This is a genomic window from Gordonia araii NBRC 100433, assembly GCF_000241265.1.
Classification (GTDB): Bacteria; Actinomycetota; Actinomycetes; order Mycobacteriales; family Mycobacteriaceae; genus Gordonia; species Gordonia araii.
In genome coordinates, this window is the sequence record NZ_BAEE01000048.1 from 1 (window position 1) to 57,671 (window position 57,671).

Here is a 57,671-nt window from a genome sequence, read left to right on the forward strand (position 1 = left end):
CCTTCGCCGCGGGACCGGTCCACACATCGAGCAGATCGCCGTGCAGCTTGGCGACCGAGTGCAGCACCCCAGTCATTTCATCGCCACAGTCAGCCAACGTCTTGGCACCATCACGAACGACGGCGGGTTCCACATGTAGCTTCGAATCGTCCACCTGACACCTCCCGAACCGCAGACGACAAGTTGGAGATGCGCATGAACTGGCGGTCGAACACACCCCCAGAGGTCATCGAGGATGTCGACTCCCTCACCGAAGTCAGTGTAAAGGTCGCGGCGGATTTTCTCAGCGAGCATGATTCGTTCGCACCCCTCACGGTCTTTGGCCACGACGCGAGCTCGGGGTTGAACTCATGAACCGGCGACTTGCTGTGGTCTGCACGGTGACGATCATCTTGTTCACCTCCGCCTGCTCCTCGACCGACCAGGGCGGCGATCCCAAGTCCGCCGGCCCTCTCAGCAGTTGCGACGCCACCGCACCGACCGGCAAGACCACCACGCTCGAGACCGAGTCCTCGAACGGACGCACGGTGGAGGTGAAGATTCCGCTACTGCCGGAATGGGGCCGGCCAATAGGCTCCGGTATTCCCCAGCCCGGCGGTCCCACCCCGGGACTCGGCAAGGGGTCGCGCGTCGACCGCTCGGGCGCATGGGTCATGGTCGATGCCGAGATCGACTTCGAACCGCCGACGCCAGTCGACGACTCGCCTCGGGAGCTGGGGTTCTGGCGGTTGCCACGACCATCGCCCATCCCGCCGGAGGAGTTGGGGATATCCATCGACGACGACCGCAACGGAACGGTTTGCGGGCAGGAGGCCCACCTGCTGCGTCAGCACCCCACGCGTAACGGGTCGCAGGCACCCTATGTGCGCGGGGAGCTCACCATCACCTGTTCGTGCGGCGGTGACACACCGGTCATAGTCGTCGTGAAGGTCGACACCCATGAACGGAGGCCACCCATAGATACCCGCAGCACACGCAACGACGGCCCACCTCCACACCCATCTCTATTCGAGTCCGAGATCGCGTTGATCCTCGCGAACGTACAGGTCGGCTGGGAGAACGAGTAGGCGCGTTACTGCGAAAGCAACCGCCCGCGACCGATCGGCCGCGGACGGAGGCAGCGTTGCGGGGCCAGTACGGCGACCCGATACGCTCACCAGCACCAGACATCACCGACCCGGGGGGTTCGCACGTGTCCACCGTCGCCGAAACACTCAACGACTTCGCCGTCCGCTTTCAGGACATGCACGCGACGGTCACCAGCAACGGGCAGCCGCCGTCCAACGGTTCCACGCCGCACATGGCGATGTCGCCGCTGGCGATGTGGGCCCCGCTCGCGTTGCTGGGCACGTCGGCCGTTGCGGCCGACAGCGATGTCCAGCCCTCGGTCGCCGCCGCCGAGAAGATGATCCACGCGGTCCTCCGTCAACCGCATCCGGCCTGCCCGGTGTCAGCCGGTCTGTGGATCGACGCCACCGTCGCCAACGACGACCTCGCCGAACTCGTCGGACAACTCGCCGACTACGGACACAGCGCAGGGGCGGGAATCCCCGTACGGGCCCAACTCGACAAGTGGGCCAGCAGCCTGACGGGCGGGATCGTGCCCTGGTTTCCGCTCGACGAGGAGGACGACTCGTTCGCCATCCTGTCCGGTGATCCGGTGCGCGACCCGGCACTCGTCGGGGCCGTCGCGTTCACCAGCTCCGGCGACTGGCCCGTGCCGCTGGCGACGTGCTGGGCCGGCGCGCTGAGTGAATCATGGGGCATCGACCGCGCCCTGCAGGCGACCGGACCGGACTGCGGCCTGGCCTGGGATCCATCGCTCGGGTACGTGGGCGTGACCGTGAACCGCTGTGGCAACGGACTGTTCACGATCTCGGTGATCGCCGACCCTGACGTTCCCGACTCCGACGTGACTGCGGCGGCGGCACGACTCGCCCGTCGGTTCGCCACCGGCGAGCAGGTGTTGTTGCGCAACGTCGACCTCCCGTCCGGAGACCATGGCTGGTGGCGCGTCGATGACAGCAGCTTCTACGACGGCTTCATTGAGCAGCAACACAATTCGGCTTTGATCCCGGCGTGGTCGGCGGGATACGTCTACGACGTCATGCAGCTCGGGCTCGGCTATTGGGGTGTACTGCAGCAATCTCTGGCGCCACGCGTGGGACCCGATGACGCCCACGCGTCGGCGGGTCACGCCGCGTACAGCGGCTTCGGGCGGACTGGTTTTCAGGCCGCCGCCGTGACCGCCGTCCGCATCGGGCAGCAGGGGATGTTCGCCGCGCTGTACGCGACCCTTCTCCGAGAACCGTCAGACGCCGGTGAACAACCGCCCGGCGTGGGCGGCACGTTGGTGGAGTTGGAGTACCGGCATCCGTTCGCGGTCGTCGTCGCCACCGCATCGGAATTTCGCGATCACTTCTGGCAAGGGCTGCCGTTGCACGTTGCGTGGGTCTCGACGGCCACGGAACCGGAGTGATCGGGCTACTGGCTCGACGGGCTGGCCCGATCGCTGAGGCGGCGCCGCGCTACTCGACTTCACCGGTTGGCTAGCGGGCGGGACGCATGGTGGAGTGGCCGACCACGAACGGACCGAGGAAGACCGGCCCGCTGTACACGCCGCCCGGCCGCCGGTCGTAGATGAACCGGCCTCCCAGGTCATCGACGTAGCCGCCGGAACGCGTGTGATGCACCGTCAAGTATCGGGTGCCGAATGCCCCAAGGTGAATGAACCGATTGCCGTCCACGCGAGCGTACGAGTTGTAGACGACACCGAACTGAGTAGTGGATATTCGATATCCGCCGTTCGCCAGCCTGGCAGCCGATTCCGGTGCCGCACAGATGGTTCCGGCCGCAGCCGCCGTGACGACTGCGCTGATGGTGATGGCGCGCTTGCTTGAGATTTTCATGGCTACTCCTGTCGCGGAAACGGAGGGATTTGAACTCGATTCGCCCCTGCGCCTAACGATTCTCGCCTACCAGTGTCAGGTACAACCGATCCGTTCCAACAATCTCCCCGAAGCCAGCATCGACATACCACCGGCGCAACGCCGGCCGATCCTTCATCGGATCGACGACGACGTGGGCTCCACCAATCAGGCTCATGGCTTCGCTTGCGGTAACGATCGCGTCCGCAAGCAAGTCGATTCCCAGGCCTTCGCCGCGCAACGACCGGTCCAACGCAAACTTGCCGATGAGCACGCCAGGTAGCTCATCACCTTGGTAACTCTTAGGCCTGATTTTCGCGAAGATCGATCGATCTTCTACCGCTCTCGTGATCGTCGGGAGAAGCGTGAAGTACCCAACCACAAGCTCGCCACCTGCATCGGTCCAGACATGAGTCGCCGACTTGCCAAGTAGCTGGTCGTTGAGTGCATGCTTCTGGGGCCACGTATCAAGAGACGGCTCTCCGCAGTCGAAGAAGTCGAACCGATGATATGAGGTGAGCCGGACAGGGCTGTACGTCACGCCTTCTTGCGGCCCTGCCGTCGATTGGCGATCGCAGCTTCGAGGCGGGCGGACGGGCGGGCGGGCTTCGTCAGCATACGCTCAAGCTCACCACGACTGACGCGCGTGACGTCAACGCGGACATGCTCCTTGCCAATCTCGGCGATACCCATGCTGACGAGGGTACTCCAGAACGTCGTTCCGTGATCTGAAGGTAGTCAATGTCATGTCGCTCGCCGCGCAGCTGCCGATCGCCGGTCTTAGTCGCACACTGGAGAACGCCGGAAAGAGATGCCGCGTGATTGTATCCCGGCGCCTGGGACGGTGCCCGGCAGCGTGTCAGGTGCCAGGAAACGTCCTGAGCTGCACTGACAGAACAGGACGTTGGCGGAAGCGGAGGGATTTGAACCCCCGGTGGTTTTACCCACGCTCGCTTTCAAGGCGAGTGCATTCGGCCGCTCTGCCACGCTTCCTTCGACGATCAGGCTAGCGGATGCGAGTTCGCGACCTCCACTGCGTTTGGCCACGGAACGACCGCCCGTGCGTTGCTGATCCCAGGGCCGAACAATGACCACAAGTACGTCACAGACGACGGTTGCGATTCTCGGCGTGGTTCAACCTTCTCCGCCCACCAGCGCATCACCACCTCCACACCCCAACCCGGTATCACCCCGCAGCCGTGCGGCGTGCACCGGTGTCGGCATGGGCCTGCTCGTTGGCTCGATGCTGCTGGCCACTGCCAGCCTGTGCAGAAGCGGTGCGCTCGACCAGTACAGGAACAGTAGTTTCGGCGATGCTCGAACACTGGTCGGCCTGTCCTTGCTGCTGATCGCCGGACTCGGGTTGGCGGCCATTCTTGTCGCCTTGGCGCGGCGACGGCGTCCGTACGTCCGGACCGCTGCACTTGCGATCCTCCTGTTCGGTGGCCTGGTCATGGCCACTGTGGCCGCGTATTCAGGCATGCTCCAGGCGCGGACGCTTCGCGGTGAAGGGTACGCGCTGGCGCTGCAGTCGTTCTGGTTCCTGGTCGGAGCCCTGCCGTTCGCCGTCGTCGGAATCGGTACCCGATTCGTCAGTTCCCCTGACGGCCGAACGGGCCCGCTAGCAGCGGGTGCCGTCGCCTTGGTGATCCCGATCGCCGTTGCCGTAGCGATGGCCCGCCCGTGGCAGGCAGACCCGCACAGTCAGAATCTGGCAATCGAGAAGATCGACGTACGGCCAGTGACTGTCGGCGTGCCGAACAAGATTGAAACCGACGTCCCCGGAGGCTTCTCCGCGTTGCCGCCCGACGACTCTCGCAGGCGCGACGATCCTATTCCCGTAGGACCCGGCTACTACGCGGCTGGGGCCGTGTACAACGGCGATAACGGGAAACTGCGGTGGCGGCTCAAGATGGACGAGTACAGCTACACGGTGGTCGTCGTGCCCAACGCTGGGCTCGTCGTCGTCAACTACCCCGCTCATGGGGACGATCCCCGCTCTAACGCCATCGATGCGGCAACTGGCGACGTACGCTGGGAAAACGACAACCTGGTGAGAGTCTGGGACGGCATGTATCGACCGGCTTGGGCGACCGCGGCCGACCACTTGCTGTCCATCACCGAAGACGGACGGACTGTCCAGGCGATCTCACCGCGCGATGGGACCACGACGTGGCGTCACGACATCGGCCGAGACCAAAGCATCTGGGTAGTCGCCACCCACCCACAGCTAATGCTGGGCATCGTCGGGCCGGACAAGGTCCAGCAGACGTTGACGCTCGACGCGCAGACTGGCAAACGCTTGTCGGCCGAGCCGGGCCTCCACATCGACCGATTCTGGCACCGCTACGCCCCGGCGCCGCTCGCCGCGGAGTTTCGGAAGAACCCAGACGACGCAGCTCGGTCGGCAATCATCAACGCACGGACGCGCAAGGCCGTCCTACCTCTAGGAGAACAGCCGGACGGTACCCGGGTCTCCCTCACCACATGCGACGGAAACGGTGACTGTCTCATCGCGCGGTCAAAGGGCGGCAAGCGAACCACTCCGTACTACCGGACGACCGTCGTATCGCTGACGCGCAGTCACCCCGACATCGAGGTGAGACGCGCGACGTCCGACCCGAAGAGCCCGCTGTGGTTGCGCGATCAGATCGTGTGGGTTGATGACGGCTCTCCGGCATCCGGAGGCAAGAACGCGATCGTCGCCACCGATCGGCGGACGGGTCAGATGACTGTCCGCATCCCGACTCCGGGACCGGTCTACGATCTGCTACCCGTCGCGGGGTCGGTCCTGGCAGTAGGCCCGAATGGCCAGATCGTCGCCCGGCTCGATGGAGTCCCACGATGAGCAACGTGACCCCTCACCGAGACACCCCTCGCCCCGCAGACCGGTACGACTGGGCGATCCCGGTCGTACGCGGCATAGGCTGGGCTGCAGCACTGTTCGCTGTGCTGAGTGTCGTCTTGCCATTGTCCGGGGCCGCTGCGCTCACCAGTGCCAGGTCAGCTTGGGCGTTGGTGTTGACCCTTTGCGGCTATGCCCTCGTCACAGCAGCGCTGGCGGCGACGGGACTTGCTCGGCTCGCTCGCTACCCGGACAACCCCCCGGGCTGGATACCCGCTATCAGTTCGGTGCTCGCAATCGTTGGGCTCCCGACAGTCGTGGTGTGCGCGCACGCTCTGGGTTCGCAACGCACGGTTCTGATTCAGCTCGAAGCGCGCCCGACAGTCCTATTCGCATTGCTCGGCGCGATTGCCGGTGGCGTCGCAGCCGGCTGTGTGGCCGTCATCGGCGACCGACGGAACCATCAGTCGGATACCGCACGACATCGGCCACGTCGCGACGAAGCGTTGGTCGGCCTGGCAACCTTCCTCGTCGCGTCTTTGGTTTCCGGAACTCTTCTCAGTGTGGCGCCACCCGCTCCGAACATGGAGCCTGCTCCGCTAGCTCTGGCGGTACCGGTTCCCCCATATCCCACTTCACTGGGCAACGTCGCGTACCGCATACGACAGACCGACGAACTCCGCAACACCGCAGTCCGCGTCGGTGGTCCGGGTTTCATAATCGCTACTCCTAGAGCGATTCGCGCCCACGATGGAACGACTGGAGAAATGCGTTGGGAAATGGACGCGGCCGAGCTACGTGGCCTCGACTCGCCTGACGCCAGAGAGAGTATTGCCGTATTCGGCTATGGCGACGACGCTACCGTGATGATCGTCGGCACGGACATAACGATAGGACTGGATGCTGCGACCGGCAGGCTCCTGTGGCGATCGGCCGCACCGGAGTTCCGCCCGACGTCGCACGACTACGCACCGCAGCGAGCCCAGGTTCACGTCGAGCACCCGTCGACGGTCGACGAGAAGCCGAAGCCGCCGCGCATGGTCGTGCTCGACCCACGCCGAGGAACAATTCGTTGGCAGACCGAACTCCCGTGCCAGCCCGGCTATGATTCCACCGAGAAATTCGTCGTGACGTCGGTCTGTGGCAAACCCGCCGAGTTCGAGATCACCGATATCGAGTCACGCACGACCCGGCGCATCCGGTTGACGACACCCACCAACAGTAAGTTGACCGCTCCTGCCTACCTTGGCGAGGGATTGTTCGGAGCGTTCTACAGAACAGCTGTTCCACACCGTGATCGGGCAACCAGCTTTGATGAGGGTACCGCCATGTTCGTCACCGTCTTCGACGCTGCGACAGGGGCCGAGGTTGACCATTTCGAACTGACGTCGCGGATATCCAGTGTGAATGGCGGGGTCATCGCCATGGGCGCGGACTATTCGAAGAGAAACGGGGTGTACGGGCAGGTGATCTCCCGCAATCTACAGACCAGGAAGTCGTCGAGCGTGCCTGTAAGGGTTCAAGGGAGCGACTTCGATCCTGATTGGCTTGGCGGTTCGCTTCTTGTCAGGGGCGATGAGGAGCGAGGAAGTGTCCCGCTCGTCGTCGATCCGCGCACCGGAACGATCACGAGACGAGGATCGGCATGTATCGACAGCTTGCAGGACCTGCAGAGCGTGCCCGGCGCCGTACTGGAAGTATGTTCTGGTCATGACGGACCGTGGGGCTTCGAGATCGTCGGGCTTCGCTAGCCACCCTCCCGCTCCTCAGTTCGGCTCGCGCGCCTTCGGTCGGTGGCGCGCGAGCACATCTGAGGCGCGGGACTTACGAACGGACAGTGCCTAGCATCGAGGCCATGCGCGCCATTGCCTGCCACGACGGTGAACTGACCGTCGAAGATGTCCCCGTCCCCGAGGTCGCGAACAACGAGATTCTGATCCGCGTCGCGGCGGCCGGGGTCAACCGCGCCGACCTGCTGCAGCGTCGCGGGATGTACCCGCCGCCACCGGGAGCCAGCGACATCCTCGGCCTGGAGGTCTCGGGCACCGTCGTCGAGGTCGGGGCGCACATCACCGAGTTCCGCGTCGGCGACCAGGTCTGCGCGCTGCTCGCCGGCGGCGGCTACGCCGAGTTCGTCGCGGTACCCGCGGCCCAGGTCATCCCGGTCCCGAGCAGTGTTTCCCTCCGCGACGCGGCTGCGCTGCCCGAGGTCGCGTGCACGGTCGTCTCCAACCTCATCCTCACCGCGAAGCTCCAGCCCGGCGAGACGCTGTTGATCCACGGCGGCAGCAGCGGCATCGGCACCCACGCCATCCAGCTCGCCAAGCAGCTCGGCGCACGCGTCGCGATCACCGCCCGAACATCCGAGAAGCTGGAGCGCTGCCGCGAACTCGGTGCCGACATCGCGATCAACTACGCCGACGAGGATTTCGTCAGCGTGATCAAGGAGGCCGGCGGCGCCGACGTCATCCTCGACATCATCGGCGCCAAATACCTCGAAGGGAATGTCGCCGCGCTCAACACCGGCGGCCGACTCGTCATCATCGGCATGCAGGGCGGCGTGAAGGGGACGCTCAACATCGGCCAGCTTCTCGCCAAGCGCGCGACCGTCGTCGGGACCACGCTTCGTTCCCGACCTACCTACGGCGACGGCAGTAAGGCCGAAATCGTCGCGGCCACACTAGAACTCACGTTGCCGATGCTCGCGGACGGAACGATCACCCCGGTTGTCGACTCGGTCTTTCCGCTCGCCGACGCCGCGGCCGCCCACGAGCGCCTCGACAGCGGTGACGCCATTGGAAAGGTCCTGCTCATCGTCGACGACGAGTAGCTAGGAGCCGCCTTCCTCCGGACACGTCTCCCCCTCGACCGTGAGCTTCCCGAAGAGCCGGCCGAGTTCGAGGAAGTCGTCTTCACCGAGCACGTTGACGACATGCTCGACGACCAGCGCGTCGCGGCACGCTATCAATTCCCGGAGGTGCTCGAGACCGGCGGCGCTGGGGCGTACCCAGCGGTGCCGCGCGTCGTCGCCCTTGACCTCTTCGACGCGCTCGACCAGACCCGCGTCGATCAGACGGCTCACCTGCCGCGAGACCGTACTCATTTGAATGTGCGTGGCGGCGGCGATATCGGAGATACGCATCCGCGGCTCGCGGCCAAGCGCCTCCAGCACGCGCAGATCCGGCGTCGACGAGAATCCGGCGTCGGCCAGCCGCTGATTGACCGTCGCGAGTAGCTTCCAGCCGCCATGGACCACCGACTCCCACGCGCAGCGCTGAGCCGGGGTCAGCGCTGCGCGTTCATCGGCAGCTTGTTGCTCATCGTCAAAGTCGCGTAACGCAGTCATTCGTCCATCTCATCTCCCTGGTGCCGGGGATTCTACCGCTGTCGGTTGGTCGATTGACCCACTTTGCGGTATCGAGCGAGCAATTCAGGCAAGTGACCCAAGCGTTCGCACCAGGTGATCGACTTCATACGGTGTTGAATATGGCCCCAGCCCAATCGTAACGGCGCCACCCTCGTCGTTCACGCCCAGTTGCTCGAGTGCGGGGCTTGGCACGTTGGCCAACGACCGGATGCCGTTGTCGGCGAGCCGCCGCACCACATGTTCGGCCGGCACGCCCGAAACCATGAAGCTGGTGATCGGTACACGATGCTCGGACCGGCCGAATACGCGCACCGCCGACAGGCTCTCCAAGGAGTTCATCATGTAGTAGTCGAGCCGCTGCAGATACTCGTAGAGGCCGTCCATCGACGACGCCAGACGGTGCCGCCGCTTGCCGACGGCGTCATCGTCGAGATTGGCCAAATGCTCAACGGAGGCAACGAGACCGGCCAGCAGCCCGCCGGCCGGCGGCACGAGTTCCAGGCGCGCCGGACCGCTCGCCGAACGGTCGAGCGCAATCGGTTCGAGACGATCGATGCGCCGCGGATCCGCGAACACCATCGCGGCCAACCGCGGCCCTCCCCAGCGGTGCGCCGACACCAGGAAGACATCCGCACCGGACTCGGTGATGTCGAGCGGCAGATAGGGCGCCGCCGCGCTCGCGTCGACGACGAGCAGTGCGCCTGCCGCACGCGTCTTAGCGGCCACCTCGGCGACGTCGGCGATCGCCCCGGATGTCGACGAGGCGAGAGGCAGGGCCACGACCTTCGTCGCGTCCCCGATGGCCGTCATGTACTGCTCGATCGGGATCGTCCCGGTCTCGATGTCACTCTCGGCCCAGCGGGTCCGCGCCCCGGCCGTCCCCGCTCGCCGTTCCCACGGCACGGTGTTGGCGGGGTCGCTGTCGCGCGACAAGAGCACTTCGGTGCCCCACCACGAATGACCGTCGAAGGCATCGGCGAGCCCGCTGACCAGGTGCGCGACCGACGGCCCGATCACCACACCGGCCGGATCCCCCTTGACGAGGTCGGCGATCGCGCGGCGGGCGGAGGCCAGGGCGTCCCCGGTCGCGCGCGCACCGGGATTCGATGTGCCGGGGTCGGTGACGAGTTCCCGGAAACCGGACGAAACCGCCATGGCGACCGATGCCGGGATCAACATGCCGGCCTGCGGATCGAGGCGAATCCACCCGTCGCCCAACACAGGAAAGAGTCCCCGGGCGTGGGCGACGTCGAACGGCATTCCATCACGATAAACCGCGTCGCCTCGCGGCTGAACGGCAGTGACACAATGATCACCATGACTGACGGCAGGTTCGGAATCCCACTCCCCCTTCCCGACGAGGAATCACCGCAGCAGATCATCGTGGTCGGCGGCGGTGGCGACGGCGAATCAGGCGACGATTCATCCGGTGTCGCCGACCTCGTCGAGCAGCCCGCGAAGGTCATGCGGATCGGCACAATGATCAAGCAGCTCCTCGAGGAGGTGAAGGCCGCACCCCTCGACGAGGCGTCGCGCAACCGCCTGCGCGACATCCACAAGTCGTCGATCCGCGAACTCGAAGACGGTCTCGCCCCCGAACTGCGCGAGGAGCTGGAACGCCTCGCCCTGCCGTTCACCGACGACGAGACGCCGTCGGATGCGGAGCTGCGCATCGCCCAGGCCCAGCTGGTCGGATGGCTCGAAGGCCTGTTCCACGGAATCCAGACGGCCTTGTTCGCCCAGCAGATGGCGGCACGGGCCCAACTGGAACAGATGCGGCAGGGAGCCCTGCCGGGACCGGCAGGCAACCCCGGCCACCCGCAGGGCCCGGGGCAGTACCTGTAGACGCTTGTATGCTGGTGACCCGTGTCGGTAGCAGCAGATGAGCGGGTGATCCCTCCCCCGCCGGAGACGTCGGATTCCCGGACGTTCCGGCGCGCGTTCGCCGACCTGGTCGACGGGCTGTACAACTTCCAGCTCTGGTTCCACCTCGGCTGGACCGACATCAAGCAGCGCTATCGCCGCTCGGTGCTCGGCCCGCTGTGGATCACCATCGCCACCGGCGTCACCGCCGTCGCCATGGGCATCCTCTACGGCACGCTGTTCGGGTTCTCCATCAAGGAATTCCTGCCCTACGTCATCCTCGGCCTCATCTTCTGGAACTTCATCCAGAACACCGTCCTCGACGGCTCGGTGGTCTTCTCCACCAACGAGGGACTGATCAAGCAGTTGCCCGCCCCGATCAGCGTGCACGTCTACCGCGTCGTGTGGCGGCAGCTCATCATCTTCGCGCACAACATCGTCATCTTCTTCGTCGTGCTCGCGGTGTTCCGCCCGCCGATCAACTGGTGGGCCCTGCTCTTCTTCCCGGCGATGGCCCTGTTCGTGCTCAACGCGGTCTGGGTGACCATCGTCTTCGGCATCCTCTCGACACGGTTCCGCGACATCTCCCAGCTGACGACGACGATCGTCCAGCTCGCCTTCTTCATGACGCCGATCATCTGGAAGCTCGGCCCGGAGATGGGCAATCGGGTCGGCAGCCGCGCGAAGCTCGTCGAGCTCAACCCGCTGTTCCACTACATCGAGATCACCCGCGGACCGCTGCTCGGCGAGCACGTCGAGTTCTACCACTGGGGGATCGTCATCGCCTGCACCGCGCTGGGCTGCGTCGCCGCGCTGATCGTGCTGCGCAACTACCGGTCCCGCGTGGCGTACTGGGTTTAGGAGCAACGACCATGTCCGACGAGACGCAGGCCGCGGTGAGCGGCGAGAAGCCGGCGCACGGCGCCCGCAACAAGAACAAGATCGTCGCGGCCTCCGACGTCCGGGTCGACACGTGGGACGCCTGCGTCGACTTTCCGATCTTCGACGCCAAAACCCGCTCGCTCAAGAAATCCGTCCTGGGCCGCGCGGGCGGCGTGATCGGCGCGTCGGACTCCGGCGTGCCGATGGTCGAAGCACTGCGCAACATCAACCTGCACCTCGAACACGGCGACCGCGTCGGCCTCGTCGGTCACAACGGCGCCGGCAAGTCGACCCTGCTGCGCCTGCTGTCGGGAATCTACGAACCCACGCGCGGGTCGTGCCGCGTGCGCGGTCGCGTCGCTCCCGTCTTCGACCTCGGCGTCGGCATGGACCCGGAGATCTCCGGCTTCGAGAACATCGTCATCCGCGGCATGTTTCTGGGCATGTCCCGCAAGGAGATGCTCGCCAAGACCGATGACATCGCCGAGTTCACCGAACTCGGGCAGCACCTGGAAATGCCGCTGCGGACCTACTCCACGGGCATGCGCGTGCGCCTGGCCCTCGGTGTCGTGACCAGCATCGACCCCGAGATCCTCATCCTCGACGAGGGCATCGGAGCGGTCGACGCCGACTTCATGCGCAAGGCCCGCGTGCGTCTGCAGGCGCTGGTCGAGCGGTCCGGCATCCTGGTGTTCGCCAGCCATTCCAACGAGTTCCTCGCTCAGCTGTGCGACCGCGCCCTCTGGATCGACAAGGGCGAGATCAAGATGGAAGGCGGCATCGAGGAGGTCGTCGGCGCGTACGAGGGGCCCAACGCCGCCGCGCAGGTCCGCAAGGTGCTGGCCCGCATGGAGGCCGGCGAGTGACGGCCGCTTCGCAACGCGTCGTCGCCGTGATCGTCACCCACCGCCGCGCCGAACTGCTCGCCGAATCGACGACGGTGATCGCCGGTCAGTCGCGGCCGGTCGACCACCTCATCGTCGTCGACAACGCCGACGAGCAGGTCGTCGCCGATCATGTTGCCGCCCTCGATATCCCGACGACGTACATCGGGTCCCGGCACAATCTCGGCGGCGCGGGCGGATTCGCTCTCGGAATGTTGCACGCGCTGGCGCTCGGCGCCGACTGGGTGTGGTGCGCCGACGACGACGGACGGCCCGAGGGGCCCGAGGTCCTCGCGACGCTGCTCGACTGCGCGCAGCGCCACGGGCTCGGCGAGGTGTCGCCGGTGGTGGCGAACATCGACGATCCCGACGCGCTCGCCTTCCCGTTGCGGCGCGGACTGGTGTGGCGCCGCAAGCGGTCGGAGCTGTTCGGGCCCGGCGAGGATTCGTCGGACGACCTGTTGCCCGGCATCGCGTCGTTGATGAACGGCGCGCTGTTCGCCGCCGACACCATCGACCGCGTCGGGGTGCCGGATCTGCGGTTGTTCGTCCGCGGCGACGAGGTCGAGATGCACCGCCGCCTGGTTCGTTCGGGCATCGCCTTCGGCACCTGTCTGACCACGGCCTATCTGCACCCGGACGGCAGTGACGAGTTCCGCCCGATTCTCGGTGGCCGGATGCACACCCAGTACCCCGACAACGAGACGAAGCGCTTCTTCACCTACCGCAACCGCGGCTACCTGATGGCCCAGCCGGGCATGCGCAAGCTCCTGCCGCAGGAGTACGCGCGTTTCGCCTGGTTCTTCCTCGTGCAGCAGCGCGACCTGGCCGGGTTCCGCGAATGGCTGCGCCTGCGACGGCTCGGCCGCAACGAGCACTTCGACCGCCCGTAGTAGCGTCGCGACCTCGTCGGGCGATGGTCTCGATACGAATCGCTCCTTCGTCGCGATTCACTCGACCACCGATAGTGATTCCCGTCTTCCCGGTGGTCGAGTGCCGACGAGGCGCCAGCCGAGTCGGCGTATCGAGACCCCGCAAGCCGACATGCCAACGATTCCCCCACGGTGGTCGAGTGCCTACGAGGCGCTAGCCGAGTCGGCGTATCGAGACCCGGCGAGACGCCATGCCAACGACCCCTCACGGTGGGTGGTCGAGGGGCACCCTCACGGTCGTCGCGGAGCACCCCACGGTGGTCGAGTGCCGACGAGGCGCTAGCCGAGTCGGCGTATCGAGACCCGGCGAGACAGCATGCCAACCCGGTTACCGCACCACAAAACTAGAACATGTTCTAGTGTGTGGGAGAGACACGCTGTCCCCTCCCAAGGAGCACCGATGCGGTTCACATTCGCCGAGGCGATGACCGACCCCAGTTACTACGCACCACTGGCCCAAGCCGCCGAGGCCGCCGGGTACGACGGGATGACGATCCCCGACTCGGTCGCCTACCCGGAAGAATCCGACGCGAAGTACCCCTACACCCCCGACGGCAACCGCGAGTTCCTCGAGGACAAGGCCTTCATCGAAACCTTCATCCAGGCCGCCGCGCTCGGTGCGGTCACGACGAAGATCCGCTTCACCCCTTTCGTCGTGAAGCTCCCCATCCGCCCGCCCGCCCTCGTCGCCAAGCAGGCGATGTCGGTGGCATACCTGACGAACAACCGTCTCGCCCTCGGTGTCGGCACCAGCCCCTGGCCCGAGGATTACGAGATCATGGGCGTCGACTTCGCTCGCCGCGGCAAGCGGATGGACGAGTGCATGGACATCATCAAGGGCCTGGAAACCGGCGACTACTTCGAATTCCACGGCGAGTTCTACGACATCCCCAAGATCAAGATGAGTCCCGCTCCGACCGAGCACATCCCCCTGCTCGTCGGCGGTCACGCCGATCTGGCCCTCAAGCGCGCGGTCATCCGGGGCGACGGATGGATGCACGGCGGCGGCCCGCCCGAGGAACTCGACGCGCTGCTTGAGAAGATCGCCGGGATTCGCAAGGCGGAGGGCAAGGAGAACGACCCGTTCGAGATCCACGTGATCTCGACGGACGCCTACACGGTGGACGGCTGCAAACGTCTGGAAGACAAGGGCATCACCGACGTCATCGTCGGCTTCCGCATGCCGTACATCATGGGGTCCGACGACGAGCCGTTGCAGAAGAAGGTCGACCACCTCAACTGGTACGGCGAGAACATCATCGCCAAGGTCAACGGCTGATGGGACGCCTCGACGGGAAGGTCGCGCTGATCAGCGGCGGTGCACGCGGCCTCGGCGCGTCGCACGCGCGTCGATTCGTCGACGAAGGCGCCAGCGTGGTGATCGGCGACATTCTCGTCGAAGAAGGCAAAGCGCTGGCCGACGAACTCGGTGCCGCGGCGGCCTTCGCCGAACTCGATGTGACCGACGCGGATTCGTGGGCTCGGGCCGTCGAGCAGACGACCGAAAGATTCGGCACGCCGACGATCCTCGTCAACAACGCCGGCATCCAGAACGGCGGGCTGATCGGGTCCTTCGACCTCGGCGAGTGGGACCGGATCGTCGCGATCAATCTGACCGGCTCATTCCTGGGCTGCCGCGCGGTGGCCGACCCGATGATCGCCGCCGGGAACGGCGGTTCGATCATCAACACGTCGTCGATATCGGGCTTCCTCGGTTCGGTCGGCACCCACGGTTACAGCGCCACGAAGTTCGCCATCCGGGGCCTGACCAAGTCGGTGGCCGTCGAACTCGCACCCCACAACATCCGGTGCAACTCGATCCACCCGGCCCAGGCGCGCACCGACATGGCCGCCGGCATCCCCGAGGATTTCCTGCAGACACCGCTGGGGCGGGCCGCCGATCCAGCGGAGATCACCAACGTCGTGCTCTTCCTCGCGTCGGACGAAAGCTCCTACTGCACGGGTGCGGAATACCTCGTCGACGGCGGTCTCACGTCGACCGTTCCGTACAACCTGCCGACTAGCTAGCTGGTCAGCTGCTCGACCAGACGCCCAGCTCGTTGCCGGCCGGGTCGGCGAAGTGGAACCTGCGTCCGCCCGGAAACTCGTACGGGTCTTGGAGAATCGTTCCGCCCGCGTCTTGAACGGCCGTCACCGTGGCGTCCAGATCGTCCGAGTAGAGCAGGATCAGCGGTCCGCCCGCGCCGCGAGGTTCCGCCTCGGGCGTGAATCCGCCATCCTCGTCGTCGCCTGGCCGGGACTTGAATCCGACGTACGCCGGGGCGCCGGGCGGCCCGTAGTCGGCGAACGACCAACCGAACGCTGCGCCGTAGAACGACTTGGCCGCGGCCAGGTCCGGTGCCGGTAGCTCGACGTAGTTGACGCTGTGATGGATGATCATGCGTCGACCGTATGCCGTCGGTCCGACATCGCTATTTCATCTTGAAGATGACGGCGCGCTGCACCACGAAGTTGATGACCGTCGCGGTGCCCTGGGCGATGACGAACGACACCGCCGACATCAGCTTGTTGTCGCTGGTCCACAGGTGCTCGAGGACCGCATAGATACCCACCTGGACGGCAAACGTCGTCAGATACAGCAGCATGACCGCGACGAAGCGGGCGGCGCTCGGCTCGGCCTTGAACGTCCAGCGCCGGTTGATCAGATACGCGGTCGTCGTACCGAGTACGAAACCCAGTGCTTTGGCGTACGCGGGATCCCACCCGAGGCCGTACTGCAGCAGCATCGTGAGGCCGAAGTCGAGCACCGCCGACCCTGCGCCGGTGATGATGAATCGGATGATCGCGGTCTTGAGATCGACGTCGTCGGCCATCTCCTCCGGACCGTCGATCGGCAGCTCCATCGGAGCCGGGATGTGCGGGTGGTGCTCCGCCTCGCCGGGCCCGCCAGCGGACTTTTCAGAATCAGGCACGCAGACCACCATAGGTGGTAGACCTCAGTACATGTCGATTCACGACCTGCGCGCAGCATTCCGGTACCGGGTCGCCCGACACCTCCTGATCGGTCCGTTCCTCTTCGCGTGGGGACGCCCGAAGACCACCGGGCACCAGAACATCCCCCGGAAGGGGCCGGTCATCCTCGCCGCCAATCACCTGGCGATCAGCGACTCCTTCTACGTGGTGCAGTGTGCCCGGCGGCCGGTGATGTTCCTGGCGAAGTCGGACTATTTCACCCAGCCCGGACTCAAGGGCCGATTCAAGAAGACCTTCTTCAGCGGCATGGGCCAGATCCCCGTCGACCGAAGCGGAGGGGCTGCCGCGTCTCCCGCGATCGAGGCGGCGACGTCCATCGTCGAAGGCGGCGGCGCCTGGGGCATCCACCCGGAGGGAACTCGCTCGCCCGACGGGAGGATGCATCGAGGCAAGACGGGTGTCGTCCGCGTGGCGGTCGCGACGGGCACACCGATCGTCCCGATCGCGCTCACCGGCACGGACAACCGGTCGTGGCGCAACTTCTGGAAGTCACGCGTGACCGTCGACATCTTGCCCGCGATGGATTTGAGCTGGGTCGACCCCGACGACGAGAAGCAGATCCGCGAGGCCACCAATCGGCTGATGCAAGCGATCCGATCCGAGACCGGCCAGGAGTACGTCGATGTCTACGCCAAGCCGGGCAGCGCGACGAAATAGCCGGGTCGGGATCACCGGACGTCGCACCGGTGACCGCATCGGGCATCCATCCGACCGCGGAGTAGCGTCCCAATGATGAACCACCACTTGGCAAGCCCCCGCCGGGCACGGTCGGCGCAAATCTGGGCACGGTCGGCGGGAAACCGGGCACGGTCGGCGGGAAACCGGGCACGGTCGGCGGGAAACCGGGCACGGTCGGCGGGAAACCGGGCACGGTCGGCGGCGGTGGCGACATCGATCGCCGTCGCCACCACCATCACCACCGTCGCCGTCACGTCGATAGCCGTCGGACCGGCGTCGGCCGATGTCCTCCCGCCGACCGGCGCACCGGATTGGTCGGGCATGGACGTGCGTCACGTCGGCCCGCCGTCGGGGAGTAAGCCGGGCCAGCTGCTGGGTCAGGTGCCGCTGGCGTCACACCTGAGCGTGCCGGCCGCCGGTACCGCCGTGCGCATCCACTACGTAACACCGGATCAGCACCGCAAGACCGCTTCGAGCACCGGAGTCGTCTTCCTACCGCGCGGCAAGGCACCAGCTGGCGGATGGCCGGTGATCGCGTGGGCGCACGGCACGGTCGGGCTCGGCGACTCCTGCACGCCGTCGGCCCAGCCGCGCAGCGCACGCGACGCCCACTACCTGTCCCACTGGCTTCGTCAGGGCTACGCCATCGTCGGCACCGATTACGCCGGGCTGGGCACCCCCGGCCTGATGAGCTACCTCAACGGCAGCACCGAAGCCCACTCCATCGTCGACTCGGTGAAGGCCGCCAGGAAGACCGGATTGCCGCTGGCCAAACGCTGGACGATCGTCGGCCAGTCCCAAGGTGGCGGCGCGGCGCTGGCCGGCGCCCATCAGGCGACGGCACTGTCCCGCGGAACCGGGCTGGACTACCGCGGGGTGGTCGCCACGGGCACTCCGGCCAACATCGAGCACATCGTGTCGCTGGCCGGTCCGTACGCTGTGGCCCCGCTGCCCACGGGGCTGGCGACCTACATGGCCTACATCTTCGCCGGCTTCGGCGAGGCAAGGCCCGACCTGCACGTCGAGCGGATCCTGACGCCGCTCGGACGCCGCATGGTCGCCCAGGCGAAGACCCGGTGCTACCCGGAGATGTCCACGAGCGTCGAGCGCACGATCGGCCACTGGTTCAACGCGCCGCTGCGGTCGATCCCCGGCGTCCTCGGAGCGCTCACCGCCTACATGGGCACGCCGATCGACGGATACGACCGGCCCATCTTCCTGGGCCAGGGTCTGCTCGACATCGATGTGCCTGCACCGTCGTCGCTCTCGCTGTACGCCCAGCTGCGCGCCAACAACCAGCCTGTCGAGCTCCACGTCTACCCCAACCGCGACCACTCCGGGACCGTCTACGCCTCGACGGCCGATTCGACGCCGTTCCTGGCGCGAATCATGCGGTGAGATGCCCACTCGACGCAGGTGAGGTGCCCACTCGGCAGGGTTGAGGTGCCCACTCGGCGCAGGTGAGGTGCCCACTCGGCGGGGGCGAGGTGCCCACTCGGCGCGTCGCCTCGGTCACAACCTGACCGACCACAGACCTCTCTCAGGTCGGCGCGGGTACCCTTCTCAGCGATGTCTACCAGTGAACTCCCCATCGAGACCCGACGCCTCGTCGGCTGGGCGCGCACCACGCCGATCACCGGACACGTGCTGTCCACCCCCGACGTCGAGGTCATCGCCAAGGCTGTCGCGCAGGTCGCCGACGACAACGCCGACAAGCCGTCGTACCTGCGCCGCGGCGTGATCGCCCGCGGCCTGGGCCGCTCGTACAACGAGTCGGCCCAGAACACCGGCGGCCTGACCGTCGACATGACCCGGCTCAACCGGATCCACGACATCGACGCCGACACGGCCGTCGTCGACGTGGACGCCGGCGTCAGCCTGGACGAACTGATGCAGGCCGCGCTGCCGTCCGGACTCTGGGTCCCGGTGCTGCCGGGCACCCGCCAGGTCACCATCGGCGGCGCCATCGCCCACGACATCCACGGCAAGAACCACCACAGCCAGGGCAGCTTCGGCAACCACGTCGTGGAGATGCAGCTGCTGGTCGCCGACGGCCGCATCCTGACGCTCAAGCCCGAGGGCAGCGACGACGACCCGGATGGCTCGCTGTTCTGGGCCACCGTGGCCGGCATCGGCCTCACCGGCATCATCCTGCGCGCCAAGATCGCGATGAAGCGCACCGAGAGCGCCTACTTCATCGCCGACACCGCGACGACCAAGACACTCGACGAGACGATCGCCCTGCACCTCGAGGACGGCTTCGAGGATGGCTACGAATACGCCTCGGGCTGGTTCGACTCGATGTCCAAGCCGCCGAAGCTGGGGCGCGGCTCGTTCAGCCGCGGCAACCTCGCCCGCGTCGACCAGCTACCGCCCAAGCTGCAGAAGGACCCGCTCAAGTTCGACGTCAAGCCGCTCGCGTCGTTGCCGAACATCTTCCCGAACGGCCTCGCCAACAAGCTGGACTTCGGCCTGATGTCGGAGTTCTACTACCGGCTGGGCTCGAACTCCCAGGGCTCGGTGAAATCGCTGCCGGCGTTCTACCACATGCTCGACATCGTCGGGAACTGGAACAACGCCTATGGTCGGACCGGCGGATTCGCGCAGTACCAGTTCATCGTGCCGACCGGCAACGAGGACGAGTTCAAGCGCCTGATCCAGGACATCCAGGCCTCCGGCCACGTCAGCTTCCTCAACGTGATCAAGCTGTTCGGCGACGGCAACAAGGCGCCGCTGAGCTTCCCGTTCAAGGGCTGGAACGTCTGCCTCGACTTCCCGGTCAAGCGCGGGCTCGCCGAGTTCTTGAACGAACTCGACCGCCGCGTCATGGCGATGGGCGGGCGGCTCTACACCGCCAAGGATTCCCGCACGTCGGCGCAGAGCTTCCACGCCATGTATCCGCGGCTCGACGAGTGGCGCGCGACGCGCAGGGCCATCGACCCGACCGGCGTCTTCATGTCCGACATGGGCCGCCGCCTCGAACTCGCCTGACCCCGTTCTCCAGCACTGAAGGAACCACCATGATCAACGCCGTCGGCGCACCCCAATCCATCCTGGTCCTCGGAGGCAGCTCCGAGATCGGCCTGGCCATCACCGCCGAGTACCTCAAGCTCGGCCCGGCGCGCGTCGTGCTCGCCTGCGTACCGGGCGACGAGGCCGCCGCTGCCGCCGTCGAGTCGATGAAGTCCGCCGGTGCCACCGACGTCAGCGTGATCGACTTCGACGCGCTGGACACCGCCAGCCACCCCGGCGTCGTCGATCAGGCCTTCGCCAACGGCGACATCGACGTCGCCATCGTCGCCTTCGGCATCCAGGGCGACGACGAGCAGGCCTGGCAGGACCAGCGCCTGGCCGTGCTGGAGGCGCAGATCAACTACACCGCCGCCGTCTCCGTCGGCGTCCTGCTCGGCGAGAAGATGCGCGCCCAGGGCCACGGCCAGATCATCGCGATGAGTTCGGTCGCCGGTGAGCGCGTGCGCCGGTCCAACTTCGTCTACGGCTCCACCAAGGCCGGGCTCGACGGCTTCTACCTCGGCCTGGGCGAAGCGCTGCGCGAGTACGGCCCGCGGGTGCTGGTCATCCGTCCCGGCCAGGTACGCACCCGTCTGTCGGCGCATGTGAAGGAAGCGCCGCTGACAGTGAACAAGGAGGACGTCGCCGAATTGGCGGTCGCCGCCGCGGGCAAGGGCAAAGAGATCGTATGGGCGCCCGGCCCGTTCCGCTTCATCATGATGGTGCTCCGCCACATCCCGCGGGCGGTGTTCCGCAAGCTGCCGATCTGACCCCTGGCGCCGGGAGTCCGCGAGCGGGCCAAGTGTCCTTGGCACCGGGAGTCCGCGAGCGCACCGTGTGAATCCGATAGATTCGGCAGTCGTGAGCGCATCGACGACCGTCACCGGAACATCTGACGCCCAGCCCCCCGAAACACTGGGCGCTCGGCGCAACGGAATCGGCCTGGATGCCGCGCGCCTGCTGGCCGCCCTCGTCGGCGGTGCGGCCGTCTCCTGGATCGCGCTGTACGCCATCTCGACGGTGGACTGGCCCGCCTACAACTCGTCGAACGTCCTGCGCGCCCTGACGACGGTCGGGCAGGTCGGCGCGATCGCAGTCCTCCTCGTCGCCGTGCTGTTGTACCGCCGACGCCCGGACGGCAACCGCCTCGTCGTGGATGCCCTGTCCGCCATCGGCATGGCCGGGCTCGTCACGGTGACCCTCGGGATGCCGCTGGCGGCGACCAAGCTCTATCTGTTCGGCTTGTCGGTGGACCAGCAGTTCCGCGTCGAGTATCTGACGAGGCTGACGTCGTCGCCGCGCCTGGCGGACATGACCTACGAGGGCCTGCCGCCCTTCTACCCGGCCGGCTGGTTCTGGTTCGGCGGGCGCTTCGCCGACCTGTCGGGAATCCCCGGCTGGGAGGCCTACAAACCGTGGGCGATCATCTCGCTCGCCGCGACCGCCGCGCTGGCCACGGTGCTGTGGAACCGGATGATCGGGGGCGACCGCGGTGTCGCTGTCTCCGTGGCCGTCACGCTGGCGGTCCTCGCCTACGCCTCGCCCGAGCCGTATGCCGCGGTGCTGATCCTGCTCGGCGTCGCGTTGCTGCCGACGATCGTGCACGCGCTGCGCGGACCGAAGGACATCGCCGTCGACGATCTTGATCTCCGGTCGACCCGGTGGATCGCCGTCCTCGCGTCCGGTGTGTTCTTGGGGCTCTGCGCCACCTTCTACACGCTCTACGCCGGAGTCTTCGCGCTCACCGCCGCGCTCGTGGCGCTGTGGCTGGTCGTCAACGGGTGGATCGCGGCAGCCAACAAGTCGGTGCCCACCGCGACGGTCCGGCAGATCCGACGCCGGATGGCGCTGGTGTACGGGGTGCGGCTGGCGGTGATGGCCGTCGCGGCCGCCGCCGTCGCCCTGATCACGTGGGCGCCGTACCTGCTGGCGCGAGTACAGAACCGCCCGGCCAGCGGCGGCACCGCCGAGCACTATCTGCCGGAGTCCGGCGCCCAGCTGCCGCTCCCGATGCTGCAGCTGTCGGCCTTCGCGGTGCTGACCCTCATCGGCTTCATCTGGGTGGCGTGGCGCTTCCGCGAGCGCACGATCGCGCTGGCCTTCGCCGCCGCCGTCGTCGCGATCTACCTGGTCTGCCTCGTATCGATGGCCCGGACGGCCACCGGGTCGACGCTGCTCGCCTTCCGCCTCGAACCAGTGCTCACGGCGGTCCTCGCGGCCGCCGGCGTGCTCGGGGTCGCGCAGCTCGCGTCCTGGCTGGTCGGCCGGCTCGGCGACATACGGTTCCTCATCGGGGCGGTCGCGACCGTCGCCGCGATCGGCACGGCCCAGCACGTCCCCGGCATGCTCGCCGGCGACATCATCCTGGCCTACTCCGACACCGACGGCTCCGGCCAGCGCGCCGACAAACGGCCGGCCGGAGCCCAGGCGTACTACCCGAAGGTGCGCGAGGCCATCGCCGAACAAACCGGGAAGCCCGCGACCGACCTGGTCGTGCTGACCGCCGACTTCGACTTCCTCTCGATCTACCCGTACTGGGGTTTCCAGGGTCTGACGTCGCACTACGCGAATCCCCTTGCGGAGTTCGACAAGCGCGCCGCCGCGATCGAGGAGTGGTCCGCGGCTGAGAACCCCGCCGAGTTGCTCGCCAAACTGGATGCGTCGCCGTGGCGCACGCCAGACGTCTTCCTGTTCCGCTACAGCCCCGACGGGTACACGCTGAAGCTCGCCCGCGACGTCTACCCGAACGACCCGAACGTCAAGCGCTACACCATCACCTTCAAGAAGTCGGCGTTCGACGGCCCGCAGTTCACCGTGACCGAGATCGGCCCGTTCGTCCTCGTCGTCCGGAAGTAACGCCTAGCTTGGGGCCGCTCGACGCTTGTCGATCAGCGCCTCGATACCGTCGAGGATGCGTTCCAGCCCGAAATCGACCATGAACGCATCCTCGTCGTCGACCCCGTCGGACGACCCGGACACGTCGAACAGCCCTTCGCGCACAACCGCACTCAGATGCGGCAGCGGCGCCCGCGCGACGAGTTCGGTCAGTCCAGTCGCGTATTCGACGGCTTCTTCGTCGGTGGTGATGCCGCGCCGCTCGCGCGAGCGCTCAAGGCCCCGGGCCAGCGACACCTCGTTGCGCGCGTAGCCGTTCACAAGCATCAGCACCGACAGCTTCTCCAACGGGATGAGTGGTTCGTCGGCCAGCACGCCGAGGGCCCAATCCATCCACGCCAGCGCTTTCGGCATCATCGGCGGACCCGAGACAGGCACGTCCAGGATCCAGCCGTGGGCCCGCATCTCGTCCATCAGCATGGCGGCCCACTGCTTGAGCCCCGCGCGCCAATCGTCGGCCCCAGCAGCCGGCGGACGGCTGAACACCTCGTCGACCATCAGCTCCAGCAACTCGTCCTTCGAACCGACGTGACGATAGAGGGACATCGTGGAGTAGCCGAGCGCCTTCGCGACGCTCGCCATCGACACCGCGGCCAGACCGCCGTCGTCGGCCAGTCGCGTCGCCGCGGCGACGATCTGGTCGAGACTCAGCTCCGCCGGTCGTCCGCGGCGCGCTTCCGGGCCCAATCCCCACGCGGTCCGCACATACGACGGCAGTTGTTCTTCGGCGGTCATGGTCATCATCCTAGGTTTAGTGTATGGTCTACGCTAGATAGCGTATGAGATACACAAAGGAGTTCTCATGATTGTCGATGTCCGCGAACTACAGAAGTCCTTCGGCGACCACACCGTCCTCGACTCGGTCTCGTTCTCGATCCCTCGAGGCTCGGTGTTCGGGCTGCTTGGCCCCAACGGCGCCGGCAAGACCACCGTCGTCAACATCCTCAGCACCTTGCTGCGCCCCGACGGCGGGCAAGCGCTCGTCGCCGGTCACGACGTGGCCACCGATCCACGTGCGGTGCGGTCGGCGATCAGCGTCACCGGTCAGTTCGCCGCCGTCGACGAACTGCTCACCGGTCGCGAGAACCTGGTGATGATGGCCAGGCTGAACCGGCTGCCGCGGTCTTCGATCCCGACCGTCGCCGGCGAGCTGCTCGACCGGTTCGACCTGGTCGACGCGGCATCACGGCGCGCCGGAACCTACTCGGGCGGAATGCGCCGTCGCCTCGACATCGCCATCAGCCTGCTGGCCCGGCCGCAAGTGCTCTTCCTCGACGAGCCGACGACCGGTCTCGACCCGCGCAGCCGACAAGAGGTGTGGGCCGCGGTCAAAGAACTCGCGGCCGACGGCACGACCGTCCTGCTCACCACGCAGTATCTCGAAGAAGCCGACCAATTGGCCGACCGGATCGCCGTCCTCGACGACGGCCGGGTCGTGGCCGACGGCACCGCGGCCGAGCTGAAGAGCCGCGTCGGCACCGAGGTCGTCGAGGTCGAGTTCGCCGACGGATCCGTCGAACAGATCCCCACCGACGGCAGCGTCGCACAGATGCGCGCCATCCTCGACGACCTCGACGCCGCATCCGGGACGGCACGGCGAATCGGCGTCCGCACACCAACCCTCGACGATGTGTTCCTCACCCTCACCGAACCGAAAGCAGGTGCCCTCGTATGACCGCAATGACCACCACCCCACCGTCGCCGGCGACGACGATCGCCGCCGCGGCAGGCGATGTCGCGACGATGGTCGGGCGCAGCCTGCGGCACACCGTCCGCAACATCGACGCACTGCTCACCGCCGTGTTCCTGCCGGTGATGATGCTGGTGCTGTTCACCGTGGTGTTCGGCGGCGCGATGGACACCGGGCAGGCCTACATCGACTACGTGGTGCCCGGTGTCATCCTGCTCTGCGCCGGCTTCGGCGCCGCGTCGACGGCCATCAGCGTCACCAAGGACATGACCGAGGGCATCGTGGCCCGGTTCCGCACGATGAACATCGTGCCGTCGGCCGTGCTCGCCGGACACGTGACGGCGAGCGTCGCCCGCAACCTCGTCTCGACCGCCCTGGTCCTGGCGACCGCGCTGCTGCTCGGCTTCCGCCCGAGCGCGTCGCCGTCGCAATGGCTGGGCGCGATCGGCCTCGTCGTGCTGTTCATCGTCGCGATGTCGTGGTTCTCCGCGATGGTCGGCCTGGTGGCCAAGACCGTCGACGCCGCCGCGGCGCTGGGCTTCTTCGTCCTGTTCCTGCCGTACGCGTCGAGCGCATTCGTCCCCATCGACACGATGCCGGGATGGCTGCAGCCGATCGCGACCCACCAGCCCATCACGCCGATCATCGAGACCCTGCGCGCCCTGCTGCACGACGTCCCGACCGGCGCCGGATCGCAGGCGTGGACCGCGGTGGCCTGGTGCCTCGGGATCACCGTCGCATCGATCGCCGGCTGTGTCGTGCTCTGGAACCGGTCCCGCGGCCGGTAGACACCATCGCGTCAGTCGTCGTCGGAACCCGGTGCCAGATGATCGGCGAGGAACCGGACGGCGTACTCGTAGCCCCGCACGCCCAGCCCGGCGATCACCCCGACCGCCAGCGGTGAGACGTAGGAGTGGTGGCGGAACGGCTCCCGCTTGTGGATGTTGCTGATGTGGACCTCGACGATCGGCACCTCGGGGAACACGAGCGCGTCCGCCAGGGCGACGGAGGTGTGGGTCCAGGCTCCGGGATTGATGATGATCCCGCCGACCTGGCCGCGCGCCTCGTGCAGCCAGTCGATCATCTCGCCCTCGTGGTTGGTCTGCGCCGCACGCAGCCCGAACCCGAGCTCGGCGGCGATGCGCTCGCAGTCGCGCACCACTTCGGCCAGCGTCTGCTCGCCGTAGACGTCGGGCTGCCGCAGCCCCAGCGTGTTGAGATTGGGACCGTTGAGCAGCAGCAGGGGAAGTGCTCCGTTCTCAGCCATGTCACAACAGTAAGCCGTTGACGCGACTGATGCCGGTAGCGGCGGTCCCAACGACTACCATGGCCCTTTGTGCCTGCCCAGACAATCCGCCGCGCCCGCGCGGCCGCCATCGTCACCGGCCTGCTGGGTTTTCTGTTGGCACTGGCCGCCCCGTTGATGCCGGTCAACCAGACGACGGCCGAACTCTCCTGGCCCCAGCAGGGCACCCTCCGCAGCGTCAACGCACCCCTGATCTCCTATGTCCCCGTCGACATGGAAATCTCCATCCCCTGCTCGGCGGTGAACCGACTCGGCGACGGCGACTCGGTGCTGCTGTCGACGTTGCCGCGCCAGGCCAGCCCGTCGCCGGAGCGAGGCCTGTTCGTCCGCCGCAGCGACGACCGCTCGACGGTCGCGGTCACCGTGCGCAATCTGCCCGTCGCCTCCGCGCCGATCGGCGACGTCACCGGCCCGGACTGCCGAAGCATCAAGGTCGTCGCGACCGCCGACGCCGTCACCGCGACCTTCGTCGGTCTGCGCCATGCCGACGGCTCGGAAGTGCGCGGCACGACGGCCGATCGCAACGACGAGCACCTGGCCACCGATCAGCGCCCGCAACTCACTGGATTCTTCACCGACCTGTCCGGTTCGGCCGCCGACGTGCCCGGCATGACCGCGCACGCGACCATCGACACCCGCTACGACACGCCCGCGACCTGGCTCAAACGCATCGTGCTGATCGTCGGCGTACTCGCCACGATCGCCTCCCTCGTCGCGTTGGCCGTCCTCGACGGTTCCGACGGCCGCAAGCACCGCCGCTTCGTCCCGGCCGGCTGGTGGCGGCTGAAACCGCGCGACTACACCGTGCTGGGCCTACTGGCCGTCTGGCATTTCGTCGGCCCCAACACCTCCGACGACGGCTATCTACTGACGATGTCGCGGGTGGGCCAGGACAGCGTCTACACCGCCAACTACTTCCGGTGGTTCGGCGCGCCCGAAGCACCCTTCGGCTGGTACTACGCCGTCTTCGGCTGGCTCTCCGAGGTGAACCTGTCGAGCCCGTGGCTCCGACTGCCCGCCCTCGCGTGCGGCATCGCCGTCTGGCTCATCCTGAGCCACGAGGTGCTGCCGCGCCTCGGCCGCGCTGCCAGCCGCCCGGTCGTGGGCGCCACCGCGGCTGCCGCCTTCCTCGCGATGTGGTTCCCCTTCGACAACGGATTGCGCCCGGAACCCATCATCTGCCTCGGCGCACTGCTGACCTGGTGCTCGGTGGAACGGGCGATCGCCACCGGACGCCTCCTTCCGGCAGCGGTCGCCTGCACCATCGGCGCGTTCAGCCTGGCCGCCGGACCGACCGGACTCCTGGCCGTCGCCGCGCTGATCGCCGGAGCCAGGCCGATGCTGCTCGCGCTGATCAAGCGCGCCAAGGACATCGACGCCCAGCTCTTCGGCGACGACGCGACCGCACAGCATCGCTGGCGCACGATCGGCACCTACCTCGCGCTGCTGGCGCCGATTCTGGCGGCCGGCACCTTCGTCGTCTTCATCGTCTTCTCCAACCTGACGCTGCGATCGTTCATGGACGCCAGCACCATGAAGACGGCCCTGGGACCGTCGCTGCACTGGTACAACGAGATCGACCGCTACTCGTCGCTCTTCGAGTACTCCGCCAACGGATCGATCTCGCGACGCTTCGCCGTGCTCATCCTGCTGCTCTCGCTCGCGGTCTCGGCCGCCATGCTGCTGCGCAAGGGCCGCATCCCCGGCACGGCCAGCGGCCCGACGCGGCGCATCGTCGGCATCGTCTTCGCGTCGCTGCTGTTCCTGATGTTCACCCCCACCAAGTGGACCCACCACTTCGGGGTCTTCGCCGGACTGGGCGCAGCCCTGGCCGCCATCGCGGCCATCGCCGTCGGACACCAGGCGATGCACTCGCGGCGCAACCGCACGATCTTCGCCTCGCTGACACTGTTCATCGCCGGCCTGGCGTTCACGGCGCCGAACTCGTACTTCTACTCGTCGGCGTGGGGAATGCCGTGGGGCACCGAACAGGTGACGTGGGGCTTCCGCGTCGCGAGCGTGCTGCTGGTCGCATCCCTCGCGCTGCTCGCCCTGGCGCTCTACTTCCACCTGCGCGAACCGTTCACCGGGATCGACCCGCATGCGACGAGTGAGCCGAGCGGGACCGTTCCGGGTGCCGCCGAGGCGGCCGACGGGGTCGGCAGGACGGCGCGTCTGCGCTCGGCCCTGGTGTCCGAACCGCTCGTCTTCGTCGTATCAGCCGTGGTGCTCTTCGAGGTGGCGACGGCTGTCTTCGCCGGTATCAGGCAATCGGGGTCGTATTCCGTTCCGCGCTCCAACATCGAAGCGCTGGCCGGCAGCGAATGCGGCATGGCCGAGAAGATCTGGACCGAGGAGAACCCTTCCGACTTCCAGCTGACTCCCGCCGATCGCACCCTCACACAAAGCCAGGCGCTGGCGGGCCCGCGCCCCCGGCCGGGAGCGGACGCGGGCGTCGCGCCCACCGATGGCTTCACCCCCGACGGGGTGCCGACGTCGATGGTGACCAGCGCCAGCCAAGGCTCGCTGGGCGTCCTCGCCGACACCGCCAACGACGACCCCGGCGCGCTCTCGGCCAACAGCGGCGGCACCTCGGGCGGACGCACGGACACCCCCGGCGTCAACGGCAGCCACGCCCGTCTCCCGTTCTTCCTCGACCCGGCCCGCACCCCGGTGCTGGGCAGCTATTCCAGCTCCGGACAGGCACCCGCCCGACTGCGATCCGGCTGGTACGCCCTGCCCCGCGACTTCCGCGAGCACCCGTTGCTGGCCTTCTCCGTCGCCGGCTGGTTCGAACGGCCCGACCTGGTCTTCGAATACTCGACGACCCCGCTCGGCCCGGACACGCGCGACGATCAGATCGGCGTCGCCGGTTCGATCCCGCTCATCGACCCCGGACCTCGACCGTCGTGGCGCAACGTCCGCCTCGACACCGAGTCGTTGCCCGCGGACGCGACGGCGGTCCGGATCGTCGCCCGCGACGACAATCTCGCCGCCGACCGCTACATCGTGGTCACCCCGCCCCGGCTGCCGCGGATGACCACGCTGCAGCAGGTGGTCGGGAAGGACGATCCGGTTCACGTCGACTGGACGTCGGGACTCGTGTTCCCGTGTCAGCGGCCGTTCGGCCACCACTACGGCGTCGCGGAGATCCCGAAGTGGCGGATCCGGCCCGGTGCCGACCTGGCGGCGGCGGTGTCGACGTGGCAGAGCGCGCCGGGCGGCGGTCCGCTCGGCTGGCTGGAGGTCTCCCAGCGACCCGAAACGGTGGCGACCTACCTCAAGGGCGACATCGGCCGCGATTGGGGCGCACTGGAGGCCTACCGGCCGTTCGACCCGACGAGCACGGCGCCCGCGGATATCACCACCGGAACCCAAACCCGCAGCGGGCTCTGGCGACCTGCGCCGATCCGTCACTGATCGCGGCGGCCGAGCATGGTGGCGATCAACAATTCCTCAGGTGCGTCGCCTACGATGAGACTTCGTGTCTGTGTCTTCCACGCAATCCGCGGCCGCCCGGCCCGAGCCCGAGGGCTCCGGCGCTGACGACTCGAATCGAGTGAAGTCCCTGCGGCTGGTCGCGATCCTCGCCGGCCTCCTCGGAATCGTTGCGTGCGCGCTCACGCCGCTGCTCCCCGTCAAGGCCGTCGACTCGTCGTTCACCTGGCCGCAGGGCCAGCGCCTGACCACCTCGTCGTCGGTCACCGCTCCGCTGATCGCGCAGACCGCGAAGTCGGTCGACATCACGATCCCGTGCGAGGTGCTGCGCATCCTGCCGACCGGCACAGTGCTGACCACGATGCCCGACGGCGCCCCCAACGCCGGTAACCGACAGCTCTCGGTGAAGGTCGGCGAGACGGCCACCGTGATGAGCCGCAACAGCCTGCTGGCCAGCGCGCCGCACAACCAGCTCGGGCGGTGCAGCGAGCTGGTCATCCGCTCCGGTTCCGCCGGTCCCAGCGCTCAGTTCGTCGGACTCGGCCCGATCACCACGGCTGCTCCGGAGGCGCAACCCCAGATCGACGGCATCTTCTCGCCGCTGACCCCGGACACCGTCAACCGCGCCGCGGAACAGGGCCTGTCCGCGCGCATCGCGATCGACAACCGCTACGAGTCGTCGCCGACGCTGCTCAAGCGCCTGACCATGATCATCGGGCTACTCGCTGTGCTCGCCGCGCTCGCCTCCCTCGCACTGCTGGACCGCCGCTCGCCGACCGCTGCCGACGCCTACCGGCAATCCGAGACTGCCGGTGACGTTCCCCCGCGCATCGGCTTCGTCGCGTCGCTGAAGCCGCGCCTCTCCGACCTCGCCGTCACCGCCGTGCTGCTGGTCTGGGCCCTGCTCGGAGCCGGCGGACCCGACGACGGATACATCCTCAACATGGGCCGCGTCGCGGGCGAAGCCGGCTATCTGCCGAACTACTACCGCTTCTACGGCATCGCCGAATCGCCGTTCAGCTGGTACTACGACTTCCTCGCCCACTGGTCGTCGGTCTCGACGGCGATGCTGTGGATGCATCTTCCGAGCCTGATCGCCGGGCTGGTCTCCTGGTACATCCTCAGTCGCGTCCTCCTGCCTCGCCTCGGTGCGGCCGTCTCCCGCGGCTGGCCGGTGTGGACCGCGGCCGCGGTGTTCGTCGGCTTCTGGATGCCGTTCTGCAGCGGCCTGCGCAGCGAGTCGATCATCGTCCTCGGTTCGCTGGTCACCTGGTGGGCCGTCGAGTCGGCCATCACCTCCAAGCGACTGTTCCCGGCCGCACTTGCCGTCATCGCCGCCGCGTTCACCTTTGCCGCCGCACCGCACGGCGTCATCGGCATCGCCATCCTGCTGGTCGGGGCGCGCGCCCTGCTCGCCATCGGTGTGACGCGCAGCCGCGAGATCGGCTGGGCCGCGATCCTCGCCCCGATCGGCGCCGCCGGGCTGGTCGTGCTGCTGGCCGTGTTCGGCGACCAGACGCTGGCCACCGTCGCCGAGGCGATGAAGATCCGCTACCAGGTCGGACCGAACCTCCCCTGGTTCCAGGAATACCTGCGCTACTACTTCCTGACCGTCACCACCCCCGACGCCGCCCTGGCGCGCCGCGTTCCGGTGCTGCTGCTGTTCGCCGCGGCCTTCGTGACCGTCGCCGTACTGCTGCGCCGCGGTGAGATCGAGGGCGTCCGCAGCGGGCCGGCCTGGCGCGCGGTCGGAGCCATCGGCGTCACGATGGTGCTGCTGATCTTCACGCCGACCAAGTGGACGATGCAGTTCGGCGTGTATGCCGGCCTGGCCGCCGCCGTCGCCGCGACCGCCACCCTCGCCGTCGCACAGTCGGCCGCCCGCTCGACTCGAAACCTCACCGTGTTTGTGTCGGGTCTGATGTTCGCGATGGCCGCCGCGACCGCCGGGCGCAACGCATGGCCGTTCCTATACAACGCTGGCATCGCCTGGTTCGACCGCGCGCCCGTGATCGCCGGGATCCCGATGTCGACGGTGTTCCTCATCCTCGCCGTCGCGACCGGTGCCCTCGCCGCCTGGCAGCACCTGCGCCTGGACTACGTCGAGAACAAGGGGCTCGAGCATCACGCCGAGGCCGAGAAGGCGGAGGAAGGCGAGGCCGCGGACGAGCACACCGAGGAGGTCGGCAACCGCGTCCGCCTCCTGCTCGCCGGATCGCCGCTCGCGGTGATCGCCGGTGGCCTGGTGATTCTGGAATTGGCGCTCTTCGCCAAAGCGGCCGTGACCCGCTACCCGGTGGCTACCGCCTTCTCCACCAACGTCGCGACGCTGCGCGGACAACCGTGCGCGCTGGCCGACAAGGTTCTCGTCGAGCCGGACGCCAACGACGGCATGCTCGTTCCGGCGTCGGGTCGCAACGCGTCGCAGGCGCTGGCCGGCACCGGCTCGGTCGGGTTCACCCCCGACGGGATCACAACGAATCTCTCCGCCGAGATGGGTAGCGCGCGGCCAGGTCAGGCGCAGGTCGCCGGCTCCTCGTCGAAGCCGTTCGCCGTGATGGGCACCTGGGAAGCTGGCACGACCGGCGGCTATGGACCGGAGACGGTCAACGGCTCTCGCGCCGCACTCCCCTACGGCCTGGACCCGTCGCGCACGCCGGTGCTCGGCAGCTACGGCTTTGCCGGCGAGGCTCGCCTCACCTCCGACTGGTACCGGCTGCCGCAGCGCAACGCCTCGCCGCTGCTGGTGGTGTCGGCGGCCGGCGCGATCTCGACGATCGACGCCTTCGGGGCCCGCGTGTTCGGCCAGTCGCTGCGTTTCCAGTTCGGCAAGCGCGGCCCGAACGGCGAGTTCCAGGAGATGGGCCCCGGTGCGATCCCGATCGATCCGGGCCCGGTCGTCCCGAACCGTCCGTGGCGCAACCTGCGCATCCCGATGTCGGCGGCGCCTCCCGGTGCCGAAGTGGTTCGCCTCATCGCCCTCGACAACAATCTGGGGACGTCGCAGTTCATCATGCTGACCCCGCCGCGAGCGCCCAAGGTAGTGACCCTGCAAGATCTGGTCGGGTCGACCGACCCGGCTCTCGTCGACTTCATGGTCGCCGCCCACTTCCCGTGCCAGCGCCCGATGGCCCTGCGGCACGGCGTCGTCGAGATTCCGCAGTGGCGGATCCTGCCCGACTACGCGACCGCGTTGACCCAGTCGCGCACCTGGCAGAACAGCGCGGGCGGCGGTTTGCTCGCCGTCAGCGAAGCGACAACCTCTGCCACCGCGGTGCCGAGCTACCTCGACGGGGACTGGCATCGCGGCTGGGGTGCGCTGGAACGCCTCACCCCGAGGGATCCCAAGGCGGGACCCGCGGACGTGACCACCGATCAACGCAGGCAATGGGGCTGGTCGCGGACCGGATCCATCAGGTTGGAGCCCGGCAAGAATGACTGACGCAAAGATGACGACGCGCACCGAGCGCAAGCCCAATATCCTCACCGCCAACGACTACCGCGGGGCCAAGATCCTCGCCGCCGTCGCCGGTCTACTCGGCACGATCCTGGCGATCGCCATGGCGGTCCTGCCGGTCGAGCGCACCACCGCGAAGATCCAGTGGCCGGAGAACAACACGGTCTCGTCGGTTGTCGCGCCCCTGGTGTCGTACGTGGCCACCGACATGACCGTCGCGGTGCCGTGTTCGGCCGCCACCCAGCTTCCCGACGACGGCGGCGTACTGCTCTCCACGCTGCCGAAGGACGGCCTCGCGGCCACCGCCCGCGGCCTGTTCGTCAACGCGACCTCCGACGCGCTGGTCGTCATCGACCGCAACGTCGTGATCCTCAACGCTCCGCGCGACGCAGCGCAGGCGAACCCCGACTGCCGCATCGTGTTCAGCGGCAATGCCGACGGCGTGCATGCGGCCATCGAGGGGCTGGACGAGCAACGCTTCCCGAACGCCCTGCTGAACTACCGCACCGGCGACCACGAGATGCGCCCGCAGATCGTCGGCGTGTACTCCGACCTTTCCGGAACCGCGCCTGCCGGGTTGTCCTTCACCGCCGACATCGACACCCGCTACGTCACCAGCCCGACGCCGATCAAGTTCTGGCTGATGGTCTTCGGCATCATCATGACGCTGCTGTCGCTCATCGCGCTCGGCGTGCTGGACTCGCGCGACGGCCTGCGGCACCGCCGGGTGCTGCCCGCCGGCTGGTGGAAGGTGACCTGGCTCGACGGCCTGGTCACCGCGATCCTGGTGTTCTGGTGGTTCGGCGGCGCCAACACCTCCGACGACGGTTACAACATGACCGTCGGCCGCATCGCGAGCGGCGCCGGCTACGCCGACAACTACTTCCGCTACTTCGGTGTGCCGCAGGACCCGTTCGGCTGGCACTTCCAAGTCATCTCATGGATGACGCAGGTCAGCGTCGCGGCGTGGTGGATGCGGCTGCCGGCGCTGCTGCTGGGCCTGCTCGGCTGGTGGCTGATCAGCCGCGAAGTCATCCCCCGGCTCGGCCGTGCCGTGCGCACCAGCACGCCGGCGATGTGGGCGGGCGCGTTCGTGTTCCTGGCGATCTGGCTGCCCTACAACAACGGCATCCGACCCGAGCCGGCCGAGGCCGTCGGCGCCTTGCTGACCTGGTGCTGTGTCGAGCGCGCGATCGCCACGCGGCGTCTGCTGCCGTACGCGATCGCAGCGGTGACCGCCGCCTTCACCCTGGCCTTGGCCCCCGGTGGCCTGATGGCCGCGGCGGCGCTGCTGGCGGGCCTGCGCCCAGTCGTGAAGACCCTGGTCACCCGACGCAAGCGCGACGGGTGGCTGCCGATGCTGGCGCCCATCCTGGCCGCCGGCACCTCGGTGCTCTACATGATCTTCGCCGACCAGTCGATCCGGCCGCTGATCACCGGCAACCGTGTCGCGGCCGACGTCGGGCCGACGCTGGAGTGGTGGCAGGAGCCGATCCGCTACTACTACCTGATCCTGCAGACCGGTGACGGCACGCTGTCGCGGCGCATCGGCATCCTGCTGATGTTGCTCGCTCTCTTCTACGTGATGTTCCGCCTGCTGCGCGGCAATCACCCGAACGGCGTTGCGCGGGCACCGATCTGGCGGCTGATCGCGGTCATGCTCGGCACGATGTTCTTCATCGCCTTCACCCCGACCAAGTGGACCCACCACTTCGGCGTCTATGCCGGCATCGCCGGCGGCCTCGCGGCTGCGGCCGCCGCGCTGATGGCACCGGCCTTGCTCGCCTCCCGCCGCAACCGGGCCTTCGCCGCGTCGTCGGTGTTCTTCGTGACGGCGATGGCGTTCGCCGGCATCAACATGTGGTGGTTCGTCGGCAACTACGGCGTCCCGTGGCGGGACCGACCGGTCGCTCTCGCCGGGATCAACGTCAGCTGGATGTGGCTGGGTCTGGCCGTCGCCACGGCACTGCTTGGCCTCTACTACCACTTCCGTGACGACTATGTCGACGAGCAGAAGCGCACCGGACCGGTCGTTCCCGGCTTCCCGGTGAAGATCGCGCCGCTGCCCGCGGTCGCCACCCTCATCGTCCTGTTCATGGTCGCCAGCCTGGCCAAGGGGGCCTGGGTGCAACGCGACAGCTGGTCGTGGACCAAGTCGAACGCTCGGGCAATGGCCGGCAACGAATGCGCACTGGCCAACGACGTCTTGGTCTCCGTCGATCCCACGCGCGGCATCCTGCTTCCGGCCGCCGTCGACGGACGGCCAGCACCTTCGGTCGCCGGTGCCCTCGGCGGAGGCCGCACCGGGTTCACCCCCGACGGCCTGCCCGACAACATCATGTCGTCGTCGAAGACCGACGACGGCGGCGAGCTGCCGTCGCAGGAAAACCCGGGCGCTTCGGCGAACGAGTCCGCCGCCGGTGGAACCTGGGGCGGCCGCAGCGAGGTGGCTGGAGTCAACGGCTCGCACCACTTGCTGCCGTTCGGACTCGACCGCTCACGCACTCCCGTGCTGGGTTCCTACGGTGCGCCGGGCGGCAAAGCCGCACTCCAATCCGGCTGGTACCAGTTGCCGTTCAACACGTCCGAGCCGGACAAGGACCGGCCGCTGTTGGTGGTCGCCGCCGCCGGTCAGATCCAGGGCGTCGATCACGACAACATCGCGAAGAAGGGTCAGCGGGTCGTCGTCGAGTTCGGCCGTCGTGGCCCGGGCGGTGCGGTGACGCCGCTGGGCCGCATGTCCCCGCTCGACGCCGGTGAGGCGCCGGCTTGGCGCGACCTGCGCTTCCCGTTGGCCTCCGCCCCGCGCAACGCCGACGTCGTCCGCATCATCGCCGCCGACGAGTCAGATTCGCCGAAGGAGTGGCTGGCCGTCACACCGCCGCGCGTCGATCAGCTGCGCACTCTCAATGATGTTGTCGGACAGACAGATCCGGTATTCATCGACTGGCTGCCCGGTTTCGTGTTCCCGTGCCAGCGGCCGATCGCGGTGCGCAACGGTGTCCTCGAGGTGCCGAAGTGGCGCATCATGCCCGAGGCCGACGCCACCCGCCGCAACAGCCAGACGTGGATGGCAGGCAAAGCCGGCGGGCCGCTCGGCATCACCGAGGCGCTGCTGACTCCGACGTTGCTGCCGACCTATCTGCGCAACAACTGGGGCCGCGACTGGGGCGCGCTGCAGCGGTTCACCGAGATCGATCCGGCACCACCGGCGACGCTGGTGCTCGGGACGGCCCGCCAGTCGGGACTCTGGGACCTCGCGCCGATGCGCTCGACCGGCTACTGATCCGTTTCGGCGATTCTGCCGAGCGGACGGGTCGCTATGTGGTCCGTCCGCTCGGCAGTTCGCAGTCGGGGCACCGCGACGGCACACCGGTCCAGCCGAGTCGAGTGAGCATCAGCCCGACCTTGCGGGCCGTGCTGCACGGCCGGTCGTAGACCTGGCCCCAGCCCAGCCGAAGAGTGCGCCGATCTGATCCGACGGCCGCATCCAGGTCGCGCTCCAAGTCGCGGTCGCGGGCCCGTACCTCGTCGTGGAACAATCGGCCGTCGAGTTCGACGACGAGACACCATTCGTCGTAGTCGATGTCGCGGAAGCCGCGACGGCCGACTCGCGTCGGCGCCTGCCGCCTCGGGGTGGGCAACCCGTGAGCGCGCTCGACCCGCGTCAAGTAACGGTGTTCGAGGACCGAGCAGGTACCCGCCTCTACGTCGTCGAGGACCCCGTTGACCAGGGCGCGCCGCGAGTACCACTTTCGCTCGGCCAGTACGCGGCGCAGACGGTCCACCGTCGTCACCCGTGCCCGCACAGAGTCGGCCAGGACGGCGATCGTCTCCAGTTCGCCTGGCGCTGTCGCCGCGACGTCAAGCACGGCGTGTTCGATGCGAACGCGCGGTGGCCGAGCCGTTCCCATGACCCGCTCGGCCAATCCGGAGTAGCGATGCACGACTACCCCGGCCCGGCGGGGCGCAGCACTCTTGCGCCCGACGGCGAGATGGATCGGCTGGCCGCTCATCGAGTCGAGACCGCCCGCTCGCAGCGCCGATTCATGACTCAGCGCCGCGCCCGGCACGCTCAGCACCGCGGCCCAGGCGCGCTGGCGCCACGTCAGCGGTCCGGTGTGATTGATGAACACTCCCCGACTCAGCCGCACCCATTGCCTCCTGCGAACTCGATGGCGTAGCCACGCCAGCGACACACCGCAGTCGAGAAGCTGTCGCCGCGTGATGACACCGTCCTGGGCTAAGAGGAGTTCGTCGAGTTCACCGGTCGGGGCCATGCTCTAAGCGTGCCCCGGCTACCACACCGGAAGGCTTGGAAACCAGCCCGGCCTGTGGACAGCGCAGCGCATGTGGAAACCGATTCTGCCGAGCGGACGGGTCGCTATGTGGTCCGCCCGCTCGGCAGTTCTGCCTCGCCGGCCTCATCGGGCTCGTCGACGAGCGGATGCGCTATCTCGTCGCGCCAGAGTCTGGCGGCGACGTAGAACACCGCGGCGATGGGTACCGGGATGAGTCCGGCCAAGACGAAGGTCGCGGTGAGTCCAAGAACTTCGCTGACCGGTGCGGCGATCGCCATGGACACCGGCATCAGTGCGATAGATACGAAGAAGTCCAGACTGGCGACCCGCCCGAGCAGAGCGGGCGGTACGCGTCGCTGCAGCAACGTGCCCCACAGCACCATCGGGCCGTCGAACAGGATCCCGGTGAGGAACCCGGCCAACACCACCATCCAGGTGGCGCTCGCGACACCGACCAGGACCAGCGGCAGACTCGCCAGTCCCCAGATCGCGAACATGACGGTGAGGTAGCGGCGCGGCATGGGGATCGACGCGAAGAACAGCGATGTGAGCGCAGCCCCGACGCCGAATGCGGCGAGTACCAACGCGTGATCCGACGCGTCGCCGCCGACCCGTTCGCGCAGCAGGAACGGAATCAGCACCTCGATGGGACCCAGCGTCGCCAGCACCAGAACCGACGAGAAGAACAGCGTCGCCCATAGCCATGGAGTCCGCCACAGATAGGCGAAGCCCTCGGCGAGGTCCTTGAACACACCCTGGATCGGGTTGCCCGACAACGTGTTCGGATCCCGCCGCAGCGGGACAGGTGCCATGGCCAAGTAGCACAGACCCGAGAGGATGGAGGCGACGGCGGCCAGGAGGACGGCGTAGCCCGGCGCCGTCGCGGCGATCACCCATCCGGCGATCATCGGTCCGACCGCCTGGTACGCGACCGGCCGCAGGAATCCTTCGACGCCGTTGGCGGCCTGCAGTTGCGTCGGCGCCAGGATCGCCGGCAGCATCGCCGAGTACGCCGGGTAGTACATGCCCGTCGTGACACCGGCGAGCAAAGCGGCGATGACGACATGCCACATCTGCAGCGTGCCGGTGAGCGAGGCGATTCCGACGGCGGCGAACACGGCGGTCTTCGCCACTTCGAGTGCGATCACGATGCGTCGCTGGGATACCCGATCGGCGAGCACTCCACCTGCCAGGGTGGAGACGACCATGCCGATGGCCGCTGCCGCCGTCGCCACCGAGACCTGTGTCGGCCGACCGCCCAGTCCGATGACCTGCCAGACGAGGGTGATCGCCCACACGCCGTCGGCGAAGATCGACAGGATGAGACCGCCGACGAGCCACCGGTACTGCCGGCGCGCGAACGGCGCCAGCGCACGGGGCAACTGGACGTGTTCGTGTGGCGTGCGGGCTGTGGTGGTCACGAATCGAGCATGCCCGATCCGCCCGGATCAAAGCCACGGATTTTTCGTGGTCGGAGATCGCTGTCGAGCGCGTCCCCGTGGGTGGTCGAGGACACACCCTTGGCATCCCGGCCAACGATGGTCTCGATACGCCCGCGTCGCTTCGCTCCCCGGGCACTCGACCACCGAATAGAAGAACACCGACTCACAAACACCCGACCCGTCCAGAGCGCGGCCCCATGGGTAGTCAAGTGCCCCGACGCTGGGCGTGTCGACCCCATGGGTGGTCGAGTGCCGGCGAGCCGCCAGGCGAGCCGGCGTATCGAGACCAGGCGAGACAGCGGCTAGTTGTCGCCGTCTCCGTCGCCCTGCTCGCTGTCCTGACCTGGCTCCGGCGGACCCTGGTCGTCGCCGCCCTGATTGCCATCGCCCTGGTTGCCATCGTTCTGGTCACCCTGCGGACCTTGCATGTCGGGTTGCCCGGGCTCCGGCGGGCTGTCGGGACCGCGGAACTCGGTCTGGCCCGGCTCCGGCGGGGCCTGCGGCTCGGGCGCGGGAGCCGGCGGGGCCTGCCGCTGCTGCGGATGAATGTAGCTACCGGCCGGGCAGGCGGGATCCTGGTTCGACGCGCAGTACTGCCGCGTCAGGTTGTTGTTCGTCGAGCCGTCCGCCCCGGTGGGCCCGCCGGCGATCGGCCTCCCGTTCGCGTCCCACACTCCGGTCGCACTGCGGTCGCCGCCGTTCTCGCGTGGGTTCGTTCCGGCACCGTGGTTCGGGTTGGTGCAGATCGTGCCCTCGCACTTCACGTAGTGCGGTCCGCCCTTGGGGTCGCGCTGCGCGTTCGGTCCGACGTAGCTGCCCTTGGGGCAGGCCGGGTTCTGGTTGCGCGCGCAGTATTCCTGGGTCAGATTGTTGCCGGTCGAACCGTCGGCCCCGACCGGGCCGCCGTTGACGGGCTTGCCCTGGGTGTTCCAGTAGCCGTGTTTGTCGTGGTAGGGCGTGAACTGGCCGACATAGCTACCCACCGGGCAGCGAGGATCCTGGTTGTGCGCGCAGTAGTGGCGGTCCAGGTTGTTGCCGGTCGAACCGTCGGCCCCCTTCGGACCGCCGTTGATCGGGTACCCGTCGATGTCCCAGCCGGCGGTTCTCGGATCCGGTTTACTCGGGTCACCGGTGACGGCCGCCGAACCCGGCGGGGCCTTCGAGGACTCCGCGGTGTCGTCACCGTCCGAACTGCATCCTCCAACTATCAGAACCAGCGCCGCCAGTGCCGAGAATACTCCGAGAAATCGTTTCATGATCTACTCCTGATCCGCATCGGATGAGACGCGCAATTAGTCGATTGGCACGTCAATCCGGACGGTATCAGCTTCCCGTCGCGTAGGCAGCCGAATCTCCATCCGACCGGAAAAGGAGGCTAGATCGGCATCAGGTAATGCTTGCGCGGATTGCGGATGATGCGCTTGTCGCGCAACTGCGCCAGCGCCTTGCGGAGTTGCAACCGCGTCTCCGACGGTTCGATCACGGCGTCGATGTACCCCTTCTCCGCGGCGAGATACGGGTTGGCCATCATGACGTTGTAGAAGTCGATGAAGTCGCGGCGCACCTTGTCCGCGTCGGCCGCCGACAACCCCTCGGTCTGCCTGCGGGTCAGCAGAACAGCGGCCGACTCCGCTCCCATCACCGCGATCTTGGCCGTCGGCCACGCGAAGTTGAGGTCGGCACCGAGCTGCTTGCAGCCCATCACGGCATAGGCGCCGCCGTAGGCCTTGCGCAGCACGACGGTGATCTTCGGGACGTCCGCCTCGACATAGGCGTAGAGGAACTTGCCCGAGCGCCGGATGGTGCCCTTGGACTCCTCGACGACGCCGGGCAGGATGCCTGGGGTGTCCACCAGGAACACCAGCGGGATGTTGAAGGCGTTGCAGATGCGAACGAAGCGGGTCGCTTTCTCGGAGGCGTCGGTGTCGAGCGTGCCCGCCATGACACTCGGCTGATTGGCGACGATCCCCACGCTGTGCCCGTCGACGCGGGCGAACCCGGTGAGCAGGTTCGGTGCGAACAGTTCGCCGATCTCGTGGAAAGCGCCGTCGTCGAACAGGCGGATGATTAGATCTTTCATGTCATAGCCGGCGTTGTCGCTGTCCGGCATGAACTCGTTGAGGGCGAGATCGGACTCGGTGACCTCGGGCTCCAGGCCCGGGTTGATCACCGGCGGCTCCTCGTGACAGGTCGACGGCATGTACTCCAGGTATTCGCGTACCCAGTCGAAGGCAGCCTTCTCATCCTTCGCGACGTGGTGGATGTTGCCCCACCGGGCCTGATTGTGCGCGCTGCCCAGATCCTCGGCCGACGTGTCCTCGCCGTTGACCGCCTTGAGGATGTCGGGACCGGTGACGAACATGTAGCTCTTGTCCTCGACGCCGACCAGGATGTCGGTGTTCGCCGGGGTGTACACCGCGCCGCCCGCGCACTTGCCGAGGATGATCGACACCTGCGGGGTGAGACCGGACAGCAGTTCGTTGCGGCGGCCCATCTCCGCGTACCACGCGAGCGACGTGACCGCGTCCTGGATGCGCGCGCCGGCCGAGTCGTTGATGCCGACCATCGGGCAGCCGGTCTTGCCCGCGAACTCCATGAGCGCGGAGACCTTGCGGCCGAACATCTCGCCGACCGAACCGCCCATGACGGACTGGTCGTGCGAGAAGGCGGCGACCGGCCGGCCGTTGACCAGACCGTGGCCGGTGACGACACCGTCGCCGTAGCCGCTCTCACCGGCTCCCGGTGCCTTGACCAGTGCGCCGATCTCGACGAAGGTGCCCGGGTCGAAGAGCATGTTCAACCGCTCGCGCGGGGAGCAGATGCCCTTGGCCGCGCGTTTGGCGATCGCCTTCTCACCACCGGGTTCCTTGGCAGCCTCCAGCTTCTCGCGGAGGTCGGCGAGCTTACTCGCGGTCGTCTGGCTCATTCGCCCAGTCCCTTCATGCGCATCGGCGCCCTACGAGCGCAGATTCTTCATGCGTTCGGTCAGGTCGGTACCGATCTTCGAGATGTACGGCTCGTCGACGATCGACAGGTGGTCACCGCCGACGTGCAGAATCTCCAGGTCGTCGACGACTTCGCCCCAGCGGCCGTCCTCGTCGATCTCGGCCCACTTGGGCTCCAGCTCGATCGCCCCGTCGTGCATGCGGTCGGCCCGGTAGAGGACGACCTTGCCGTCGTAGGCCTGCGGCTCGATCTGGTCGAGGATGCGGTTCTCGATGAACGACGTCCGCTGGTGCTCGATGATGCCGCCGGGGATCTTGGTGCTGCTCATCGCCATCATCTCCATGATGATCTGGAACTGCCCCTCGTCGTCGGCCTCGACCAGCCGGTCCATCGGGATCGGGATGTCCTCGTCGAGGTCGTAGTTGCGGATGGCGAAGTCCTTCCACCGCTCCAGCCGCTCCCGTTTGGTGTCGGGGGTCTCGACGAGATCCTCCTTGGGGCGGACGACGTCGATCAACCCGAGAACGGCCACCTCCTCGCCCGCCTCGCGCAGCAACTGCGCCACGCCGTAGGCGAGTGCGCCGCCGAAGGACCAGCCGACGAGGACGTACGGGCCGTGCGGCTGGACTTCGCGCAGCCGCGGCAGGTACTCGCGCACCCGGTCTTCGATCGGGCCTTCCACGCCACGGTCGAAGCCGATGACCGGCTGATCGTCGGGCAGTCGTTTGAGCAGTGCCTCGTAGGCGCTGGTGTTGCCGCCCGCAGGATGGAACAGCAGGACCGGGACCGGGTCGCCCGCCGACGTGTCGTAGGTCTTCTTCCCGTCCGGCACCAGCCGCAGGTAGCGCAGGAACCCGTCGGTCGCAGCGCCCGCGTCGAGGTACTGGCGTACGTACTCCGACATCTCCTCGATGGTTTCGGAATCGAGAATGTCCTCGACATCGACGTCGCCGCCGGTGCGCTCGTTGAGCTTGTCGGTCAGCTGCTGGGCGACGTCCTCGCTCAGCACCGGCAGCTTGTTGAAGATGCCGCCGGCCGACTTGCCGGTCACGACCGCGTACACGCCGAACGTCAACCGCTCCGCCGCGTCGCGCGGCGGGACGTCGGAACCGGCCGCGGCCGCGACCGCCGCCTGATCGGTGAGGTCGACGGCCTTGGCAGCCGGGCTCTCCTTCGGGGCGGCCTTCGACGTCGGCTCGCTTGATCTCGATACACCCGCCTCGCTTCGCTCCTCGGGCACCGGTGGGTTGAGTGGCGGCGACGAAGGAGCCGCTGTATCGAAACCTCGACCCTCAGAAGTCGGCTTCGCCTCCTTCTGAGTCTTTTCCTTGGCGAGCTGCTCGTCGATATAGGCGTTCAGCGCCGCGGTGTCGAGTTCGCCGCCGCCCGCGGCGTTCTCGGCCAGGGTGTCGAGCTGGTCGCGATGGGTCACGGCGAAGGCCACGAACTTCTCCACGTCGGCCAGGCTCGCCTGCCGCATCGCCTGCAGCTGCAGCTGCGGGATGTCGAACTCGTACTCCACGCGGTTCTTGATGCGGACGGCCATGAGCGAGTCCAGGCCCAGCTCGATCAGCGCGACCTCGCGCGGCAGGTCCTCGGGGTCGTAGCCCATCGACTCGCCGACGATGATCGCGAGACGGTCGCCGACCTTTTCGCCGGACGCGGGATCCCACTTGTCACCGATGTTGTCGACGACTTCGTCCTCGACGATCACCTTGTCGTCGGCGAAGGCTGCGGCACCGGTGTGCTGCTGGTCGCGTTCCGACTTCGTCTCACCATGGTCTCGATACGCGGACTCGCCTAGCGGCTCGTCTCGCACTCGACCACCGTCAGGATACGCGGCCTCGCCTAGCGGCTCGTCTCGCACTCGACCACCGTCAGAAGGATTACTCCCATTGGTGGACGCACTCGACGACCCAGACAGACGACCACCGTCAGAAGCGCCGCTCCCGTCGGCGAAGGCAGTCGACGTACCCGTCACGACAGCCTCGAACAACAACCGGAAGTGCTTGCCCTCCGGGGCGTGCACGGTGACCGAACCGCCACCCGGATGCGGGCTCAGCGTCGTGGTGAGGGTGCCCGACGACGGGATGTCGCCGTGGGTCTCGCTCGCCCCGACGGTCGCGTCGGCGAACACCTGCGACGCGGCCGCGGCGACGAGCGCACGAGGATCGTCGACGGCGGAGGCGTTGACCTCCCAGGCGTGCCGGCCGTCGGGCAGCGCGACGTGGCTGCCCGGGATCTTGCCCGCGCCCGAGCCGCTGGCGAGTTCTGCGGTCAGCCAGTAGTCGCGGCGGTCGAAATGCGTGCGCGGGATGTCGGCGAAGTCGCCCGCACCGAAGAGCGCCGCGACGTTGCACGGATGACCGTGGACGTACAGCTTCATCAGGGCGTTGACGAGGCCGTGGCTCTCGTCCTCCTTGCGCTTGAGCGTCTCGACCAGCTCGGCGTCGTGCAGCCCGGCACTGAACGTGACCGCCGCGACGGAGATCAGCACGGCCGGGTTCGGCGACAGCTCGACAAAGGTGCGGTGCCCGTTCTCCACCGATTTCGCGATCGCCTGGCTGAACCACACGCTGTGGCGCAGGCCCTTGAGGAAGTAGTCGATGGTGTGCACCGGCTCGTGGCCCGGCCGGTAGAAAGTCTCCCGGTCGACCGAGCTGTAGAAACCGACGCTCGGCCGCTGCGGATCGATTCCGGTGAGCTCGTAGGCGAGTTCGCCGAGCAGCGGGTCCATCTGCGACGTGTGGCTCGCGCCCTTCGTCTGCAGCTTCCGCCCCAGCTTGCCCTCGGCCTCGGCTCGTTCGACGATCGCGTCGACTTGTGGCTCCGGTCCGCCGATCACGGTGTGCGTCGGCGCGGCGTACACGCAGATCTCCAGATCCGGGTAGTCGACGAGCACGCCCTCGATGTCCTCGGCGCTGTATTCGACGAGCGCCATGAGGCGGATGTCATCGCCGGCCAGCATCGATTCGCCCTCGCCCATCAGCCGCGAGCGCTGACAGATGACGCGGGTCGCGTCCTCCAGCGACAGGCCGCCGCTGATGTAGGCGGCCGAAGCCTCGCCCATCGAGTGGGGCACCAGCACACCGGGCACGGCGCCGAAGTGGCGCATAGTGTCGGCCAGCGCGACCTGGATCGTGTAAATGCCGACCTGGCTGGTCTCGATGCCGTAGGTCTGGGCGTCGTCGAGGAACATCTCGGCGATCGAATAGCCCAGCTCCCGCTGCACGTACTCGTCGACGCGGTCGACGTACTTCTTGAAGACCGGGTTCTCCAGGTAGAGCTGCTTGGCCATCTTGCGGTGCTGTGAGCCGAAGCCGGACAGCAGCCAGACCGCCGACGCCGGGTCGGGCGCCTCCGCGGTGTAGACGATCGGATTGCTCTTGCCCTCGGCGACCGCCGTCATGCCCTTGATCGCGTCTTCGTGGCTGCGCGCCATGACGACGCTGCGGGTACGACCGTGGTTGCGGTGCGCGAGGGCCCGGCCGATGTCGACGAGCGGGGTGTTGCGGCCTTCGTCGGACTCCAGCCATTCGACGAGCCGCTTGGCGGCCTTGCGGCGGCGAGACGAGACGAAACCGGAGATGACCAGCGGGATAACCGAGCCCTCTTGGGCGCAGGGGGCGAAGCCCTCGGCGGGATCGACCTCGACCTCGTCGACGGTCTCCTCGTCCTTCTTCGCCTGCGCCGCGAGGATCGCCCGCTCGGCGTCGGTCAGGTACTCGTCGTCGTCCTCGTCTGACTCCGCGGCCGAAGTCTCGGCCAGGGCGGTGCCGTCCGCGGACTCGTCCTGCGCGGCCGCGTCGCTGGACGGCGCCGGATGCAGATCCGAATCGAGGACCTCGCGCACGACCAGGTGCGCGTTGGTGCCGCCGAAACCGAAGCCGGATACGCCAGCGACGGCGTGCCCGCTGTAGCGCGGCCATTCGGAGATCTCGTCGTTGACCTTGAGATTGGTCGCCTCGAACTGGATGTACGGGTTGGGGCCGGCATAGTTCAGCGAAGCCGGCAGCTTGTCCTTGGTCAGCGAGAGCACGACCTTGGCGAGCGCGCCCGCGCCCGCCGCGGATTCCATGTGCCCGAAGTTCGTCTTGGCCGAGCCCAGCAGCGCGGGCTTGCCGGGCTCGCGCCCCTTGCCGACCACCCGACCGAGGGCGTCGGCCTCGATCGGATCGCCGAGGATGGTGCCGGTACCGTGCGCCTCCACGTAGTCAACGTCGCGCGGGTCGACCGCGGCATCGGTGTAGGCCGACCGCAGCACCTCGACCTGAGCCTCGGGATTTGGCGCGAAGATGCCGTTGGACCGGCCGTCGGAGTTCACCGCGGATCCCGCGATGACCGCGAGGATCTGGTCGCCGTCGCGCCGGGCGTCGGCGATGCGCTTGAGAACGAACATGCCGCCGCCCTCGGAGCGCACCATGCCGTCGGCGTCGGAGGAGAAGGCCTTGATGTGCCCGTCCTTGGCGACCGCGCCGATCGTGTCGAAGCCGACCGTCGCCGCCGGGGTGAGCAGCATGTTGACGCCACCGGCCACCGCGACGTCGGATTCGCCCGCGCGCAGGCTCTGTACCGCCTGGTGCACCGAGACCAGCGACGACGAGCAGGCGGTGTCCACCGCCACCGACGGGCCGTGGAAGTCGAAGAAGTAGGACGTGCGGTTGGCGATGATCGAGGTCGCGGTACCGGTCAGCGCGTAGGCCGCCGTCTCGTCGGAGCCCTCGCCGAGGCCCAGTGCCGCCAGCAACTGGTAGTCGTTGGTCGAGGTGCCGACGAAGACGCCGACCTGTCCGCCCTTGAGGTCGCTGGGCGGGATATGCGCGTGCTCGAGCGCCTCCCACGTCAGCTCCAGCACGAGCCGCTGCTGCGGGTCGACCATCTCGACCTCGCGCGGGCTCATCTGGAAGAAGTCGCCGTCGAACGCCTTGACGTTGTCGAGGTAGCCGCCGCGCAGGTTGCGCTTCTCCAGCACCTCGACCATGCGGGGATCGGACCGGAACTCGCTCCACCGGTCCTCGGGCAGCTCGGAGATTCCGTCGCGCCCGGTAATCAGGGCCTCCCACGTCGACTCGGGGGTCTCCCCGGCCTTGGGGAACCGAGTCGAGAAGCCGACGATGGCGATGTCGTCGTCGGCGTTGCGCTCGCGCTCCCAGAAGGCGTCGACGTCGTGGAGTCCCTCGTCGGGATCGCCTTCGATGATGCGCTTGGCCAGCGACGCGATCGTCGGGTGCTGATAGACCACCGTCGCGGTCAGCACCACGCCGGTCTTGTCCTCGATGTCTCCGCCCAGCGCGACCGCGTCGCGCGACGACAGCCCGAACTCCTCCATCGGACGGTCCTCGGAGATCTGGTCGACCGGCATGCCGGTCGCCTCCGACACCCACTCGCGCAGCCAGTCGCGCAACTCGGCGACGGTCAGGTCGCCGATGGTCTCACCGGCGGTTCCGCTGGTCTCGGGCGTCGACTGGTCGTCGGCACCGACGGGTGCATCCTCGTCGGGCGGCGTGCTATTCAGTTCAGACATCGGGTCCAGCCTACTGGTCGGGCGCGTCCGGGAAGGCAGTCTGCTGGTAGCCGCCCCGCAGCGTGCCATCGACGTAGGCCGCCTTGGCCGCGCGTCGCGCGATCTTGCCGCTGGAGGTGCGCGGGATGGAGCCGGCGGGCACCAGCAGCACGTCGCGCACCATCACGCCGTGGCGCTGGGCGATGGCGGTGCGCACGGTGTCGGCGATCTCCTGCGGGTCGACCCGCTTGCCCGGGCCGCGCTCGGCGACGATCACCAGCTGCTCCGACGAGTCGTCGGCGTCGTAGGTCAGACCGCTGCTCGAATTCTCGAAGACGACGGCGGGCAGTTCGTTCGCGGGCACCGAGAAGGCGGCGACGAAGCCGGGGCGCAGCGACGAGCTGGCCTCCTGCGCGCTGAACTCCAGGTCCTGCGGGTAGTGGTTGCGACCGTCGACGATGACGAGGTCCTTGACGCGACCGGTGATGTAGAGCTCGTTGTCGAGCCAGACGCCGTAGTCGCCGGTCGCCATCCACTTGGCGTCGGCGTCGGTGCCCTCGGCGTGACTGCCCGACTCCAGCGGCTTGGCGAGCTTGTTGAAGAAGGTCTTCTCGGTCTCTTCTTCCTTGTTCCAGTAGCCCTTGCCGATGTTGAGGCCGTGCAGCCAGATCTCGCCGACGTGACCGTCGGGGCGCTCGGTGCCGGTCTCCGGATCGACGATAACGGCCCACTGGCTCATCGCGACCTGGCCGCAGGAGACCTGCGGAACGGCGTTCGGGGCATCCTCGTCGACGAGGGTCAGCTTGCCCGCGTTGAGGTCCTCGCGGTCAACGTAGATGATCTTCGCCTCGTTCTCGCGCGCGGTCGCCGAGACGAACAGCGTCGCCTCCGCCATGCCGTAACACGGCTTGATCGCCGTCTTCGGCAGACCGTAGGGGCCGAACGCGTCGTTGAACTTCTTCATCGAGCTCACGGTCACCGGCTCGGAGCCGTTGATCAGGCCGATGACGTTCGACAGGTCCAGTTCCTCGCCGTCCTTGGGCAGGCCGCGGGCGGCGGCGTGCTCGAAGGCGAAGTTCGGTGCGGCGGCGAAGGTACCGGCGCCGTCGCTGTGCGCGGCGAGTTCCTTGATCCAGCGACCCGGGCGGCGCACGAAGGCCTGCGGGCTCATGATCGTGATGTAGCGACCGCCGAGCGCCGGCAGGATGACCGTCAGCAGACCCATGTCGTGGAACATCGGCAGCCAGGTCACACCGCGCGAGTTCAGGTCGATCTCGATGGTGTCGTAGATCTGCAGAACGTTGGCCGCGACGGCCAGGTAGGTGATCTCCACACCGGCGGGGACGCGGGTCGAGCCCGAGGTGTACTGCAGGTAGGCGACGGTGTCCTTGTTGTGGTCCTTGCCGGCGACCGGCGCGACCCACGAGGAGCCGACCGAGTCGGGCACGGCGTCGACGGCGATGACGCGCGGACGCTCCTTGGCCGGACGGTCGGAGAAGAAGTCGCGAACGGCCTCGGCCGACTTGGTCGACGTCAGGATCGCGGTGGGTTCGCAGTCGTCGAGGACGGCGTGCAGGCGGTCGGTGTGACCGGGCTCGTCCGGGGAGAACAGCGGAACGGCGATGTTGCTGGCGTACAGGGCGGCGAAGAAGCCGATCACGTACTCCAGCGACTGCGGCGCCAGAATCGCGACGCGGTCACCGTGCTTGGTGACCTGCTGCAGCCGGGCCGCGACGGCACGCAGCCGCTTGCCGAACTGCGCCCAGGTCAGATCCTGCGCTTCGCCGTCGCGCTCGCGGGAGTAGTCGATGAACCGGTATGCCAGGGTGTCGGCCTGGTCGCGAACGTTTCGCTCGACATAGTCGACGAGGGTGGCCTCCTCGGTGAAATGGAGGTTTCCATCCTTGTCGAGGAACTGTTCAAACTCGGTGTTCAGCATTCGTACTCCTGTGCCGTGTCCCGCGAAGCGGTTCCACGGCTGTTCTAGGGCCTCCGCGGCACGCAGTGGGGGCTGCAGACCGGCGGTGGGTCGTGTGGTCAGGTCAGGTTGTCCCTAGTCCGTCGCGCGCATCGGCGAGCCCGCCGCGGTCATACCGCGACGCGCCTGTCGGGCGCGGATCCTCGGCTATCTTACTCTCCCTTGAGAATGGGAATGATCGGCGCGAACGCATCCATCTGCGTGGGGAAAACGCCCACGTAGGACATGGCGGTCCGCTCGCGCACGTTGCGGATCTGGTCGGCGATCTCCTCGAAGGAGCCGATCGCGATGTACGGCGAGCTCAGCACGTCGTCGACGGTGAACTCCGTGTCCCGCTCGATGTTCGGGGGGTAGCCCTGGTCGAGCGCCTTGAGCGCCATCTCGGCGGTCGCGACACGGTCATCGGTGATGACGATCACGGCGATCGTCCAGTTCAACTCGATGTCGTCGAACCGGTCGCCGGCGACGTCGCGGATCCGGTCGACCCGCTCTGCCGTCTTGTCGATGGTCATGTCCGACAGCTTCATCTTGCCCTCGGGCGTGGTGCCCGGCGCGACGGAGATGATGTCGGCGTGCTTGGCCGCGAGCGCCAGCATTTTGGGGCCGCCACCGCCGACGGCGATCGGCGGACGCGGGCCCTGGCGCGGGCGGGGGCTGCCTTCGAGCCCGTTGATCTGATAGAACTCGCCGTCGAAGTTGACGGTCTCGCCGCGCATCAGACCGTCGAGGATGGTCAGCGCCTCGTCGAGCCGGCGGATGCGTTTGCCCGGGGATTCGAATTCGATGCCCGCCTTGTCGAATTCGTCCTTCATCCAGCCCGCGCCGATGCCCAGTTCAAGGCGCCCCTTGGAGAGGACGTCGATGGTCGTGGCCTCCTTGGCCAGGATCGCGGGGTGGCGGAAACCGTTCGCCAGCACCGACGTGCCCAAGCGAATGGTGCTCGTCGCCTGAGTCAGCGCGCCCAGCGCGGCCATCGGACCGACCTGATTGCCCAGGTGGTCGGGGACGGCGAAGGTGTCGAAGCCGTACTCCTCGGCGGTTTGGGCGAGTTGGACGAACTTGCGCGCGCCGCCCTCTTCCTTATTGCCCTCACCACCGGCTCCGAATCGGAACTTCCGGGTCATCCACCACTCCTGTATCGGCCATCAGAAACTCAACCGACGATACGGTACGCGGTCCTCGCCTAACCGGCCAAATGCGCGATCGTGAAGCTCCGATGCTGATCAGGAGTGTTTAGGGCGCGGCGCGGCCTCGATCGCGCGCACCGCCCAGGCGTACATCCACTGCGTTGCCGTCGCACCGTTGTACTGCCAATACCGCTTCGTGGCGTACATCGCGTGAACCGGGTTGGTCGCCGCCCCGGCCAATTGCCCGACCGCGCGCAGCGGGTTGGCGATCGTCGGCGAATCGCAGATGAGGTCGCCGGGTGCACAGATCCCGGACACACGGTCGTGCAGCACGCCGAACCCGCCGTTGCGCGCGCCGTTCATGGTGATGCCCGGCACCAGGTTGCGGAAGCCGCCGAGCGCCACCTCGGCACCGACGCCGGGCGGGTTCGGGCCGATGTTGATCTGCTGGTCGACGACGCGCCTTCCGTCGGCGATCAGCCCGACGCCGATCACCAGATCCTGATCCTCGGGGTCGAGCACGCCGCGGCCGTTGCCGATGTTGCTGGCGATGTCGCCGGCGATCACCGCTCCCTGCGAGAAGCCCATGATGACGTAGGACGTGATCGGGCAGCGCTCGTTGAGCTTCTTGATGTGCCCGGCGGTCCGGGCGTAGCCCTGTCGGCGCGACACGTCGTAGTCGGCCTGGCGGTCGGTGAGGTTGGTCGGGTTCCGGAACTCGGCCGTGTACGGGATCGTGTAGACGCGTGCCCGGTTCGCCGAATACTTCTGGCCGAGCGCCTTAGACACCCGCAGCATCAGCGAATTCGGATTGGCGCGCGGATTGAACGGGTCGTCCTTGGCCGACGACTCCCACGTGCCCGGGATGACGACGACCTCGACGTCGGGACAGTCGGCGGATTGGGAGTCGGGCCGCTCCGGCGGAGGCGGAGGCGGCTGCGGGCCCGGTGTCGGCGCGCAGGCCCGCAGGATCCACAGCAGCAGTGCGATCACCGCGACGAGAATGAGGATGACGACCAACCAGCGGCGCATCCGGCCGCGCTTGGCTCCGCGGGCTCCGCGAGAGGACCCAGTGTTCTTCGCGCTCATCGGGTCAGCAGTAGTTTTCGTGCGCGGCCCGAATGACCTTGTCGGCCTTGATATTCGCCTGCTCGACGGTCTTCTCGCCGGGGCCGACGGCGGCGACGACGAAAGCCTTCATCGACGTCGGGTCGCCGTTCTTGCCGCGCTGGTCGCACACGAACTGCGCCATGGTCAGGGCAATGGTGTTGTCGGTGTCGCCCATGATGGTGACGTTCATCCGCTTGAGCGCGTCGAGGTAGCGCTTGGTCTTGGCGTTCACCGGGGCCGTGGCCTCGCCCGACTTGTTCGTCGAGCCGGGGAAATCCGACGGCTGCGTCGTCGACGGGTTGGGCGCGGTGGCCGGCATGCCCGGCTTCGACGTGTCGGTGCCCGACGGTGCCGCGATCGACGTGGGGGATTCGAAATGCGTGGTCGTTACCGAGGTGGCGGTGATCGGCGCGCTGGCCGTCGAATCATCACCGCCGCACGCCGTGCACATGCCCACGATCAACCCGGCCGCTCCCGCGGCGAGTGTGATGCGCTGCAACCTGGTCACCGTTTCCCACTTTCCTCGCACTGCCCGATCGTCGGGCACTCAACCGCAAAGATTACCCGCGATTGGCGCCCAAACCGCGCAGCAAATGCCGCCACCTGCGACGACGCCCGAGATTCTTGGCGATATCTCAGTCCGGGGCCAGCGATCCGACAGCTAAGCGTCGCCAGGTGTTGTCTGCGCCACGCGGCGACGCTACCCGCACGCGTCAGATGTCCGTTTTGCCGATCTTCATCTAATGTGATCTAGAACACGTTATAGTTCGCCGCAAGTCCTCAACGACTGAAGGGAACCGACAGTGAAAACACCGTTCAACGTGGGGCGGATCACCCGCTCGACGATTGCCGCCGGCGCAGCCGGCGTATTGATTCTGGGCGCGCTGACCGCGTGTACCAGCGATGGCGACGATGCCGGACCGACGACCGAGCTGCCGACCTCGGCGGCGACCGGCGACGCGGTCAAGATCGGTCTGATCGGCGCCTCCGGCGGCGTGGTGTCGATCCCGCAGCTGACGCAGGGCGCCGAGGCCGCGGCGAAGTACCTCAACGACAACGGCGGCGGGATCAACGGGCACAAGGTCGAGCTGGTCATCTGCAACCAGCAGGAGGATCCGGCCTCGGCGACCAAGTGCGCCAACGAGATGGTGGAGAAGAAGGTCGCCGTCGTCGCGGTCCCGATGACCTCGCAGGGCGCGGTCATGCTGCCGATCGTCGCGCGGGCGGGCATCCCCTATGTCGCTCAGGCGCCGGTTTCCGCCGTCGAGATGGGCGCGCCGGGCGGATTCATGATCTCCGGCGGCACCGTCGCCGTGCTCAACGCCGAGGCACAGACCGCGGCGAAGGAGGGCGTCAAGAAGTTCACCATCCTGATCGGCGACTCCGGTGACGCCGCAGCGTCGGTGGGCCAGATGGCACAGGCCTTCTTCAAGCCGGCCGGCATCGAGGTCAAGGTCGTCACCATCCCGTCGAACGTCGCCGACCCGACCCCGCAGATCAGCGCCGGTCTCGCCGACAAGCCGGACGCGGTGACCATCCTCGGCGACTCCCGTCAGTGCATCTCCAGCCTGAAGGCGCTCAAGACCGCGGCGCCCGAGGTGAAGAAGTACCTGATCGCCAGCTGCCTGGACAAGACGGTGACCGACAACGTCGGGATGGACTCCGTTGAAGGCGCCAAGGCCTTCACCACCGTCATCACCACCGGTGAAGAGGAGTCGGTGGTCCAGTACCGCTCGGTGGTCGCCAAGTACGCGCCCGACGTCGACCCCAACGGCCTGGCCTACCTCGGCTACCAGGTGATCAGCTCGATCGCGGCGGTCGGCAAGGACCTGCCGGCCGGGCCGATCAGCGCGCAGCAGTACAAGGACGCGCTGGCGGCGGCCAAGGACGTTCCGGTTCCGGCTGCCCCGGGCCTCACGTTCACCTGCAACCGCACGGCATTCCCGCAGGCTCCCAACCTGTGCAGCAAGTCGATGCTCGTCAGTGACGTCGGCACCGACGGAAAGCTGGAGAACAGCACCGTCGTGAACTAGCGACAACCGCATTCGGGGGCCGCCACGTGCGGCCCCCGAATGTGTTGTCCCGACCGTCCCCGCACTTCTCCGACAGGTAGGACCATGGACCACTTCGCCTATCTCGCCATGGGCATCGGCAACGGAGCCGTCTACGCGGCCCTCGGCCTCGCCCTGGTGATGACCTACAAGAGTTCCGGCGTGGTGAACTTCGCCACCGGAGCCATCGCGCTCTACACGGCCTACACCTACGCCTACCTGCGACAGGGCAAGCTGCTCAACCCCATCCCCGGTTTCGACGCCAAGATCGACCTGGGCACCAAGCTCAGCGTCGGCGCGGCGATGGCCGGTGCGCTCGCCATCGCGACGGTGCTCGGCGTCCTGCTCTATCTCATCGTCTTCCGGCCGATGCGCACCGCGCCGGCCCTTGCGAAAGCGGTGGCCGCCATCGGCGTCATGCTCGTCATCCAGGCGCTGATCAGCCTGCAGGTAAAGGACGACTCGCCGGCGGTGAAGGCGATCTTCCCGTCGGGCACGATCACGATCGGCGGCCAACGCGTCACCACCGACCACTTCTGGCTGGCCGCAGTCGTCATCGGCATCGCCGTCTGCGCGGCGCTGGTGCTGCGCTACACCCGGTTCGGGATCGCCACCGAGGCGGCCGCCGAGTCGGAGAAGGGCGCCCTGGTCACCGGCCTGTCGCCGAACCGCATCGCGTGTGCCAACTGGGCGCTGTCATCGGCGACCGCCGGTCTGGCGGGAATCCTGATCGCGCCCGTCGCCACGCTCAGCCCGTTCGCCTACAGCCTCTTCCTGGTCCCCGCACTGGCCGCGGCGCTCGTCGGCAACTTCACCAGCATCGGCGTGACCGTCGGCGCCGGTCTGGTCATCGGCATGCTGATGAGCGAGGTGACCAAACTCCAGGACGTCTTCGACTGGCTGCCGCGCTACGGTCTCGGCGAGGCCGTGCCGCTCGTGCTGATTCTGGGCTTCCTGCTGCTCCGCGGCCAAGCGCTGCCGGGGCGCGGCGCGTTGATACGACAGGATCTGGGACGCGCGCCTCGACCGAACCGGCTGATCCTCCCGACCGTGCTCGGCGTCGCCGTCGCGATCGCCGCCCTCTACCTCACTTCGGGCAGCCTGCGCCTGGCCGTGATCATGAGCATGATCTTCGCGATCATCGCCCTCTCCCAAGTGGTCATCACCGGATACGCCGGCCAGGTGTCGCTGGCGCAACTCACGCTGGCGGGCGCCGGCGCGTTCGCCTTGGCGCGCATCACCGCAGACTGGGGTCTGCCCTTTCCCCTCGCGCCGCTGCTGGCCGCACTGGTCGCCACCGTGATCGGCATCGTCGTCGGGCTGCCGTCGCTGCGCGTGCGGGGGCTGCCGTTGATGGTGGCGACCCTGGCGCTTGCGGTCTTCCTGGAGCAGGCGTGGTTCCAGAACCCCGACCTCAACGGGCAGAGCGAACAGCTCAAGAACATGGACGACCCGACCGGTGCCGCCCTCCGGATCCCGGACCCGACGTTGTTCGGCATCGACATGGCGGTCGGCTCCGGGGACGGCTACCGCATCTCGTTCGGCGTGCTGTGCCTGACCGTGCTGACGCTGTGCGCACTCGGCGTGGCCTTCCTGCGGCGCAGCCGCCTCGGTGCGGCGATGCTCGCCGTGCGCGCCAACGAGCGGTCGGCGGCCGCCTCGGGGATCAACGTCGGCGCGACCAAACTGATCGCCTTCGCCGTCGCCTCCTTCCTCGCCGGCCTCGGCGGTGTCCTCCTCGCCTACCAGCAGACGCTGGCCGCGGCGTCCAGCTACGCCGTCCTCGCGGGCATCGGCCTGTTCGCCGCCTTCTACATCGCGGGCGTGACGTCGGTGTCCGGTGCGTTGCTCGGCGGCATCCTCGCGCCCGGCGCGCTGATGGCGTTCATCCTCGACAAGTACCTCCACTTCGGCGACTTCTACATGCTGGCCACCGGCATCCTGCTGATCCTCACCGTGGTGACCAGCCCCGACGGGATCAGCGGGCACCTCCACCGGATCCCGCTGCCCGCATGGCTGCGCGGCCGCACCCGGGTCGCGACGGCGAGCGCCACACCCGCCACCGCACTACTGGGCGAGGCGGAACAGCCGGGCGACTCGGCCGGGATCGACGGGCCCGACCGCACGCCGGTGCTGTCGCTCAACGACGTGACCGTCGCCTACGGCCCGGTCACCGCCGTGAACAGTGTCGACCTCGATCTCCGTCCGGGCGAGATCGTCGGCCTGATCGGGCCGAACGGTGCGGGCAAGACCACCCTGGTCGACGCGATCAGCGGTTTCGCGTCGTCGACCGGCTCGATCACCCTGGGCGGGGAAAGCCTCATCGGGCTCTCGCCGCACCGCCGTGCCCGCTCCGGCCTGGGTCGCAGCTTCCAGGACGTCGAGCTCTACGAAGAGCTGACCGTCGCCGAGAACGTCAGTGTCGGCGTCGCGCGTGACGAGCACGACGTCGCGGGTACCGTCACCCAGGCGCTGGGCCTTCTCGAGATCGCGGACCTGGCCGACACGATGGTCGCCGACCTCTCGCAGGGTCAGCGGCAGCTCGTCTCGGTCGCCCGCGTGCTGGCCGGGCGACCGACCGTCGCGCTGCTCGACGAGCCGGCCGCCGGCCTCGACTCGACCGAGAGTCGCTGGCTGGGCGAACGCCTGCGGTCCGCCGCTTCGCGCGGGGTCACGATGCTGCTCATCGACCACGACATGGACCTGGTCCTGCGCCTGTGCGATCGGGTGATCGTGCTCGACCTCGGTGAAGTCGTCGCGGCCGGACCACCGGAATTGATCCGCACCGATCCGAGCGTGATCCGCGCCTACCTGGGCTCGACCGGCGAGCATCCCGGCGACGTCACGACCGCGAGCGAGGAGTCCCAGTCATGAGTGCGTTGCGCTGTGCCGGCGTCGATGCCGGCTACGTGAAGAAGAGCCCGTGCGTGCGGGGCGTGGATCTCGCGGTCGACCGCGGCGAGATCGTCGCGCTGCTCGGCCCCAACGGCGCCGGGAAGACAACCCTCCTGATGACGCTGGCCGGGCTGCTGCCCCGTCTCGGCGGAGAGGTGCTCGTCGACGAGGAGCCGCTGCGCTCGGGCGACCCCCGTGCGGCTGTGCGCGCCGGCATGGTGCTGGTCCCCGACGATCGGGCGCTGTTCCGGAACCTCACCACCGCCCAGCACCTCCGGCTGGCCGTGCCCCGTGCCGGTCGCGGATCACTGGATCCCCGTCGCCGCAAGGCCGAATCGACCGAGGCGATCGACGGCGTACTGGCGCACTTCCCCGCGCTGACCAACCGGCTCGACGTCGCCGCCGGCGAGCTGTCCGGGGGCGAGCAACAGATGCTCGCCATCGCCCGTGCCCTGCTCCAGCGCCCGCGGATCCTGATGATCGACGAGCTGAGCATGGGGCTCGCACCGGTCATCGTCGAATCGATGCTGCCCGTGCTGCGGTCGGTCGCCGAGCAGGAGGGAACGGCCGTGCTGCTCGTCGAACAGCATGTGCGACTGGCACTGGAGGTGGCCGACCGGGCCGTCGTCCTCGCGCACGGCGAGGTCGCGCTGACCGACGACGCCGCCGCCCTGGCAGCCGATTCCGCGCGTCTGGAGCAGGCCTACCTGGGCGTCTGACCGTATTTGGTGGTCGAGTGCCGGCATATTGGCGGTCGCGGCCCGCATAATTAGTGGTCACATGCGGCCTACTGATGGTCGCATGCCGGACATCATTTGGTGGTCGAGTGCCGGCGAGGCGCTAGCCGAGCCGGCGTATCGAGACCCGGCGAGAGTCCGGCCCGACTCAACCCGAGACGATGTACTTCGTCCCGCGGGGCTCGCGCTCCCAGAGCTGCTCACCGTCGTGCGCCCTGGCACCCTCCTGCTTGAGCGCGCGCTTGATGATCTTGTTCGTCGCGGTCGTCGGCAGCTTCGGACTCACCCGGACGTAGCGCGGCCATGCCTTGGGCGAGAGATCGGGCTGTCCGGCGAGGAAGGAGGCGAAGGCCTCAGGCGTCGGGGTGTCGTCGCCGCTGGGCACGACCGCAGCCATCACCGCGTCGCCGA

The 57,671-nt window shown here is 67.7% G+C and carries 43 protein-coding genes and 1 tRNA gene (1 of these 44 running past the window's edge); 24 read left to right on the top strand and 20 right to left on the bottom strand.

Translation table 11 applies throughout. The features are described from left to right. Positions 1-380 precede the first annotated feature (380 nt). Both GOARA_RS08200 and GOARA_RS08205 read left to right on the top strand, forming a co-directional pair. Entirely contained in the window at positions 381-1,067 is a 687-nt protein-coding gene (locus GOARA_RS08200) for a hypothetical protein (RefSeq protein ID WP_138947605.1), read from the top strand. Between the two features lie 125 nt (positions 1,068-1,192). Then, on the top strand, positions 1,193-2,479 hold the full coding sequence (locus tag GOARA_RS08205) for a hypothetical protein (RefSeq protein WP_040522294.1): 1,287 nt from the start codon (positions 1,193-1,195) through the stop codon (positions 2,477-2,479). Between the two features lie 70 nt (positions 2,480-2,549). Here GOARA_RS08205 and GOARA_RS08210 read toward each other — a convergent pair whose 3' ends face one another. The 4 genes from GOARA_RS08210 to GOARA_RS08220 form a co-directional block, all read right to left on the bottom strand. Continuing rightward, positions 2,550-2,909 (bottom strand): hypothetical protein, encoded by a 360-nt coding sequence (locus tag GOARA_RS08210; RefSeq protein WP_007321876.1) that lies wholly within the window; start codon positions 2,907-2,909, stop codon positions 2,550-2,552. Between the two features lie 52 nt (positions 2,910-2,961). Next, complete coding sequence (locus GOARA_RS08215) at positions 2,962-3,468, bottom strand: hypothetical protein (protein WP_007321877.1); 507 nt, start codon at positions 3,466-3,468, stop codon at positions 2,962-2,964. Beyond that, on the bottom strand, positions 3,465-3,620 hold the full coding sequence (locus tag GOARA_RS20195) for a hypothetical protein (RefSeq protein WP_007321878.1): 156 nt from the start codon (positions 3,618-3,620) through the stop codon (positions 3,465-3,467). The genes GOARA_RS08215 and GOARA_RS20195 overlap by 4 nt, the downstream gene beginning before the upstream one ends. Positions 3,621-3,832: 212 nt before the next feature. Beyond that, positions 3,833-3,920, bottom strand: a tRNA-Ser gene (locus tag GOARA_RS08220). A 229-nt stretch (positions 3,921-4,149) separates the two neighbouring features. Here GOARA_RS08220 and GOARA_RS08225 point away from each other — a divergent pair. The 3 genes from GOARA_RS08225 to GOARA_RS08235 all read left to right on the top strand — a co-directional run bounded on the left by GOARA_RS08225 (position 4,150) and on the right by GOARA_RS08235 (position 8,602). Next, positions 4,150-5,775 carry an outer membrane protein assembly factor BamB family protein gene (locus GOARA_RS08225; RefSeq protein ID WP_007321879.1) on the top strand — a complete coding sequence of 542 codons (1,626 nt, stop codon included), beginning with the start codon at positions 4,150-4,152 and terminating at the stop codon, positions 5,773-5,775. Between the two features lie 581 nt (positions 5,776-6,356). After that, positions 6,357-7,523, top strand: a complete 1,167-nt coding sequence (locus GOARA_RS20565) for an outer membrane protein assembly factor BamB family protein (protein WP_280985236.1) — start codon at positions 6,357-6,359, stop codon at positions 7,521-7,523. Between the two features lie 104 nt (positions 7,524-7,627). Continuing rightward, a complete protein-coding gene (locus GOARA_RS08235) occupies positions 7,628-8,602 on the top strand; it encodes an NAD(P)H-quinone oxidoreductase (RefSeq protein WP_040522298.1) in 975 nt (324 codons plus the stop codon). Here GOARA_RS08235 and GOARA_RS08240 read toward each other — a convergent pair whose 3' ends face one another. Then, on the bottom strand, positions 8,603-9,118 hold the full coding sequence (locus GOARA_RS08240) for a MarR family winged helix-turn-helix transcriptional regulator (RefSeq protein WP_007321882.1): 516 nt from the start codon (positions 9,116-9,118) through the stop codon (positions 8,603-8,605). It lies immediately after the preceding gene. A gap of 84 nt (positions 9,119-9,202) precedes the next feature. Next, positions 9,203-10,399, bottom strand: coding sequence for an aminotransferase class V-fold PLP-dependent enzyme (locus GOARA_RS08245; protein WP_007321883.1), 1,197 nt, complete (start codon positions 10,397-10,399; stop codon positions 9,203-9,205). Between the two features lie 57 nt (positions 10,400-10,456). Between GOARA_RS08245 and GOARA_RS08250 the strand changes: the two genes are divergently transcribed. The 6 genes from GOARA_RS08250 to GOARA_RS08275 all read left to right on the top strand — a co-directional run bounded on the left by GOARA_RS08250 (position 10,457) and on the right by GOARA_RS08275 (position 15,728). After that, positions 10,457-10,984, top strand: coding sequence for a bacterial proteasome activator family protein (locus GOARA_RS08250; RefSeq protein ID WP_050947215.1), 528 nt, complete (start codon positions 10,457-10,459; stop codon positions 10,982-10,984). 21 nt (positions 10,985-11,005) lie between these two features. Beyond that, complete coding sequence (wzm, locus tag GOARA_RS08255; RefSeq protein WP_040522300.1) at positions 11,006-11,863, top strand: galactan export ABC transporter permease subunit Wzm/RfbD; 858 nt, start codon at positions 11,006-11,008, stop codon at positions 11,861-11,863. An 11-nt stretch (positions 11,864-11,874) separates the two neighbouring features. Further along, complete coding sequence (wzt, locus tag GOARA_RS08260) at positions 11,875-12,750, top strand: galactan export ABC transporter ATP-binding subunit Wzt/RfbE (RefSeq protein ID WP_007321886.1); 876 nt, start codon at positions 11,875-11,877, stop codon at positions 12,748-12,750. Then, positions 12,747-13,661, top strand: a complete 915-nt coding sequence (gene glfT1, locus GOARA_RS08265; RefSeq protein WP_007321887.1) for a galactofuranosyltransferase GlfT1 — start codon at positions 12,747-12,749, stop codon at positions 13,659-13,661. The genes wzt and glfT1 overlap by 4 nt, the downstream gene beginning before the upstream one ends. Before the next feature lie 439 nt (positions 13,662-14,100). Continuing rightward, positions 14,101-14,979: a TIGR03619 family F420-dependent LLM class oxidoreductase gene (locus tag GOARA_RS08270; RefSeq protein ID WP_007321888.1), complete on the top strand. Its 879-nt coding sequence runs from the start codon at positions 14,101-14,103 to the stop codon at positions 14,977-14,979. Next, complete coding sequence (locus GOARA_RS08275) at positions 14,979-15,728, top strand: glucose 1-dehydrogenase (protein WP_007321889.1); 750 nt, start codon at positions 14,979-14,981, stop codon at positions 15,726-15,728. The genes GOARA_RS08270 and GOARA_RS08275 overlap by 1 nt, the downstream gene beginning before the upstream one ends. Before the next feature lie 4 nt (positions 15,729-15,732). Here the strand turns inward: GOARA_RS08275 and GOARA_RS08280 are convergent, their stop codons facing one another. Then, positions 15,733-16,101 (bottom strand): VOC family protein, encoded by a 369-nt coding sequence (locus GOARA_RS08280; protein WP_007321890.1) that lies wholly within the window; start codon positions 16,099-16,101, stop codon positions 15,733-15,735. Positions 16,102-16,132: 31 nt separating this feature from the next. After that, positions 16,133-16,645: a GtrA family protein gene (locus tag GOARA_RS08285; RefSeq protein WP_007321891.1), complete on the bottom strand. Its 513-nt coding sequence runs from the start codon at positions 16,643-16,645 to the stop codon at positions 16,133-16,135. Positions 16,646-16,664: 19 nt separating this feature from the next. On the opposite strand from GOARA_RS08285, the gene GOARA_RS08290 reads away from it, so the two are divergent. The 5 genes from GOARA_RS08290 (at position 16,665) to GOARA_RS08310 (ending at position 23,240) form a co-directional block, all read left to right on the top strand. Then, positions 16,665-17,351, top strand: coding sequence for a lysophospholipid acyltransferase family protein (locus GOARA_RS08290; protein WP_007321892.1), 687 nt, complete (start codon positions 16,665-16,667; stop codon positions 17,349-17,351). 225 nt (positions 17,352-17,576) lie between these two features. Continuing rightward, a complete protein-coding gene (locus GOARA_RS08295) occupies positions 17,577-18,770 on the top strand; it encodes an alpha/beta hydrolase family protein (RefSeq protein ID WP_007321894.1) in 1,194 nt (397 codons plus the stop codon). A gap of 171 nt (positions 18,771-18,941) precedes the next feature. Further along, positions 18,942-20,363, top strand: a complete 1,422-nt coding sequence (gene dprE1, locus GOARA_RS08300; RefSeq protein WP_007321895.1) for a decaprenylphosphoryl-beta-D-ribose oxidase — start codon at positions 18,942-18,944, stop codon at positions 20,361-20,363. A gap of 29 nt (positions 20,364-20,392) precedes the next feature. Next, positions 20,393-21,154, top strand: coding sequence for a decaprenylphospho-beta-D-erythro-pentofuranosid-2-ulose 2-reductase (gene dprE2 / locus GOARA_RS08305; RefSeq protein WP_007321896.1), 762 nt, complete (start codon positions 20,393-20,395; stop codon positions 21,152-21,154). A gap of 91 nt (positions 21,155-21,245) precedes the next feature. Beyond that, positions 21,246-23,240, top strand: a complete 1,995-nt coding sequence (locus tag GOARA_RS08310; RefSeq protein WP_007321897.1) for an arabinofuranosyltransferase — start codon at positions 21,246-21,248, stop codon at positions 23,238-23,240. 3 nt (positions 23,241-23,243) lie between these two features. Here the strand turns inward: GOARA_RS08310 and GOARA_RS08315 are convergent, their stop codons facing one another. Beyond that, on the bottom strand, positions 23,244-24,014 hold the full coding sequence (locus GOARA_RS08315) for a TetR/AcrR family transcriptional regulator (protein ID WP_007321898.1): 771 nt from the start codon (positions 24,012-24,014) through the stop codon (positions 23,244-23,246). A gap of 67 nt (positions 24,015-24,081) precedes the next feature. Here GOARA_RS08315 and GOARA_RS08320 point away from each other — a divergent pair, with 67 nt between their 5' ends. Both GOARA_RS08320 and GOARA_RS08325 read left to right on the top strand, forming a co-directional pair. Next, positions 24,082-24,954 carry a daunorubicin resistance protein DrrA family ABC transporter ATP-binding protein gene (locus GOARA_RS08320; RefSeq protein ID WP_007321899.1) on the top strand — a complete coding sequence of 291 codons (873 nt, stop codon included), beginning with the start codon at positions 24,082-24,084 and terminating at the stop codon, positions 24,952-24,954. 5 nt (positions 24,955-24,959) lie between these two features. Beyond that, on the top strand, positions 24,960-25,757 hold the full coding sequence (locus tag GOARA_RS08325) for an ABC transporter permease (RefSeq protein ID WP_007321900.1): 798 nt from the start codon (positions 24,960-24,962) through the stop codon (positions 25,755-25,757). An 11-nt stretch (positions 25,758-25,768) separates the two neighbouring features. On the opposite strand, the gene aroQ is transcribed toward GOARA_RS08325, so the two are convergent. Then, the gene (aroQ, locus tag GOARA_RS08330) at positions 25,769-26,236 is read right to left on the bottom strand and encodes a type II 3-dehydroquinate dehydratase (RefSeq protein ID WP_007321901.1); all 468 of its coding nucleotides are present in this window, start codon (positions 26,234-26,236) and stop codon (positions 25,769-25,771) included. Between the two features lie 69 nt (positions 26,237-26,305). Here aroQ and GOARA_RS08335 point away from each other — a divergent pair, with 69 nt between their 5' ends. From GOARA_RS08335 to GOARA_RS08345, 3 genes are all read left to right on the top strand, one after another. After that, entirely contained in the window at positions 26,306-29,695 is a 3,390-nt protein-coding gene (locus tag GOARA_RS08335) for an arabinosyltransferase domain-containing protein (RefSeq protein WP_007321902.1), read from the top strand. Positions 29,696-29,759: 64 nt separating this feature from the next. Further along, positions 29,760-33,155, top strand: a complete 3,396-nt coding sequence (locus tag GOARA_RS08340) for an arabinosyltransferase domain-containing protein (RefSeq protein ID WP_007321903.1) — start codon at positions 29,760-29,762, stop codon at positions 33,153-33,155. 7 nt (positions 33,156-33,162) lie between these two features. After that, a complete protein-coding gene (locus GOARA_RS08345; protein WP_138947612.1) occupies positions 33,163-36,456 on the top strand; it encodes an arabinosyltransferase domain-containing protein in 3,294 nt (1,097 codons plus the stop codon). Between the two features lie 34 nt (positions 36,457-36,490). On the opposite strand, the gene GOARA_RS08350 is transcribed toward GOARA_RS08345, so the two are convergent. The 9 genes from GOARA_RS08350 to GOARA_RS08390 form a co-directional block, all read right to left on the bottom strand. Continuing rightward, the gene (locus GOARA_RS08350; protein ID WP_040522306.1) at positions 36,491-37,450 is read right to left on the bottom strand and encodes a type IV toxin-antitoxin system AbiEi family antitoxin domain-containing protein; all 960 of its coding nucleotides are present in this window, start codon (positions 37,448-37,450) and stop codon (positions 36,491-36,493) included. A gap of 104 nt (positions 37,451-37,554) precedes the next feature. Next, the gene (locus GOARA_RS08355) at positions 37,555-38,892 is read right to left on the bottom strand and encodes an MFS transporter (RefSeq protein WP_050947211.1); all 1,338 of its coding nucleotides are present in this window, start codon (positions 38,890-38,892) and stop codon (positions 37,555-37,557) included. Between the two features lie 323 nt (positions 38,893-39,215). Then, positions 39,216-40,169: a hypothetical protein gene (locus tag GOARA_RS20200; protein WP_007321907.1), complete on the bottom strand. Its 954-nt coding sequence runs from the start codon at positions 40,167-40,169 to the stop codon at positions 39,216-39,218. 119 nt (positions 40,170-40,288) lie between these two features. Continuing rightward, complete coding sequence (locus tag GOARA_RS08365) at positions 40,289-41,839, bottom strand: acyl-CoA carboxylase subunit beta (RefSeq protein WP_007321908.1); 1,551 nt, start codon at positions 41,837-41,839, stop codon at positions 40,289-40,291. 30 nt (positions 41,840-41,869) lie between these two features. Beyond that, positions 41,870-47,383, bottom strand: a complete 5,514-nt coding sequence (gene pks13 / locus GOARA_RS08370) for a polyketide synthase Pks13 (protein WP_007321909.1) — start codon at positions 47,381-47,383, stop codon at positions 41,870-41,872. 10 nt (positions 47,384-47,393) lie between these two features. Beyond that, positions 47,394-49,301, bottom strand: a complete 1,908-nt coding sequence (gene fadD32 / locus GOARA_RS08375) for a long-chain-fatty-acid--AMP ligase FadD32 (RefSeq protein WP_007321910.1) — start codon at positions 49,299-49,301, stop codon at positions 47,394-47,396. Positions 49,302-49,492: 191 nt separating this feature from the next. Continuing rightward, positions 49,493-50,464 carry an LLM class F420-dependent oxidoreductase gene (locus tag GOARA_RS08380; protein ID WP_007321911.1) on the bottom strand — a complete coding sequence of 324 codons (972 nt, stop codon included), beginning with the start codon at positions 50,462-50,464 and terminating at the stop codon, positions 49,493-49,495. Positions 50,465-50,563: 99 nt separating this feature from the next. Next, positions 50,564-51,556, bottom strand: coding sequence for a cutinase family protein (locus GOARA_RS08385; protein WP_007321912.1), 993 nt, complete (start codon positions 51,554-51,556; stop codon positions 50,564-50,566). Between the two features lie 4 nt (positions 51,557-51,560). Then, on the bottom strand, positions 51,561-52,085 hold the full coding sequence (locus GOARA_RS08390; RefSeq protein WP_373277738.1) for a DUF732 domain-containing protein: 525 nt from the start codon (positions 52,083-52,085) through the stop codon (positions 51,561-51,563). A 295-nt stretch (positions 52,086-52,380) separates the two neighbouring features. On the opposite strand from GOARA_RS08390, the gene GOARA_RS08395 reads away from it, so the two are divergent. The 3 genes from GOARA_RS08395 to GOARA_RS08405 all read left to right on the top strand — a co-directional run bounded on the left by GOARA_RS08395 (position 52,381) and on the right by GOARA_RS08405 (position 57,242). Next, a complete protein-coding gene (locus GOARA_RS08395; protein WP_007321915.1) occupies positions 52,381-53,610 on the top strand; it encodes an ABC transporter substrate-binding protein in 1,230 nt (409 codons plus the stop codon). 84 nt (positions 53,611-53,694) lie between these two features. Beyond that, a complete protein-coding gene (locus tag GOARA_RS08400) occupies positions 53,695-56,502 on the top strand; it encodes a branched-chain amino acid ABC transporter permease/ATP-binding protein (RefSeq protein ID WP_007321916.1) in 2,808 nt (935 codons plus the stop codon). After that, a complete protein-coding gene (locus tag GOARA_RS08405; RefSeq protein WP_007321917.1) occupies positions 56,499-57,242 on the top strand; it encodes an ABC transporter ATP-binding protein in 744 nt (247 codons plus the stop codon). The genes GOARA_RS08400 and GOARA_RS08405 overlap by 4 nt, the downstream gene beginning before the upstream one ends. Before the next feature lie 166 nt (positions 57,243-57,408). Here GOARA_RS08405 and fadD1 read toward each other — a convergent pair whose 3' ends face one another. Continuing rightward, on the bottom strand, positions 57,409-57,671 hold the 3' portion of the coding sequence (gene fadD1, locus GOARA_RS08410; protein WP_007321918.1) for a fatty-acid--CoA ligase FadD1. The gene runs 1,318 nt beyond the window's last position; only the last 263 of its 1,581 coding nucleotides appear in the window; its start codon lies off the right edge, out of view; its stop codon occupies positions 57,409-57,411.

What these genes read in the sequence shown, in the direction of transcription:
- GOARA_RS08210 (WP_007321876.1), bottom strand. Translation starts at nt 2,909, where the DNA reads ATGAAAATCTCAAGCAAGCGCGCCATCACCATCAGCGCAGTCGTCACG.
- GOARA_RS20195 (WP_007321878.1), bottom strand. Translation starts at nt 3,620, where the DNA reads ATGGGTATCGCCGAGATTGGCAAGGAGCATGTCCGCGTTGACGTCACG.
- GOARA_RS08225 (WP_007321879.1), top strand. Translation starts at nt 4,150, where the DNA reads ATGGGCCTGCTCGTTGGCTCGATGCTGCTGGCCACTGCCAGCCTGTGC.
- GOARA_RS20565 (WP_280985236.1), top strand. Translation starts at nt 6,357, where the DNA reads ATGGAGCCTGCTCCGCTAGCTCTGGCGGTACCGGTTCCCCCATATCCC.
- GOARA_RS08235 (WP_040522298.1), top strand. Translation starts at nt 7,628, where the DNA reads ATGCGCGCCATTGCCTGCCACGACGGTGAACTGACCGTCGAAGATGTC.
- GOARA_RS08240 (WP_007321882.1), bottom strand. Translation starts at nt 9,118, where the DNA reads ATGACTGCGTTACGCGACTTTGACGATGAGCAACAAGCTGCCGATGAA.
- GOARA_RS08245 (WP_007321883.1), bottom strand. Translation starts at nt 10,399, where the DNA reads ATGCCGTTCGACGTCGCCCACGCCCGGGGACTCTTTCCTGTGTTGGGC.
- GOARA_RS08250 (WP_050947215.1), top strand. Translation starts at nt 10,457, where the DNA reads ATGACTGACGGCAGGTTCGGAATCCCACTCCCCCTTCCCGACGAGGAA.
- wzt (WP_007321886.1), top strand. Translation starts at nt 11,875, where the DNA reads ATGTCCGACGAGACGCAGGCCGCGGTGAGCGGCGAGAAGCCGGCGCAC.
- GOARA_RS08270 (WP_007321888.1), top strand. Translation starts at nt 14,101, where the DNA reads ATGCGGTTCACATTCGCCGAGGCGATGACCGACCCCAGTTACTACGCA.
- GOARA_RS08275 (WP_007321889.1), top strand. Translation starts at nt 14,979, where the DNA reads ATGGGACGCCTCGACGGGAAGGTCGCGCTGATCAGCGGCGGTGCACGC.
- GOARA_RS08280 (WP_007321890.1), bottom strand. Translation starts at nt 16,101, where the DNA reads ATGATCATCCATCACAGCGTCAACTACGTCGAGCTACCGGCACCGGAC.
- GOARA_RS08285 (WP_007321891.1), bottom strand. Translation starts at nt 16,645, where the DNA reads ATGGTGGTCTGCGTGCCTGATTCTGAAAAGTCCGCTGGCGGGCCCGGC.
- GOARA_RS08290 (WP_007321892.1), top strand. Translation starts at nt 16,665, where the DNA reads ATGTCGATTCACGACCTGCGCGCAGCATTCCGGTACCGGGTCGCCCGA.
- dprE1 (WP_007321895.1), top strand. Translation starts at nt 18,942, where the DNA reads ATGTCTACCAGTGAACTCCCCATCGAGACCCGACGCCTCGTCGGCTGG.
- dprE2 (WP_007321896.1), top strand. Translation starts at nt 20,393, where the DNA reads ATGATCAACGCCGTCGGCGCACCCCAATCCATCCTGGTCCTCGGAGGC.
- GOARA_RS08315 (WP_007321898.1), bottom strand. Translation starts at nt 24,014, where the DNA reads ATGACCGCCGAAGAACAACTGCCGTCGTATGTGCGGACCGCGTGGGGA.
- GOARA_RS08320 (WP_007321899.1), top strand. Translation starts at nt 24,082, where the DNA reads ATGATTGTCGATGTCCGCGAACTACAGAAGTCCTTCGGCGACCACACC.
- GOARA_RS08325 (WP_007321900.1), top strand. Translation starts at nt 24,960, where the DNA reads ATGACCACCACCCCACCGTCGCCGGCGACGACGATCGCCGCCGCGGCA.
- aroQ (WP_007321901.1), bottom strand. Translation starts at nt 26,236, where the DNA reads ATGGCTGAGAACGGAGCACTTCCCCTGCTGCTGCTCAACGGTCCCAAT.
- GOARA_RS08345 (WP_138947612.1), top strand. Translation starts at nt 33,163, where the DNA reads ATGACGACGCGCACCGAGCGCAAGCCCAATATCCTCACCGCCAACGAC.
- GOARA_RS08350 (WP_040522306.1), bottom strand. Translation starts at nt 37,450, where the DNA reads ATGGCCCCGACCGGTGAACTCGACGAACTCCTCTTAGCCCAGGACGGT.
- GOARA_RS20200 (WP_007321907.1), bottom strand. Translation starts at nt 40,169, where the DNA reads ATGAAACGATTTCTCGGAGTATTCTCGGCACTGGCGGCGCTGGTTCTG.
- GOARA_RS08365 (WP_007321908.1), bottom strand. Translation starts at nt 41,839, where the DNA reads ATGAGCCAGACGACCGCGAGTAAGCTCGCCGACCTCCGCGAGAAGCTG.
- pks13 (WP_007321909.1), bottom strand. Translation starts at nt 47,383, where the DNA reads ATGTCTGAACTGAATAGCACGCCGCCCGACGAGGATGCACCCGTCGGT.
- fadD32 (WP_007321910.1), bottom strand. Translation starts at nt 49,301, where the DNA reads ATGCTGAACACCGAGTTTGAACAGTTCCTCGACAAGGATGGAAACCTC.
- GOARA_RS08380 (WP_007321911.1), bottom strand. Translation starts at nt 50,464, where the DNA reads ATGACCCGGAAGTTCCGATTCGGAGCCGGTGGTGAGGGCAATAAGGAA.
- GOARA_RS08385 (WP_007321912.1), bottom strand. Translation starts at nt 51,556, where the DNA reads ATGAGCGCGAAGAACACTGGGTCCTCTCGCGGAGCCCGCGGAGCCAAG.
- GOARA_RS08400 (WP_007321916.1), top strand. Translation starts at nt 53,695, where the DNA reads ATGGACCACTTCGCCTATCTCGCCATGGGCATCGGCAACGGAGCCGTC.
- GOARA_RS08405 (WP_007321917.1), top strand. Translation starts at nt 56,499, where the DNA reads ATGAGTGCGTTGCGCTGTGCCGGCGTCGATGCCGGCTACGTGAAGAAG.